The 55,272-nt window shown below is 72.5% G+C and carries 60 protein-coding genes and 1 pseudogene (1 of these 61 only partly in view); 25 read left to right on the top strand and 36 right to left on the bottom strand.

Annotated features, from left to right (window positions below; genetic code table 11):
* On the top strand, positions 1-1,157 hold a 1,157-nt coding region (locus tag ABD211_RS18630), incomplete at its 5' end, for a leucyl aminopeptidase family protein (protein WP_344133139.1).
* On the opposite strand, the gene ABD211_RS18635 is transcribed toward ABD211_RS18630, so the two are convergent.
* Complete coding sequence (locus ABD211_RS18635) at positions 1,154-1,714, bottom strand: O-methyltransferase (protein WP_344133142.1); 561 nt, start codon at positions 1,712-1,714, stop codon at positions 1,154-1,156. The two genes, ABD211_RS18630 and ABD211_RS18635, sit on opposite strands and share 4 nt — an antisense overlap.
* Positions 1,715-1,923: 209 nt before the next feature.
* Between ABD211_RS18635 and ABD211_RS18640 the strand changes: the two genes are divergently transcribed.
* From ABD211_RS18640 to ABD211_RS18650, 3 genes are all read left to right on the top strand, one after another.
* Positions 1,924-3,141: a S1C family serine protease gene (locus ABD211_RS18640; protein WP_344133144.1), complete on the top strand. Its 1,218-nt coding sequence runs from the start codon at positions 1,924-1,926 to the stop codon at positions 3,139-3,141.
* Positions 3,142-3,265: 124 nt separating this feature from the next.
* Positions 3,266-3,691: a Sec-independent protein translocase subunit TatB gene (locus tag ABD211_RS18645; RefSeq protein ID WP_344133146.1), complete on the top strand. Its 426-nt coding sequence runs from the start codon at positions 3,266-3,268 to the stop codon at positions 3,689-3,691.
* A 663-nt stretch (positions 3,692-4,354) separates the two neighbouring features.
* Positions 4,355-4,762: a tetratricopeptide repeat protein gene (locus ABD211_RS18650; protein ID WP_344133148.1), complete on the top strand. Its 408-nt coding sequence runs from the start codon at positions 4,355-4,357 to the stop codon at positions 4,760-4,762.
* Here the strand turns inward: ABD211_RS18650 and ABD211_RS18655 are convergent.
* Positions 4,759-5,679 (bottom strand): proline dehydrogenase family protein, encoded by a 921-nt coding sequence (locus ABD211_RS18655; RefSeq protein ID WP_344133151.1) that lies wholly within the window; start codon positions 5,677-5,679, stop codon positions 4,759-4,761. The two genes, ABD211_RS18650 and ABD211_RS18655, sit on opposite strands and share 4 nt — an antisense overlap.
* Before the next feature lie 105 nt (positions 5,680-5,784).
* Between ABD211_RS18655 and ABD211_RS18660 the strand changes: the two genes are divergently transcribed.
* Positions 5,785-6,315: a CGNR zinc finger domain-containing protein gene (locus ABD211_RS18660; protein WP_344133155.1), complete on the top strand. Its 531-nt coding sequence runs from the start codon at positions 5,785-5,787 to the stop codon at positions 6,313-6,315.
* On the opposite strand, the gene ABD211_RS18665 is transcribed toward ABD211_RS18660, so the two are convergent.
* Both ABD211_RS18665 and ABD211_RS18670 read right to left on the bottom strand, forming a co-directional pair.
* Positions 6,312-7,118, bottom strand: a complete 807-nt coding sequence (locus ABD211_RS18665; RefSeq protein WP_344133158.1) for a sugar phosphate isomerase/epimerase family protein — start codon at positions 7,116-7,118, stop codon at positions 6,312-6,314. The two genes, ABD211_RS18660 and ABD211_RS18665, sit on opposite strands and share 4 nt — an antisense overlap.
* Before the next feature lie 96 nt (positions 7,119-7,214).
* Positions 7,215-8,141, bottom strand: a complete 927-nt coding sequence (locus ABD211_RS18670; RefSeq protein WP_344133161.1) for a Ppx/GppA phosphatase family protein — start codon at positions 8,139-8,141, stop codon at positions 7,215-7,217.
* A gap of 161 nt (positions 8,142-8,302) precedes the next feature.
* Here ABD211_RS18670 and ABD211_RS18675 point away from each other — a divergent pair, with 161 nt between their 5' ends.
* The 4 genes from ABD211_RS18675 (at position 8,303) to ABD211_RS18690 (ending at position 10,681) form a co-directional block, all read left to right on the top strand.
* Positions 8,303-8,815: a hypothetical protein gene (locus ABD211_RS18675; protein ID WP_344133164.1), complete on the top strand. Its 513-nt coding sequence runs from the start codon at positions 8,303-8,305 to the stop codon at positions 8,813-8,815.
* 201 nt (positions 8,816-9,016) lie between these two features.
* Positions 9,017-9,490: a hypothetical protein gene (locus tag ABD211_RS18680; protein ID WP_344133166.1), complete on the top strand. Its 474-nt coding sequence runs from the start codon at positions 9,017-9,019 to the stop codon at positions 9,488-9,490.
* Between the two features lie 91 nt (positions 9,491-9,581).
* Complete coding sequence (locus tag ABD211_RS18685; RefSeq protein ID WP_344133169.1) at positions 9,582-10,445, top strand: DUF3109 family protein; 864 nt, start codon at positions 9,582-9,584, stop codon at positions 10,443-10,445.
* 38 nt (positions 10,446-10,483) lie between these two features.
* The gene (locus tag ABD211_RS18690; protein WP_344133172.1) at positions 10,484-10,681 is read left to right on the top strand and encodes a hypothetical protein; all 198 of its coding nucleotides are present in this window, start codon (positions 10,484-10,486) and stop codon (positions 10,679-10,681) included.
* Here ABD211_RS18690 and ABD211_RS18695 read toward each other — a convergent pair whose 3' ends face one another.
* Positions 10,682-11,365 (bottom strand): response regulator, encoded by a 684-nt coding sequence (locus ABD211_RS18695; protein WP_344133175.1) that lies wholly within the window; start codon positions 11,363-11,365, stop codon positions 10,682-10,684.
* A 128-nt stretch (positions 11,366-11,493) separates the two neighbouring features.
* The gene (locus tag ABD211_RS18700; protein ID WP_344133418.1) at positions 11,494-12,657 is read right to left on the bottom strand and encodes a sensor histidine kinase; all 1,164 of its coding nucleotides are present in this window, start codon (positions 12,655-12,657) and stop codon (positions 11,494-11,496) included.
* A 201-nt stretch (positions 12,658-12,858) separates the two neighbouring features.
* Between ABD211_RS18700 and phoU the strand changes: the two genes are divergently transcribed.
* Positions 12,859-13,509 (top strand): phosphate signaling complex protein PhoU, encoded by a 651-nt coding sequence (gene phoU / locus ABD211_RS18705; protein WP_344133178.1) that lies wholly within the window; start codon positions 12,859-12,861, stop codon positions 13,507-13,509.
* A 44-nt stretch (positions 13,510-13,553) separates the two neighbouring features.
* Here the strand turns inward: phoU and ABD211_RS18710 are convergent, their stop codons facing one another.
* Positions 13,554-14,306, bottom strand: a complete 753-nt coding sequence (locus ABD211_RS18710; RefSeq protein WP_425560455.1) for a phosphoglyceromutase — start codon at positions 14,304-14,306, stop codon at positions 13,554-13,556.
* Between the two features lie 181 nt (positions 14,307-14,487).
* On the opposite strand from ABD211_RS18710, the gene ABD211_RS18715 reads away from it, so the two are divergent.
* Together ABD211_RS18715 and ABD211_RS18720 are read left to right on the top strand one after the other, a co-directional pair.
* Positions 14,488-15,735: an MFS transporter gene (locus ABD211_RS18715; RefSeq protein ID WP_344133184.1), complete on the top strand. Its 1,248-nt coding sequence runs from the start codon at positions 14,488-14,490 to the stop codon at positions 15,733-15,735.
* Between the two features lie 114 nt (positions 15,736-15,849).
* Positions 15,850-17,574, top strand: coding sequence for a CDP-glycerol glycerophosphotransferase family protein (locus ABD211_RS18720; RefSeq protein WP_344133187.1), 1,725 nt, complete (start codon positions 15,850-15,852; stop codon positions 17,572-17,574).
* 1 nt (position 17,575) lies between these two features.
* On the opposite strand, the gene ABD211_RS18725 is transcribed toward ABD211_RS18720, so the two are convergent.
* The 3 genes from ABD211_RS18725 to mshA all read right to left on the bottom strand — a co-directional run bounded on the left by ABD211_RS18725 (position 17,576) and on the right by mshA (position 20,926).
* Entirely contained in the window at positions 17,576-19,078 is a 1,503-nt protein-coding gene (locus ABD211_RS18725) for a glycosyltransferase family 39 protein (protein WP_344133190.1), read from the bottom strand.
* Between the two features lie 61 nt (positions 19,079-19,139).
* Complete coding sequence (locus ABD211_RS18730) at positions 19,140-19,631, bottom strand: type III secretion system chaperone family protein (RefSeq protein WP_344133193.1); 492 nt, start codon at positions 19,629-19,631, stop codon at positions 19,140-19,142.
* Positions 19,628-20,926: a D-inositol-3-phosphate glycosyltransferase gene (gene mshA / locus ABD211_RS18735; RefSeq protein ID WP_344133421.1), complete on the bottom strand. Its 1,299-nt coding sequence runs from the start codon at positions 20,924-20,926 to the stop codon at positions 19,628-19,630. Before mshA ends, ABD211_RS18730 begins: the two co-directional genes overlap by 4 nt.
* A gap of 201 nt (positions 20,927-21,127) precedes the next feature.
* On the opposite strand from mshA, the gene ABD211_RS18740 reads away from it, so the two are divergent.
* Both ABD211_RS18740 and ABD211_RS18745 read left to right on the top strand, forming a co-directional pair.
* A complete protein-coding gene (locus tag ABD211_RS18740; RefSeq protein WP_344133196.1) occupies positions 21,128-21,886 on the top strand; it encodes an SDR family oxidoreductase in 759 nt (252 codons plus the stop codon).
* Positions 21,883-22,674, top strand: a complete 792-nt coding sequence (locus ABD211_RS18745; RefSeq protein ID WP_344133199.1) for a class I SAM-dependent methyltransferase — start codon at positions 21,883-21,885, stop codon at positions 22,672-22,674. The genes ABD211_RS18740 and ABD211_RS18745 overlap by 4 nt, the downstream gene beginning before the upstream one ends.
* Here the strand turns inward: ABD211_RS18745 and ABD211_RS18750 are convergent.
* Positions 22,658-23,776 (bottom strand): UDP-N-acetylmuramate dehydrogenase, encoded by a 1,119-nt coding sequence (locus ABD211_RS18750; protein ID WP_425560456.1) that lies wholly within the window; start codon positions 23,774-23,776, stop codon positions 22,658-22,660. The two genes, ABD211_RS18745 and ABD211_RS18750, sit on opposite strands and share 17 nt — an antisense overlap.
* Here ABD211_RS18750 and ABD211_RS18755 point away from each other — a divergent pair.
* Positions 23,775-24,545 (top strand): maleylpyruvate isomerase family mycothiol-dependent enzyme, encoded by a 771-nt coding sequence (locus tag ABD211_RS18755; RefSeq protein WP_344133205.1) that lies wholly within the window; start codon positions 23,775-23,777, stop codon positions 24,543-24,545. The two genes, ABD211_RS18750 and ABD211_RS18755, sit on opposite strands and share 2 nt — an antisense overlap.
* A 133-nt stretch (positions 24,546-24,678) precedes the next feature.
* On the opposite strand, the gene ABD211_RS18760 is transcribed toward ABD211_RS18755, so the two are convergent.
* On the bottom strand, positions 24,679-25,191 hold the full coding sequence (locus tag ABD211_RS18760) for an O-acetyl-ADP-ribose deacetylase (protein ID WP_344133208.1): 513 nt from the start codon (positions 25,189-25,191) through the stop codon (positions 24,679-24,681).
* Between the two features lie 7 nt (positions 25,192-25,198).
* A complete protein-coding gene (locus ABD211_RS18765; protein ID WP_425560457.1) occupies positions 25,199-26,014 on the bottom strand; it encodes an EI24 domain-containing protein in 816 nt (271 codons plus the stop codon).
* Between the two features lie 109 nt (positions 26,015-26,123).
* Between ABD211_RS18765 and ABD211_RS18770 the strand changes: the two genes are divergently transcribed.
* Genes ABD211_RS18770 through ABD211_RS18780 form a run of 3 tightly spaced genes read left to right on the top strand, consistent with a single transcriptional unit; the run spans position 26,124 to position 30,938 of the window.
* Complete coding sequence (locus ABD211_RS18770) at positions 26,124-27,215, top strand: endonuclease domain-containing protein (RefSeq protein ID WP_344133211.1); 1,092 nt, start codon at positions 26,124-26,126, stop codon at positions 27,213-27,215.
* Complete coding sequence (locus ABD211_RS18775) at positions 27,205-27,837, top strand: hypothetical protein (RefSeq protein ID WP_344133214.1); 633 nt, start codon at positions 27,205-27,207, stop codon at positions 27,835-27,837. Before ABD211_RS18770 ends, ABD211_RS18775 begins: the two co-directional genes overlap by 11 nt.
* A complete protein-coding gene (locus ABD211_RS18780) occupies positions 27,834-30,938 on the top strand; it encodes a helicase HerA domain-containing protein (RefSeq protein WP_344133217.1) in 3,105 nt (1,034 codons plus the stop codon). The genes ABD211_RS18775 and ABD211_RS18780 overlap by 4 nt, the downstream gene beginning before the upstream one ends.
* Here the strand turns inward: ABD211_RS18780 and ABD211_RS18785 are convergent.
* The 11 genes and pseudogenes from ABD211_RS18785 to ABD211_RS18835 form a co-directional block, all read right to left on the bottom strand.
* Complete coding sequence (locus ABD211_RS18785; protein ID WP_344133220.1) at positions 30,935-31,672, bottom strand: alanyl-tRNA editing protein; 738 nt, start codon at positions 31,670-31,672, stop codon at positions 30,935-30,937. The two genes, ABD211_RS18780 and ABD211_RS18785, sit on opposite strands and share 4 nt — an antisense overlap.
* 9 nt (positions 31,673-31,681) lie before the next feature.
* Positions 31,682-32,572 (bottom strand): alpha/beta fold hydrolase, encoded by an 891-nt coding sequence (locus tag ABD211_RS18790; RefSeq protein ID WP_425560458.1) that lies wholly within the window; start codon positions 32,570-32,572, stop codon positions 31,682-31,684.
* Positions 32,573-32,574: 2 nt separating this feature from the next.
* Entirely contained in the window at positions 32,575-32,892 is a 318-nt protein-coding gene (locus ABD211_RS18795) for a DUF2516 family protein (protein ID WP_344133224.1), read from the bottom strand.
* A gap of 181 nt (positions 32,893-33,073) precedes the next feature.
* Entirely contained in the window at positions 33,074-33,715 is a 642-nt protein-coding gene (locus tag ABD211_RS18800) for a hypothetical protein (protein ID WP_344133227.1), read from the bottom strand.
* 23 nt (positions 33,716-33,738) lie between these two features.
* Positions 33,739-34,101: pseudogene (locus ABD211_RS18805) on the bottom strand (helix-turn-helix domain-containing protein); the annotation flags it as partial.
* A 162-nt stretch (positions 34,102-34,263) separates the two neighbouring features.
* The gene (locus tag ABD211_RS18810; protein WP_344133230.1) at positions 34,264-35,235 is read right to left on the bottom strand and encodes an asparaginase; all 972 of its coding nucleotides are present in this window, start codon (positions 35,233-35,235) and stop codon (positions 34,264-34,266) included.
* 32 nt (positions 35,236-35,267) lie between these two features.
* On the bottom strand, positions 35,268-36,104 hold the full coding sequence (locus ABD211_RS18815) for a beta-keto acid cleavage family enzyme (RefSeq protein WP_344133233.1): 837 nt from the start codon (positions 36,102-36,104) through the stop codon (positions 35,268-35,270).
* Between the two features lie 25 nt (positions 36,105-36,129).
* The gene (locus ABD211_RS18820; protein ID WP_344133236.1) at positions 36,130-37,224 is read right to left on the bottom strand and encodes a DUF4236 domain-containing protein; all 1,095 of its coding nucleotides are present in this window, start codon (positions 37,222-37,224) and stop codon (positions 36,130-36,132) included.
* 2 nt (positions 37,225-37,226) lie between these two features.
* On the bottom strand, positions 37,227-37,766 hold the full coding sequence (locus ABD211_RS18825) for a hypothetical protein (RefSeq protein WP_344133239.1): 540 nt from the start codon (positions 37,764-37,766) through the stop codon (positions 37,227-37,229).
* Positions 37,767-37,888: 122 nt separating this feature from the next.
* Entirely contained in the window at positions 37,889-38,962 is a 1,074-nt protein-coding gene (gene ygfZ / locus ABD211_RS18830) for a CAF17-like 4Fe-4S cluster assembly/insertion protein YgfZ (protein ID WP_344133429.1), read from the bottom strand.
* On the bottom strand, positions 38,962-39,387 hold the full coding sequence (locus tag ABD211_RS18835; RefSeq protein ID WP_344133242.1) for a Fur family transcriptional regulator: 426 nt from the start codon (positions 39,385-39,387) through the stop codon (positions 38,962-38,964). The genes ygfZ and ABD211_RS18835 overlap by 1 nt, the downstream gene beginning before the upstream one ends.
* 40 nt (positions 39,388-39,427) lie before the next feature.
* Between ABD211_RS18835 and ABD211_RS18840 the strand changes: the two genes are divergently transcribed.
* Positions 39,428-40,306 carry an aminotransferase class IV gene (locus tag ABD211_RS18840; protein WP_344133245.1) on the top strand — a complete coding sequence of 293 codons (879 nt, stop codon included), beginning with the start codon at positions 39,428-39,430 and terminating at the stop codon, positions 40,304-40,306.
* A 58-nt stretch (positions 40,307-40,364) separates the two neighbouring features.
* Complete coding sequence (locus ABD211_RS18845) at positions 40,365-41,273, top strand: mechanosensitive ion channel family protein (protein ID WP_425560460.1); 909 nt, start codon at positions 40,365-40,367, stop codon at positions 41,271-41,273.
* Here the strand turns inward: ABD211_RS18845 and ABD211_RS18850 are convergent, their stop codons facing one another.
* Complete coding sequence (locus ABD211_RS18850) at positions 41,274-41,861, bottom strand: heme-binding beta-barrel domain-containing protein (protein ID WP_344133251.1); 588 nt, start codon at positions 41,859-41,861, stop codon at positions 41,274-41,276.
* A 25-nt stretch (positions 41,862-41,886) separates the two neighbouring features.
* Positions 41,887-42,021, bottom strand: a complete 135-nt coding sequence (gene mtfM, locus ABD211_RS18855) for a small membrane protein MtfM (protein WP_344133255.1) — start codon at positions 42,019-42,021, stop codon at positions 41,887-41,889.
* 23 nt (positions 42,022-42,044) lie between these two features.
* Between mtfM and ABD211_RS18860 the strand changes: the two genes are divergently transcribed.
* Positions 42,045-42,407: a DsrE family protein gene (locus ABD211_RS18860; RefSeq protein WP_344133258.1), complete on the top strand. Its 363-nt coding sequence runs from the start codon at positions 42,045-42,047 to the stop codon at positions 42,405-42,407.
* Between the two features lie 43 nt (positions 42,408-42,450).
* Complete coding sequence (locus ABD211_RS18865; RefSeq protein ID WP_344133261.1) at positions 42,451-42,846, top strand: hypothetical protein; 396 nt, start codon at positions 42,451-42,453, stop codon at positions 42,844-42,846.
* On the opposite strand, the gene ABD211_RS18870 is transcribed toward ABD211_RS18865, so the two are convergent.
* From ABD211_RS18870 to ABD211_RS18890, 6 genes are all read right to left on the bottom strand, one after another.
* The gene (locus tag ABD211_RS18870; RefSeq protein ID WP_344133264.1) at positions 42,840-44,294 is read right to left on the bottom strand and encodes a multicopper oxidase family protein; all 1,455 of its coding nucleotides are present in this window, start codon (positions 44,292-44,294) and stop codon (positions 42,840-42,842) included. The two genes, ABD211_RS18865 and ABD211_RS18870, sit on opposite strands and share 7 nt — an antisense overlap.
* Before the next feature lie 1,348 nt (positions 44,295-45,642).
* Positions 45,643-45,963, bottom strand: a complete 321-nt coding sequence (locus ABD211_RS18875; protein ID WP_344133267.1) for a DUF1416 domain-containing protein — start codon at positions 45,961-45,963, stop codon at positions 45,643-45,645.
* Positions 45,964-45,977: 14 nt separating this feature from the next.
* Positions 45,978-46,826, bottom strand: coding sequence for a sulfurtransferase (locus ABD211_RS18880; RefSeq protein WP_344133270.1), 849 nt, complete (start codon positions 46,824-46,826; stop codon positions 45,978-45,980).
* Positions 46,827-46,970: 144 nt separating this feature from the next.
* A complete protein-coding gene (locus ABD211_RS33940; protein ID WP_425560461.1) occupies positions 46,971-47,045 on the bottom strand; it encodes an Ms5788A family Cys-rich leader peptide in 75 nt (24 codons plus the stop codon).
* 73 nt (positions 47,046-47,118) lie between these two features.
* Positions 47,119-47,907 (bottom strand): LmeA family phospholipid-binding protein, encoded by a 789-nt coding sequence (locus tag ABD211_RS18885; RefSeq protein ID WP_344133273.1) that lies wholly within the window; start codon positions 47,905-47,907, stop codon positions 47,119-47,121.
* Between the two features lie 43 nt (positions 47,908-47,950).
* The gene (locus ABD211_RS18890) at positions 47,951-49,093 is read right to left on the bottom strand and encodes a hypothetical protein (RefSeq protein ID WP_344133275.1); all 1,143 of its coding nucleotides are present in this window, start codon (positions 49,091-49,093) and stop codon (positions 47,951-47,953) included.
* Between the two features lie 402 nt (positions 49,094-49,495).
* Between ABD211_RS18890 and ABD211_RS18895 the strand changes: the two genes are divergently transcribed.
* Together ABD211_RS18895 and mshD are read left to right on the top strand one after the other, a co-directional pair.
* Positions 49,496-50,242, top strand: coding sequence for a winged helix-turn-helix transcriptional regulator (locus ABD211_RS18895; RefSeq protein WP_344133277.1), 747 nt, complete (start codon positions 49,496-49,498; stop codon positions 50,240-50,242).
* Between the two features lie 107 nt (positions 50,243-50,349).
* Complete coding sequence (mshD, locus tag ABD211_RS18900) at positions 50,350-51,291, top strand: mycothiol synthase (protein WP_344133293.1); 942 nt, start codon at positions 50,350-50,352, stop codon at positions 51,289-51,291.
* 46 nt (positions 51,292-51,337) lie between these two features.
* On the opposite strand, the gene ABD211_RS18905 is transcribed toward mshD, so the two are convergent.
* Positions 51,338-52,210 carry an NUDIX hydrolase gene (locus tag ABD211_RS18905; protein ID WP_344133296.1) on the bottom strand — a complete coding sequence of 291 codons (873 nt, stop codon included), beginning with the start codon at positions 52,208-52,210 and terminating at the stop codon, positions 51,338-51,340.
* A 36-nt stretch (positions 52,211-52,246) separates the two neighbouring features.
* On the opposite strand from ABD211_RS18905, the gene ABD211_RS18910 reads away from it, so the two are divergent.
* On the top strand, positions 52,247-53,221 hold the full coding sequence (locus ABD211_RS18910; protein ID WP_344133299.1) for a Gfo/Idh/MocA family protein: 975 nt from the start codon (positions 52,247-52,249) through the stop codon (positions 53,219-53,221).
* Here ABD211_RS18910 and ABD211_RS18915 read toward each other — a convergent pair.
* From ABD211_RS18915 to ABD211_RS18925, 3 genes are all read right to left on the bottom strand, one after another.
* The gene (locus ABD211_RS18915) at positions 53,218-54,219 is read right to left on the bottom strand and encodes an inorganic phosphate transporter (protein ID WP_344133338.1); all 1,002 of its coding nucleotides are present in this window, start codon (positions 54,217-54,219) and stop codon (positions 53,218-53,220) included. The genes ABD211_RS18910 and ABD211_RS18915 overlap by 4 nt on opposite strands.
* A gap of 5 nt (positions 54,220-54,224) precedes the next feature.
* The gene (locus tag ABD211_RS18920) at positions 54,225-54,851 is read right to left on the bottom strand and encodes a DUF47 domain-containing protein (RefSeq protein ID WP_344133341.1); all 627 of its coding nucleotides are present in this window, start codon (positions 54,849-54,851) and stop codon (positions 54,225-54,227) included.
* A gap of 222 nt (positions 54,852-55,073) precedes the next feature.
* A protein-coding gene (locus tag ABD211_RS18925; RefSeq protein WP_344133345.1) for a polyphosphate kinase 2 family protein crosses the window boundary here: on the bottom strand, positions 55,074-55,272 show its 3' end. 545 nt of this gene lie beyond the right edge of the window; only the last 199 of its 744 coding nucleotides appear in the window; the start codon falls outside the window, past its right edge; it ends in the stop codon at positions 55,074-55,076.

A 55,272-nucleotide genomic window follows, 5' to 3' on the forward strand; every position in this document is an offset into this window, starting at 1 on the left:
CCCGCCGCGAGCAGCGCTTCGCCGCCGCGCCGCCGACCGGCGACGACGCCCTGCGGGCCTTCGCCGAGGGCGCCTGGCTGGGCACCTACCGCTTCCGGGTCGGCACCGACGACCCGGCGAACGCGCCCAGCCTGCGCACGCTCACGCTGCCCCGCGGCGACGGGGCCGCCGTCGCGCTCGCCGAGGCCCGTGTCGTCGTCGACGGCACCGTCCTGGCCCGCGACCTGACCAACACGTCGAGCTTCGACAAGTCGCCGAGCTGGTTCATCAAGACCGTCGCCCGCGCCGCGCGCGACGTCGCCCACCTGGACCTGACGGTCCTCGGCGAGGCCGAGCTGACCGACCTGGGCTTCGGCGGCCTCCTCGCGGTCGGCGGCGGCTCGCCCCGGCCGCCCCGCCTGCTCGTGATCGACTACGCCCCGCCCGGCGCGAGGACACACGTCGTGCTCGTCGGCAAGGGCATCACCTACGACACCGGCGGCTACTCGATCAAGCCGCTCGACGGCATGAAGCTCATGCGCAAGGACATGGGTGGCGCGGCCGCCGTCAGCGGCGCGGCCGTCGCGGCGGCCAGGCTCAACCTGGGAGTACGCGTCACCGCGCTCGTGCCGCTCGCCGAGAACATGGTCAGCGGGTCGGCGATGCGTCCCGGCGACGTGATCCGCCACTACGGCGGCCTCACCTCCGAGATCCAGAACACCGACGCCGAGGGCCGGCTCGTGCTGGCCGACGCGCTCGCCTACGCCGTCGAGCAGTACGAGCCCGATCTGGTCGTCGACCTGGCCACGCTCACCGGCGGCTCGTGGGTCGCGCTCGGCCGGCGCACGGCGGCGCTGTTCAGCGCGAACGACGAACTGGCCGGCGCGCTGACCGACGCGGGCGCCGAGGTCGGCGAGCCGCTGTGGCGGATGCCGCTCGCCGACGAGTACGCCTCGGGCCTGGCCAGCGACATCGCCGACATGACCAACATGCCGGCCGGGCCGCAGCCCGTGGTCGCCGCCCTCTACCTGCGCGAGTTCCTCGGCGACCTCGCCGACCGGTGGGCGCACATCGACATGTCCGGCCCGTCGTGGATCGAGACGACCGACGGCCACCTGGTCAAGGGCGCCACCGGCTGGGGCGTGCGGGTGCTTACCCGCTGGCTGGCCACGCTCTAGCGCCGCATCAGGCAGAGCAGGCCCTCGCCACTGGGCAGCAGGGCGGGCAGCCACTCCTCGCTGTCGCGCGCCTGCCGGGCGATCTCCCGCAGCGCCACGGTGTCCGGGTCGCGCGCCGTCGGGTCGACGACCCGGCCGTTCACCCCGAACATCCGGTTGAGCACGAGCAGGCCGCCGGCCCGCAGCAGCCGCCGCGCCGCCACCACGCACGCCGCGTAGTCGCTCACCGGGCCGTCCACGAAAACCAGGTCGTACCCGCCGTCGGCGAGGCGCGGCAGCACGTCGAGGGCGCGGCCCGTGATGATCCGCGCCCGGCCGGGGGCGTGGCCGGCCATCGCGAACGCGCGCCGGGCCAGCCGCTGGTGCTCCTGCTCCGCATCGATCGTGGTCAGCACGCCGTCGGCGCGCATGCCGCCGAGCAGCCACAGCCCGCTCACCCCGGTGCCCGTGCCGATCTCCACCACCGTGCGCGCCTGGATCACCGCCGCGAGCAGCCGCAACGCGGCCCCGGCCCCCGCCGGCAGCGCCACGACACCGACCTCCCGCGCGGCCGCCATCGCCGCGCGCAGGGCAGGCGTCAGCGCCGCGTACGCCTCGACGAAACCGTGCGTCGAGGGCGAAGGCGGGTCATGGGTGACGGCGGTGATGCCAAACCTCCGGGGGCGACAACGGGACGACCAGCGCATTGAAGCCTAGAGAACAGGAGTCTGGGTAGGACAGTGCCGCCACGTGCCATCCTGGAACCGGGAGGACGGGAGGTGGGCCGGTGAGTGGCGACAACCATGGCTCCGCGTGGTGGTCGGACGCGCTGCGTGATCCCTGGCGCGACCCGGCGTCACCGACGCGGCTGGTGACCCAGTCGCCCGTACCCCCGCCGCCGGAGGCGCCCACGGCGCCGGCGCCGACCCACGGCACCAGGCTGGGCCTGGTCATGACCGTCGCGGCGGTCACCGCGCTGTTCGCCGGGACGCTCGGCGGTGCCCTCGGCTACGTGGCGGCCAGCCGGTCGGCCGGCGTGTCGCACGTGGCGCTCGGGCGCGCCGCCGCCTCGCCGCCCGCGCTCGCCCAGCGGCCGCCGGACTCGCTGGCCGGCGTGGTCAGCCGGGTCATGCCCAGCGTCGTCACCGTGCACGCCGAGGCGGGTCAGGGGGAGAACCTGGGCTCCGGCTTCGTGATCTCCGCCGACGGGTACGTGCTGACCAACGACCACGTGGTCGGCGACGCGGACAGCGACGGCATCCGGCTGACCTTCTCCGACGACCGCTCGGTCGCGGCCCGGATCGTGGGCCGCGAGCCGGAGTCCGACCTCGCGGTGCTCAAAGTGGACCGTGCCGACCTGACGCCGGTCGAGCTGGGCGACTCCGACACCGTCGCGGTCGGCGACCCGGTGCTCGCCATCGGCTCGCCGTTGGCGCTGACGGGCACGGTGACGTACGGGATCGTGAGCGCGCTGGACCGCACCATCGAGGGCAACGACGGCAACGGCACGACCCGCTACTACGCGGCGATCCAGACCGACGCGGCGGTCAACCACGGCAACTCGGGCGGGCCGCTGTTCGACGTCGCCGGCCGGGTCATCGGCATCAACTCGATGATCAAGTCCCTGTCGTCGGCGACCGACGAGAGCGGCAACATCGGCCTGGCCTTCGCCATCCCGATGAACCAGGCCGGCCGCATCGCCGGCGAGATCATCGACTTCGGCCGGGCCCGCCGGACCGTGATCGGCGCCAACCTGCAGACCTCGTACCGGGGCCCGGGCGGCGGCGTGCGGCTGGCCGACGTCGACAAGGACGGCCCGGCCGCCGAGGCCGGCCTGCGCGCGGGCGACGTGATCACCAAACTCGGCACCCACCCGATCTCGACGCCCACTGACCTGATCGCGCTGGTCCGCCGGTACGACCCGGGCACCGTGATCTCGGTCACCTATCGCCGCGACGGCGCCCCGGCCACGGCCCGGGTGACTCTCATGGCGGACGCCAACTGACCGTTCCGAAAGCCTTTACGAAACGATCACGCCAGGGGCCTCGCGCGGGAGCGGTACCCGTGCGTAGGCTTGCCTCGCGCGCCGCGACCTGCGCCGCCGCGCGGATGCCCCGGGAGGAGGAGCGGTGTTCGAGAACCTGAACTGGTGGGAGATCACCGTCCTGCTGTTGATCGCGCTCTTCCTGTTCGGCCCCGAGCGCCTGCCCAAGGTCATCGGTGACGGTCTGCGCATGATCCGCACGCTGCGCAACATGGCCCGCAACGCGACCTCCGACCTGTCGCGCGAGCTGGGCACCGAGGTCAGCGTCGAGGACCTCAACCCGAAGACGTTCATCCGCAAGCACCTCCTCTCCGAGGAGGACGAGGCCGCCCTGCGCCGCCCCATCGACGACGCCATCGGCGACCTCAAGCGGGTCACCAGCGACGTCAACGGCAGCGTCTCGGGCCTGCGCGGCTCCCCCGGCGACTACCGCCCGAGCGACTCGACGCCCCCCGCCGCCGACACCCCGGCGACACCCCCCGCCCAGCGCTACGACGCCGACGCCACCTGACCGAATCACTGTTTCGGGCACCGTACTGCTCAGGTGTCCGGCCGGCCGTTGGTACCAAGATTTGCGTTTCGTGTGCGGGAGTGTGGCTGGGCTGCACTTTCGTACCCGAAACGCCGATCATCCCGGCGCGCGACGGGCGGTTTGTCGGTTATCGGAGCGCCAGGACTGCGCGTTCGCACCGCATTCGGCGATCATGGCGCGACGCGTGGCAAGGACCGGCGCTCGGACTGCACATCCGTACCGGAGATGACGATCTCCAGCCAGGCGCGGACCACCTGACGAACAGTTACCGTGCTGGACACCACGCCCAGCCGACGCGCTCGACTCGCACTCCCGGGTGCCCTGCTCTCCGAAGAGAACGGGCGGGCGGGCGCGTGGTTCGCCAGTTGCGCACATGTGGCGGGGCCACCCGAGCCGCCGCTCGCCAACTGTGCACATGTGGCGGGGCCGAGCACTGCCCGCCCCGCCAGATGTGCACAGTTGGCGGGGGCGGAGGGCTCGGGCCTCGCCAAAAGTGAGCAGTTGGCGGGGCGGAGCGCCGCCCTCCTCGCCACATGTGCACAGTTGGTGATCCTTGATCTTGGATGCTGGCGAGGAGTGGAATACCGCGGGTTGGGGTGAGGTTGGTCGATCGGTAGGGTGCGGACGGAAGGGGTGAGGCGCGTGGACTTCGTCGAGGAGTTCCGGCGGGCGGAGCTGTTCCTGGAGGCGGGCGACCCGGTCGAGGCCGCCCGGATCCTGCGGCCCCTCATCGAGGCCGAGCCGAACAACGCGGCCGTGCGGCTCCAGCTCGCGCTCGCGTACTTCGCGTCCGCCCAGCTGGCCCGCGCGGAGGTCGAGCTGCGCGCCCTGGTCGAGCGGGACCCGACCGACCACTACGCCCACCACGTGCTCGGTCGCACCTTGGAGCGGCTCAACCGGCACGCCGAGGCGCTGCCGCACCTGCGGCTGGCCAGCGCCATGTCGCCGCTCGGCGACTACCGCCAGGCGGTGGACCGGGTGGCCGCCCGGGTCAACGCCCGCGGCGGCGCGGGCCGACCGCCCGGGCGGTCGGCCCCGGGCACGAACTAGCTGCGGGAGCTGAGCGCGCGCAGGAACAGGGCCATGTTGGCGGGCTTCTCGGCGAGCCGGCGCATCATGTAGCCGTACCACTCCGTGCCGTACGGCACGTAGGTGCGGACCACGTAGCCCTGCTCGGCGAGGCGGCGCTGTTCGCCGTCGCGGACGCCGTAGAGCATCTGGAACTCGAACGTGTCGGCGGCCCGCTCGAACCACTTGGCCCGGTCCTCGCCGATGGCGATCAGCCGGGGGTCGTGCGTGGCGAGCATCGGGTACCCCGGGCCGGACATGAGGATGTTCATGCAGCGCACGTACGACAGGTCGATGTCGAGGGCCGACTGGTAGGCCACCGCCTCGGGTTCCTTGTACGCCCCCTTGCACAGGCGCACGCGCGACCCGTCCTTGGCCAGCTCCCGGCAGTCGTCCTCGGTGCGCCGCAGGTAGGCCTGCAGGACGGCGCCGGTGGTCGGGAAGTCCTCCCGGAGCCGGGCGAGAACCTCCAGGGTGGAGTCGGTGGTCGTGTGGTCCTCCATGTCGAGGGTGACCGTGGTGCCGGCGGCGCTGGCCGCCACGCAGATCGCGTACGCGTGGTCGTAGGCGAGCTTCTCGTCGAAGCGCTGACCGAGGGCGCTGAGCTTGAGGCTCACCTCGGCGACGCCGGTCAGCTCCGCCTCGGCCAGGGCGCCCAGCAGCCGCTCGTACTCATCGCGGGTGGCCTGGGCCTGCTCCGGCGTGACGGTGTCCTCGCCCAGGTTGTCCAGGGTGACGGCAAGGCCGGCGTCGGCGAGCTGGCGGGTGACCCCCAGCGCGGCGGCGGTATCGGTGCCGGCGACGAAGCGACGGACCACGTCCCGACTGAGCGGGGCGGTCTCCACGAGACGCTCGACGCGGGCCGACCGGGCGGCCGCCAAGATCACAGATCGCAGCATAGGCCGAGCGTATCGCCCGTGGTCCCCGCCGCGCGGGCCACCGGGCCGTCCGGGCGACACTGTGCTCAACTCGCCCCGCGAGCGTCGCACCACTACCGTTGACGCGTGAACTTCGAGGAGTACGCCCGGACCGCCGTTGATCTCGTGAATGCCCGGATCGAGACGTTGGATGAGCTACGGGCGTTCTTCGGACCCGACAGCTGGCAGGCCGGCGAGGTCACCGAGCGCGACCTCACCGTGCTCCGGCGCGGCCAGCGCCGCCTGCGCGAGGTGTTCGACCACGGCTCCTCGGGCCGCGACGCGGAGGCCGTCACCGCGCTGAACGCCATGCTGGAGGTGCAGCCGGTCCAGCCGCGCATCTCCGGTCACGACGCCGCGTCGTGGCACATGCACGTCACCAGCCGCGGCACGTCCGTCTCCAACGAGTACCTGGTCGGCGCGGCCTGGGGCCTGGCCGTGTGGCTGTGCGAGTTCGGCAGCGCCCGGTTCGGCGTCTGCGCCGACGAGCGGTGCGGCAACGTCTACCTGGACACCTCGTCGAACAACTGCCGCCGGTTCTGCTCCGAGCGCTGCGCGACCCGGTCGCACGTGGCGGCCCACCGCGCCCGCAAGCGGGCGACGGTACCGGTCGGTTAGGGCTTCGCGCCCGCCGCCGCCCCCAGATGGGTACGCGCGAACGCGAGTGCCTCGGCAAGGTCGGCCTCGCGGGCGGCCCGGTTGGCGGCCCGCCTGGTCGCCACCTCCACCGCCACCGAGCCGGTGAACCCGCGCTCGGCCAGTGAGGTCAGCAGCGGCCCACAGGGCTGCGCGCCCCGGCCGGGCACCAGGTGTTCGTCGTGCCCCTCGCCGCTGCCGTCGCCGAGGTGCACGTGGGCGAGGTTCGTGCCCATGGCGTCGGCCATGGCCAGGGCGTCGACCCGGGCCGCCGCGCAGTGCGACAGGTCCAGGGTGTAGGCGTCGTACCCGCTGGTCGTGGGGTCCCAACCGGGCGCGTACGGCACGAACACGCGCCGCGCCATCCGGACGGGGTACATGTTCTCCACGGCGAAGGCCACGTCGGGGTACTCGTCGCGCAGCCGGCTCAGCCCGTCGGCAAAACCCCGCGCGTACTCCCGTTGCCAGGTGAACGGAGGGTGCACCACGACGGTCGGCGCGCCGAGCGTGCTGGCCAGCGCGGCGGAGCGGCGCAGCCGTTCCCACGGGTCGGGGCTCCACACCCGCTGCGTGATCAGCAGGCAGGGCGCGTGCACGGAGCGCACCGGCTGTCCGTAGTGGTCCGCGAGCACCTGCAGGGCGGCGGCGTCCTGGCTGACCGCGTCCGTCCAGACCATCACCTCGACGCCGTCGTACCCGAGCGAGGCGGCCGTCGCGAACGCCGCCGACGTCGGCTCCGGGAACACCGACGACGTGGAGAGCAGCACAGGCGGCGAGAAGCTCATGCCGTCACCCCTGAGCTGATGGTTCGCTCGCTTCGCTCGCTCACGTCGCCCAGAGTAGCCCCGTCGGTCCCGCCGCCCCGGGGATCGCGCGGACCGTCAGTCGGACTCGTTCGTGGTCAGGGCGTCGAGGCGGCGCAGGATCACACCCTCGCGCAGCGCCCACGGGCAGACGTCAACCTGGTCGACGCGCAGCCGGCGCAGGGCGGCGTCCGCGACGACGGCGCCGGCGAGCAGCTGGTACGCCCGTGCGGCGCTGACCCCGTCGAGCCCGCCGAGGGCCCCGGACGGGATGTGCCGGATGAAGCCGAGCACCTGGTGCAGCCCGGTCCGGGTGAGCGAGCGGGGCGTCCAGATGCCCTGCCCGGACGGCGCCGCGCCGGCGAGCCGCGCGAGCGTGCGGAAGGTCTTGGAGGTCGCCGCCGCCCGGTCCCAGGGCACCAGGTTCAGCGCGGCGAGCTGCTCGTCGGCGTACTCCCGGAGTTTGTCTATTTCGGACAGCGCGGGCGGGTCGGCCGTGAGCCAGTCGCGCGTGAGCCGACCCGCGCCCAGGGGCAGCGACATCGCGACGTCCGGCTCCTCGTCGACGCCGGCCGCGATCTCCAGCGAGCCACCGCCGATGTCGAGCACCAGCAGCCGCCCGGCCGACCAGCCGAACCAGCGCCGCACGGCCAGGAACGTCAGGCGCGCCTCGTCGGCGCCGGAGAGCACCTGCAGGTCGACCCCGGTCTCGTCACGCACGCGGGCGAGCACCTCGGCGGCGTTGCGCGCGTCGCGCACCGCGGACGTGGCGAAGGCCAGCAGCTCGCGGACGCCGTGCCGGTGGGCCGCGTCGCGCGCGTCGCGCACCGCCTCGACGAGCGCGTCGGCCCCGCCCTCGGACAGGTTGCCGTGCGGACTGATCCGCTCCGCGAGGCGCAGCGTGGCCTTCTCCGACAGGCTCGGCCACGGGTGGGCGCCCCGGTGCGCGTCGACGACGAGCAGGTGCACCGTGTTCGAACCAACGTCGAGGACGCCCAAACGCATGGGCGAAGCCTAGATCTGTCGCCAGAGCGTGGCGAATCCGAGCAACATGCGCAACCAAACACAGCACAAATGGGTTAAACGGACATAAGGTGCACAACTACGCCCCGGCACCCCGGATGTGGTGGGGCGAGCACCTTTGTTTCCTGTCAGGAGGTTATTCAATGAGCAAGGCACGAGTTCGCGTCGCCACGGCGGCGCTGGCCACCGTCGCCGGGCTGGCGCTCGCCGCGCCGGCCCAGGCGGCTGTCTCCAGCCCGGTTCAGGCGGCGCCCTCGGCGGTTGTCGAAGGCGGCGGCCACGGGCACGGCCACGGGCACGGCGGTGGCCACGGTCGCTGGGGCGGCTTCGGAAATCACCGGTTCGGTGGCTTCGGCGGCGGCTTCGGCGGCGGCTTCGGGAACCGTTTCGGTGGCTTCGGGAACCGCTTCGGCGGCTTCGGCGGCGGCTTCCACCGCTTCCACCGCCCGCGGTTCTTCCCGTTCGGTGGCTTCGTGTTCAGCCCCGTGTTCTTCGTGGGTGGGCACCGCCACTTCTACAACGGGCTCAGCTGGTACGACGACTGCGACAACTTCGCCAGCCCGTACGGCGGGTTCGGCGGCTTCGGCGGCTTCAGCGCCGGCTGGCCGGGCTTCAACTCGTTCTTCGGCGTGGGCGGCTGCGACTCGTTCTGCTGATCGAACGGCCGACGGCCGGTCATCGGTGCCCCTCGCGGGCTCCGGTGGCCGGCCTTCGTCGTGTCCGCCGCGGGCGTGGCATCAGCGCACATGCGAAACCAAATCACACTGTTGCCGGTTAAACGGTACGTACCGTCACTGAGGGTTCTATCCGGCAAACCGGCATGAACCACCAAGAGATCCATTCTGGAGGTAGCTAAAGTGCGCAACGCGAAGCTTCGCGCGGCGACCGTCGCTGTGGCGGCCATCGCCGGCGTCGGCCTCAGCGCCATGCCGGCGAGCGCGTCGCCCGGCGACCACGGCGACCGGGGCGGCCACGGCCGCAGCGACCACGACCGGGGCGGCTGGGACCGGGGCGACCGGGGCGGCTGGGACCACGACCGGGGTCGCAACCGTGACCACGGCCGGCACGACCGGGGCCGGGACCGCTGGCGCGACGGCCGCGGCAACTGGCACAACTGGGGCAACTGGCGGCAGGAGCGCCGCACCTGGTGGGCCACCGGCTTCCACGGTCGCGGTGGCGACTGGGGCTGGGGCTGGTGGCGTCACCGCGGCTTCCGCGACGCCGACCGCGACAACTTCTGCCGTTACTGGCTGACGTTCCACTGGAACGCCCGCACCGGCACCGCCGGCGAGATCACCCGGTTCTGCGTCTGGCAGCTGATCAACAACTGACCCGTCGTCGCGACACGTCCGGCCGGGTGTCCCCCACAGGGGGCGCCCGGCCTTCGCGTGCATCGGCACCGTCCGGGCGTACAGTGGTCCAATGAGCCGCCAGCGCACCGTCAACCGCCGTGAGCTGCCCGTTGTGCCGCTTCAGGCCACAGTGGACACCGATGGGCCGACCGATCCGCGGGCGAGCGAGGTGGGGCTCGACTTCCCCCGCGAATGGATCGAGTTCGCCGACCCGGCCGACGCCGATCACGTGGTCCGCGCCGACCTGACCTGGCTGCTCTCCCGGTGGACCTGCATCTTCGGCCGCGGCTGCCACGGCATCCTGCCCGAGCGGGCCGCCGAGGGCTGCTGTTCGCACGGCGCGTTCTTCACCGACGAAGATGACGAGAAGCGGGTCCGCGCGGCCGCCCGCCGGCTCAGCCCGGAGACCTGGCAGCACTACCGGCGCGGTTTCAAGAACTACACCGAACTGGACACCGTGGACGGCAAGACGCCCGCCCGGCGCACCGCCACCCGCCCCGACGGGCCGTGCGTCTTCCTCAACGACGCCGACTTCCCCGGCGGCTTCGGCTGCGCCCTGCACGGGCAGGCGCTGCGCGACGGCGCCCACCCGCTGACCTACAAGCCGGACGTCTGCTGGCAGCTGCCGGTGCGCCGCGACCAGGAATGGACCAAGCGCCCCGACGGCAGCAGGATCCTGCTCACGGTGCTGGCCGAGTTCGACCGGCGCGGTTGGGGCGAGGGCGGCCACGACCTGCACTGGTGGTGCACGTCGGCGCCCGAGGCACACGTCGGCGGCGAGCCGATGTACCGGTCGTACGAGCCGGAGCTGGTCGCGCTCATCGGCAAGGACGCCTACGGCAGGCTCGCGGAACTGTGCCGGGCCCGCGAGGAACGCGGCCTCATCGCCGAGCACCCGGCCACCACCGCGGCCCGGACGGCCCAGGCCGGCTGACCCTACGGAGCGTCACCCCTGGCGTCTAGCATGGCCGCATGGCCCTCACCCTTACCCTCGACGACGACCGCGAGGCCCGCCTGTGCGCCCAGGCCCGCCGGGACGGCCGCCCGTTGGACGCCGTCGTCGTGGACGCCATTGACGAATACCTGGCCAGCCGGGACGCGCGGAGGTTCGCGGCGCTCGCCGACGAGATCATCCAACGGCACGCCGCGCTGCTCGCGCACCCCGCCTGACTACGGCTCGAACTTGTAGCCGAGGCCACGGACCGTGACGATGTGCCGCGGCGCCGAAGGCTCCGGCTCGATCTTCGAGCGCAGCCGCTTGACGTGCACGTCGAGCGTCTTCGTGTCGCCGACGTAGTCGGCGCCCCAGACGCGGTCGATGAGCTGGCCGCGGGTGAGCACCCTGCCCGCGTTGCGCAGCAACAGCTCCAGCAGCTCGAACTCCTTGAGCGGCAGGGCCACGTGCTCGCCGCCGACCGTGACGACGTGCCGGTCGACGTCCATGCGCACCGGACCGGCCTGCAGCGTGGTGTCGTCGGTCTCGACGGTCTCGCCCGTGTGCCGGCGCAGCACGGCGCGGATGCGGGCGACCAGCTCGCGCGGTGAGTACGGCTTCGTGACGTAGTCGTCGGCGCCGATCTCCAGGCCGACCACCTTGTCGATCTCGCTGTCCCGCGCGGTGACCATGATGATCGGCACGTGCGAGCGCTGGCGCAGTTGCCGGCACACCTCGGTGCCCGACATCTCCGGCAGCATCAGGTCGAGCAGCACGATGTCGGCGCCGTTGCGGTCGAACTCCGTCAGCGCGGCCACGCCGGTCGGCGCGACGGCGACCTCGAAGCCCTCCTTGCGCAACATGTACGACAGGGCGTCCGAGAACGACTCCTCGTCCTCCACCACAAGTACCCGTGACACCGCTGTTCCTTCCCTTGGACGCGAACTCGACGCGCCCACTCGCTCGTTGCGCGGTCGAGCCGCGCCCACCACCTCCGCCACGCCGGCGCTCTGCCGGATGCGCTGCTGGATGGTCGTGCTGGTCACGATCACGCCGGACTCCTGTCCGCCGGCGACGCCGCCTCCGCGACGTCGAAGTCGATAGCAATGCCCGGGGGTAGCGGCAGGACCGCTTCGGGGGGTCTGGCCGGCAACCGGAAGGTGAACGTCGATCCCTTGCCGGGGGCGGAGACCACGGCGACGCGGCCGCCGTGGTTGACGGCGATGTGCTTGACGATCGCCAGGCCGAGGCCCGTGCCCCCGGTCTCGCGGGAGCGCGCGTGGTCGGCGCGGTAGAACCGTTCGAAGATGCGTTCCTGGTCCTTCACCGAGATGCCCACGCCCTGATCGGTGACGGCGACCTCCATGACGTCGTCGACGCGGTCGACCCGGACCCCCACCACCGTCTCGTCGGGGCTGTACGCGATGGCGTTCTCCACCAGGTTGGCGATGGCCGTGACCAGCTGCCGCTCGCTGCCGTACACGGTCTGGCCGCGCATCCCGGCGTACTCGATGGTGATCTTTTTGGCGGCCGCGGCGGTGCGCGACCGGTCGATGACCTCGGCCACGATCCGGTCCACGGCGACCGGGTTCAGCGCGGGCAGCGGCTCGGCGCCCTGCAGTCGGGACAGTTCGAGCAGGTCACCGACGAGCCGGCCGAGCCGGCTCGACTCGTGGTGGATGCGCTCGGCGAACCGGCGGCTCGCCTCGGGGTCGTCCACGGCGTCGAGGAGGGTCTCGCTCAGCAGCTGGAGCGCGCCGACCGGGGTCTTGAGCTCGTGGCTGACGTTGGCCACGAAGTCGCGGCGCACCCGGGCCAGCCGGCGCGACTCGGTGACGTCCGAGGCCTGCACGGTGACGTGACCGGGGGCGTAGCCGGCGCCGGTGAGCGGCACGACCCGCACCTGCACCCCGAGCACCTCGGTGTCGAGGTTGGCGGTGCCCGTCCGGGGCAGGTCCAGCTCGACCTCGCGGGACAGCCCACCGCGGCGCACCTGGCCGGCGAGCGTGCGGATCACGGCGTGGACCTGGCCGGCGGCGCCCACCGCGCGGGTCGCGTCGCGCACCAGGCCGAGGGCGTACGCGGCCGGGTTGGCCAGCACCGGCGTGTCGGCGGGGTCCAGCACCAGCAGGCCGACCTGCAGGGCGGAGAGCGCGTCGCCGACGAGCTGGGCCTGGTTGTTCTCGCCCCTGCCCGTCCTGCGCCGTCCCATGGTCGTCGTCCAGTCCACGCCGCCGATGGTAGGCGCCAGGTTAACCGGACGGGGAGTCTGATCAGGGCAAACCGGGCCGGCGTCGCCGAATGTTCATCTTTAGGCTCGCCGTCGTTCACGGTTGTTCATGCCGCGTCCGCCGCGCGCGCGTACCGTCGCCGGCGATCGCCCGATCAGTGACTGCTTCGAGTCAGGAGTGACATGCGTGAAGAGTTCCAGGCCGAGCTCGACGAGGTGAGCCGGCTCCTCGTCGCGATGGCCGACGAGGTGCGTGGCCTGCTGAGTCGCGCGACGACGGCGCTGCTCGTCGCCGACAAGGAGCTGGGCGAGGCGGTGATCTCGGGGGACACGGCGGTGAACGACCTCTACCGCGAGGTCGAGGAGAAGGTGTACCTGCTGCTGGCCCGCCAGGCGCCCGTCGCCTCGGACCTGCGCCACGTGGTGACGGCCCTGCACATCGCCACCGACATCGAGCGGATGGGCGACCTCGCCAAGCACGTGGCCCGCACCGCGCTGCGCCGCCACCCGGCGGTGGCCGTGCCGCCGGAGCTGGCCAAGGTCATCAAGAAGATGGCGGACGCCGCCGACGCCCTCGCCGCGAAGATCAGCGAGGTGCTGGCCCACAAGGACGCCGAGAAGGCCGCCGAGCTGGAGCGCGACGACGACATCATCGACGAGCTGCACCGCGGCCTGTTCGTGGTCATGCTCGGCGCGGCCTGGCAGCACGGCGTGGAGGCGGCCATCGACGGCGCCCTGCTCGGGCGCTTCTACGAGCGCTTCGCCGACCACGCGGTCAACGCGGGCTACCAGCTGTTCTACTTCGTCACCGGCGAGCAGCTCGTCCGGTCCTGACAACGGAAAGAGGGGGGCCGCTGGCCCCCCTCTTTCCGTGTTGTTCAGCGTCCCTGGTTGGCGACGGCGGCGGCCGCCTCGGCCGCGGCCTCCGGGTCGAGGTACTGCCCGCCCGGGGTGAGCGGCCGCAGGGTCTGCGGGTCCAGCTCGTAGCGCAGCGGCATGCCCGTCGGGATGTTCAGCGCGGCGATCGCCTCGTCCGAGATCTGGTCGATGTGCTTCACGATGGCGCGCAGCGAGTTGCCGTGCGCGGCCACCAGCACCGTCCTGCCGTCCCGAAGGTCCGGGATGATCGCGTCGTACCAGTACGGCAGGGCGCGGGCGAGCACGTCCTTGAGGCACTCGGCCTTCGGCATCAGCTCCGGCGGCAGAGCCGCGTAGCGCGGGTCGCCCACCTGCGAGAACTCGTCGTCATCCGCGATCGGCGGCGGCGGGGTGTCGTAGGAGCGGCGCCAGAGCATGAACTGCTCCTCGCCGTACTGCTCGAGGGTCTGCTTCTTGTCCTTGCCCTGCAGGGCGCCGTAGTGGCGCTCGTTGAGCCGCCACGACCGGCGCACCGGGATCCAGTGCCGGTCGGCGGCGTGCAGGGCCAGCTCGGAGGTGCGGATGGCGCGCCGCAGCACGCTCGTGTGCACGACGTCCGGCAGGAGCCCGTGCTCGCGCAGCAGCTCGCCGCCGTGCCGGGCCTCATCCTCGCCCTGTGCGTTGAGGTCGACGTCGACCCAACCGGTGAAGAGGTTCTTCGCGTTCCAGTCGCTATGGCCGTGCCGCAGCAGCACCAAGGTACCCAGACTCATAGTGGACATCCTGCCGCACGCCCCCGCCGGCACCGGACGCGCCCCCGCCGGGTTCCCGGCGTCTGGGCAGGCAGGACGTGATCGAGGGCACGCGGGAAACCGGTTGGGCCGGCCCGCCCGCGATGGCTACGGTGTGTAAGGCGCAGCGAGCGTCACATCGGTTACACGTAAGGGGCGCGGGGTGCGGACGGTCCGGAGATGGGCGGCCGAGACGGCGGGCGGGCTGCCGGCCGGGTTCTGGTACCTCTGGACCGGCACGTTGATCAACCGCATCGGTTCCTTCGTGCTCATCCTCCTCTCCGTCTACCTCACCCACGAACGCCACTTCACCCCCACGTTCGCCGGCCTGGTGATCGGCCTGTGGGGCGCCGGCGGCGCGCTGGGCACCCTGCTCGGCGGCGTGCTGGCCGACCGGTGGGGCCGCAAACCCACGTACCTCACGTTCCTCTACACCAGCGCCGCCCTCATGCTGGCGCTCGGCTTCGCCCAGAGCGCCCCCATCGTGGCCGGCACCGTCTTCGTGCTCGGCATGGCCGCCGAGGGCAGCCGCCCGGCCATGTCCGCCCTGATGATCGATATCGTCGGCCCGCACGAGCGGCTGCGCGCCTTCTCGCTCAACTACTGGGTGATCAACCTCGGCTTCGCCTTCTCGGCGATCGCCGCCGGCGCGCTGGCCAGCGTCGACTACCTGCTCATCTTCATCGGCGACGCCGCCACCACCGCGGCCGCCGCCACCGTCGTGGCAATCAAGGTCCGCGACACCCACCGGAGTACGCGCGCGCCGCGCCCGGCCGCGCCCACCCCGGCCGCCGGCAGCCTGTTCAGCGTCTTCACCGACCGGGTCTTCCTCGGCTTCTTCGCCTGCAACCTGCTGCTCGCGCTCGTGTTCATGCAGCACATCTCCACCCTGCCCCTCGCGATGGCCGCCGACGGGCTCAGCACCGGCACGTACGGCCTGGTCATCGCCCTCAACGGCATCCTCATCGTGGCCGGCCAGCTGTTCGTGCCGAAACTGCTGCGCCACCTGCCGCGCGCGCACGCCCTGGCGCTCGGCGCGGTCCTGGTCGGCGTGGGCTTCGCACTGACCGCCTTCGCGGGCACCGCCTGGTTCTACGCCATCTCGGTGGTCATCTGGACGCTCGGCGAGATGGCCGACGCGCCCTCCAAGTCCGCCCTGCTGGCCGACCTGTCGCCATCCTGGATGCGCGGGCGCTACCAGGGCGCGTCGTCGCTCGCGTGGTCGATGGCGTCGTTCGGCGCCCCGATCATCGGTGCCGCCGTGCAGCAGCACCTGGGCAACGCCACCCTGTGGCTCGGTTGCCTCGTCGTGAGCCTCATCGTCGCCGCCGGCCACCTGCTCATGGCCCCGGCCCGGGAGCACCGCGTGGTCGAGCTCCGCGCCGCCGAGGCGGTCGCGCCGGCCATCTGACATCCACCCCCGGGTGAACAAATGCTTGCGAGGGGGCAGACGCACGGCTTCCGTACCTACACAATGGACGCTCCGGCACGCCCTCACCCGTCGCTGAGCATTCAGGAGTGACAGATGATCCGGCAGGCGTTACTGCGGGTCCTCGGCCCGCTCACCGCCAACGTGTTGGCGGCGGTCGCGTTCGTCCTGGCGGCCGGCACCACCTGGCGGTGGGTGACGCTCGCGTTCATCCTCGCGACCGTCACGGTGAGCGTGGTGCGCCGCGAGGGCGACGGGCTCGGCCAGTTCACCGTCGCGCGCGCGGTGGCGGCGACGGCGGCCCTGACGGCGTGCGTGCGGCTCGCGCCCGGGGCGGTCGACTGGATGTTCAACCTCGCGGCGCTGCTCACGATCGCGTACGTCGTCCTCGAGGGCATCCTGGACGGGGTCTCCACGACGGCGATCGAGGCACGGCACCTCGCCATGCCGGGCCGGCCGTTGCAGCGGCTCGTCAACCGGACCTCGGCCTACCTCGCGGACAGCGCGCTGATCGCGCTCGTCGCCGTGATGACCGTCGCCGGCCTGCCCTCGTGGGTCGCGCTCGCGGTCGCGCTGCTCGCCGGCCTGCTCTTCGGCGGCCTGGTCCTCACGTCGATCCACTACAAGGTGCGGCACCGTTCCGGCCTGGGCGCGGTCAAGCGCGCGCTGACCGGCTACGGACCCGACTTCCTGATCTACTGGGACGCGCCGCCGCCATCGTTGCGGCAGGTGCAGATGTGGCTGCCGTTCCTCGAACGGGTGGGTCGCCCGTTCGCCATCGTGGTGCGTAACCGCCAGTCGCTTCCCGCCCTGGCGCGGCTCACCGGACGGCCCGTCATCCTCGCACCCACCATCGTGGCGGTCGACGCGACGGTCGTGCCGAGCCTGCGGTCCGTGTTCTACGTGAACAACGGCAGGGAGAACGCCCACATGGTGCGCTTCGCCGAGCTGACCCACGTGCAACTGCTGCACGGCGACAGCGAGAAGGTGAACAGCTACAACCCCGTCACGGTCATGTTCGACCAGATCTTCGTGGCCGGTCAGGCCGGCATCGACCGGTACGCCGACAACGGGGTGACCATCCCCGCCGAGAAGTTCCGGATCGTCGGCCGCCCCCAGGTGGAGAACGTCGCGATCGTCCGCACGCCGATCAGCGACCTGGCCACCAGGACCGTCCTGTACGCGCCGACGTGGGCCGGCAACTTCGGCGACACCAACCACTGCTCGCTGGCCGTCGGCAACCAGCTCCTCGCCGCCCTGCTCGCCCGCCCGGACGTCACCGTGATCATGCGGCACCACCAGCTCACCCGCCAGAACGCCCGGGCCGCGGCGCACCTGGCCGGGCTGGAGCGCCTGCTCGCCCAGGACAGGGCCGCCACCGGTCGCGCGCATCTGTGGGGCGACGCGGCCGCCGCCGGCGACTTCGTCGACTGGGCCAACAGGGCCGACGCGATGGTCGCGGACGTCTCCAGCGTCATCTCCGACTTCCTGTACTCGGAGAAGCCGTTCGCCGTCACCGACATGCAGGGTGGCGCCGAGTTCACCGCCCGCGTGTTCACGGCGGCGTACGTGCTGCGCAAGGACATGGCGAACGTCGACGAGGTGCTCGGGCACCTGCTCGGCGACGACCCGCTCGCCGCCACGCGCCGCGCCGTCAAGGCGTACTACCTGGGCGACTTCCCGGACGACACGTACGCGGACGCGTTCGTGGACGCGGCGCGCGCCACCCTCGACCGCCCGACGTTCGGCGAGGCGGTGGCGGCCCGCACCCGGTCGGCGATCCCGGAGCAGCGCCGACCGCTGTCGCCGGCCGGGGCCTGACTCAGTCGTAGTGCTGCAAGCGCGGCCAGACCGCCGACCAGCCGCCGACCGGGTCACGGCACACCCAGACCGGCACGTCCTGCTCCTCGTTGTCGACGGCCACGCCGTTGTCGAGCACGCCGGCGCTCACGCAGGCGGCGAACCGGGTCTGCAGGAACGGCAGCCGCTGGCCCACCACGACCGCGACCGTCCGGTCGGCCGGCGGCGGGCCGTAGTGGTAGAGCTCGTTCTGTCCGCTGTAGACGGCCGGCAGGCCCAGCGCCGGGCCGAACCGGGCGACGGCGCCGGCCTCGCCGTAGTTGCCGGTGACGACCACCGCACGCGCCTGGTCGGGCGCCGGCAACGCCCGGTGGACCCGCGCGATCTCGGCCACGTACGCGGGCCAGCCGACCTGGTCGCCGGTGACCTGGTTCAGCTCCGGCACGAACGTGTCGCCGACCCTGGTGACGGGGATGAACGGCAGCGAGATCAGGCACGTCGCCGCGACGTTGAGGGCCACGGCCGCGACCACGAGCCCACGCCGCACCGCCACCCGGCCGCGCGCCGCCCAGTCGGCGGTCACCACGGCCCCAGCCGCCAGCAGGTACACCATGACGCCCATGGCGTAGTAGACCTGCGCCCCGCCGACGAACGTCAACACCACCACCACGAGGTACGCGACCGCGACGGCGCGCACCGGTCGCCACGCCGGCCGGCGCCACAGCGCGACGAACCCGGCGATCCAGATCGCCGCCAGCGGCGGGCCGACCAGCAGCAACTGGAAGGGGACGGTCTGCGCGCGGACCTCATCGGCGTTGTTCTCGGCCAGCGCGGCGCCCATCTCCAGCTGCGGGAAGTCGTGCGTGACCTGGTAGATCAGGTTGGGGGCGCCGAGGACCATGGCGAGCGCCACCCCGCCCCACAGCCAGCGCGAGCGCGGCACCGACCGGGGCCCGACGGCCAGCAGCCCGACCGCGAGCCCGACGAGCAGCATCGCGATGAGCAGCTTGTTGTACATGGCCAGGCCGACGAGCGCGCCGGCGGCCAGCCACCAGCGGGGCTGGTCGCGCAGCAGCGCGCGGGTCGCGCACAGCAGCACCGCCGCCCATAACGGCAGGTCCAGTGTGGTCGTCACGAGCAGGTGGCCGGACGCGACCGGAACGGCGGCGAACGCGACCGCCCAGGCCGACAGCGCCTGCGCGCCCCGACCGCCGCCCAACTCGCGCGTCGTCAGCGCCACCAGCAGCACCGTCGCGGCGAAGGCGAGGATCGCCGGCACCCGCAGGCCCCACACCGTCTGCCCGAACAGGTCGTGGGCCGCGCGGGCCAGCAGCGGGGTCAGCGGCGGCTGGTCGACGTAGCCCCAGGCCGGCTTCAGCATCAGAAAGTAGAGCTCGTCGCGGTGGTAGCCGTAGCTGTTCGCGGTGGCGGCGAGCGCCGCGACGGCGGCGGCGACGGCCGAGGAGACCGGCAGCCAGGCGACCGGCGGCCGGGGAGACGCGGCAGGGTCCGAGGGGGAGGCCACGGGCGCACGGTATCCGACGGGCATGACAATCCCGATACGCGCGGCCGCCGCGCGGTTCCCGTCAGTCGGCGGTGCGGGCCACGAAGTGCTCGAACGCCTTCAGGTTGTCCAGCGGTTCGCCGCGCGAGACGCGCCACGCCCACTCGCGGCGGATCGCCGAGCCGAAGCCGATCTCCAGCATGGGGTCGAAGCTCTCGTCGGCGTAGGTGAGCACCGCGCCGAGCACCCGGTCGATCTCCTCCGGGGTGACCGCGTGCAGCGCCATCCGACCCACCAGGTACACGTCGCCGACCTGGTCGACCGCGAACGCCACCCCGTACATCTTCGCGTTGCGGCGCAGCAGCCACTCCCACAGCCGCTCGCGGTTCTCGTCGGGTTGGCGCATGACGAACGCCTCCACCCGCACGGCGTGGTCGCCCACGAACAGGTTGCAGGTGGTCTTGAGCTTGTGCGAGCCGGGCAGCGTCACGGAGAACGACGCCTCCCCGGTGCGCTCCCAGGCCGCCTCGCCACCCGCCAGCGCCCGCTCGATCAGTTCACTTACATCCGTCATGCGAACGCGCCGCTGCATATGGCGGCCCGGGCCGCCCGCCGCTGGATCACGACCTCACGGTAGACCGCCAGGAGGCTGACCGCCGTCTCGTTCCAGGAGAAGTCGCGCGCGTGCGCCACCGCGCCAGCCGCCAGCTCCGCCCGCAGTCTCGGCGCCGCGAGCAGGTCGCCGAGCACCTTGGCCCACAGGTCCGGGTCGTGGCCGTGCACGAGGGCGCCCGAGACGCCGTCGCGGACCGCCGTGGGCAGGCCGCCGACGGCCGCCGCCACCACGGGCGTGCCGCTGGCCTGCGCCTCCAGCGCCACCAGCCCGAACGACTCGTTGTGGCTGGGCACGGCCACCAGATCGGCGGCGTGGTACAGGTCGACGAGGCGGTCGCGCGGCAGCGGGGGCAGGAACCGCACCGAGTCGCCGATGCCCAGCTCGGACGCCAGCTCGATCAGGGACGTGGGCCGGTCCAGCCCGGACCCGCTGGGCCCGCCGGCGATCACCGTGGTGACGCGCCCGGCGATGGCCGGGTCGGTCGTCCGCATCGCCGTGGCGGCGCGCAGCAGCACGTCCGGCGCCTTGAGCGGCTGGATCCGCCCCACGAACGCCACGATCAGATCGTCCGGCGGCAGGCCCAGGCGTCGGCGGGCGCGGGCCTTCACGGCCCGGTCCTGGCCGTGCGCCGGCGGCACGAACCGGTCCAGGTCGACGCCCGGCGGGACGACCGTGACCTCCTCGGCGCCCGCGCCGTACAACCGGATGAGATCGTGAGCCTCGGCCGGGGTGTTGGCCACCAGGCGGTCAGCCTCCGCCACCACCTGTTCCTCGCCGAGCACGCGGGCGCGCGGCTCGGGCCGGTCCCCCTCCGCCAGCATCGCGTTCTTGACCTTGGCGAGGGTGTGCGCGGTGTGCACCAGCGGGACCCCCCACCGGTCCTTGGCCAGCCAGCCGACCTGCCCGGACAGCCAGTAGTGCGAGTGGATCACGTCGTAGAAGCCGACCGGGCCGGCCGCCTCCGCCCGCAGCACCCCGTTCGTGAAGGCGCACATCTGGGCGGGCAGGTCCTCCTTGGCGAGGCCCTCGAACGGGCCGGCCATCACGTGCCGCACCGTCACACCCGGGGCCATCTCGACCACCGGCGGCAGGTCGCTCGACGTCGCCCGGGTGAAGATCTCCACCTCGACGCCGGCCTGTGCCAGGCGGCGCGCCACCTCGACGATGTAGACGTTCATGCCGCCCGCATCGCCCGTGCCCGGCTGGTCCAGCGGCGACGTGTGTACGGAGATGGTGGCGACCCGGCGTACCACCGCGTTGCGGCCCTGACAGGGGGTCGCGGTCCGGTCGGTCGCACCCGTCCAGCGAGCCACGCCCGTCGCCTCCCTCACACCGTCCACCGGCCCCTTTCCGGGCCATGGTGGTCAACCCGCGGGCCGTCCGACATCTTCCCCCGATCCGCCGGGGGCATGCCTCGACAGGTGACGAAGATCGCTCTGGCACGATGAACAGCCATGGGAGTACGCGATATCGCCGTCGTGACCGGTGCGTCCAGTGGGATCGGTGAGGCGACCGCCCGACGCCTCGCGAAGGAGGGCTTTCACGTCGTACTCGCCGCCCGTCGGGCCGACCGGCTGGCCAGACTGGCCGCGGAGCTCGACGCCACCGCGGTCGTCTGCGACGTGACCTCGGACGGGTCCGTGGCCGCGCTCGGCTCGGCGGTGGCCGCGCTCGACGGCCGGGTGACCCTGCTGGTCAACAACGCGGGCGGGGCGCTGGGTGCCGACTACGTGGAGGCCGGCTCGGTCGCGGACTGGCAGGCGATGTTCGACGTCAACGTGCTCGGCACGCTGCGGGTCACCAAGGCGCTGCTGCCGGCGCTCGTCGCCTCCGGCGCCGGCACGATCGTCGTCCTCAGCTCCACCGCCGGCCTGATCGTCTACGAGGGCGGCGGCGGGTACGCGGCCGCCAAGCACGCCCAGACCGCGCTCGCCGAGACGCTGCGGCTGGAGCTGTGCGGGCGCCCGGTGCGGGTCATCGAGATCGACCCGGGCATGGTCCGCACCGACGAGTTCGCGCTCAAGCGGTTCGACGGGGACGCCGAACGGGCCGCCGCCGTCTACGCGGGCGTCGCCGAGCCGCTGGTCGCGGACGACATCGCCGACTGCGTCGCCTGGGTGGCCACCCGCCCGCACCACGTCAACGTCGACCGGCTGGTGGTCCGCCCGCTCGCCCAGGCCGCCCAGCACAAGGTGCACCGGGTCACGTCGTGACCCCCCGCCGCCCCATCGGCGAGATCACCCGGGGGACGACCAACCCGAACCGGCTGCGGCGCGTCGACAACTGGCTCGTCCACGCGTACGGGCCGCTGCTGCGGGCCGCGGTCGACCCGCTGGTCGTGGACCTGGGCTACGGCGCGACCCCGACGACGGCCGTCGAGCTGCGGGCCCGGCTGGCCCGCGTCCGGCCGGACGTCCGGGTCGTCGGCGTGGAGATCGATCCCGCCCGGGTCGCGGCTGCCGCGCCGGCCGCCGACCCGCCCTGGCTGGAGTTCCGGCGGGGCGGGTTCGAGCTGGCCGGGCTGCGTCCGGTGATCGTCCGGGCGCTCAACGTCCTCCGGCAGTACGACGAGCCGGCCGTCGCCGGCGCCTGGGCGACGGTGGGACGCCACCTCGCACCCGGGGGCGTGCTGGTCGACGGGACGTGCGACGAGCTGGGCCGGCTGGGAGCGTGGCTCACCGTGACCGCGGCCGCGTCAACGACCCAGTTGACGCTCGCCGCCCGGCTGGCGACCCTCCCCCGGCCCGCCGCCTTCGCCGAACGGCTGCCCAAGGCGCTGATCCACCGCAACGTGCCGGGCGAGCCGATCCACGCGCTGCTGACCGCGCTCGACGACGCGTGGCTGGCCGCCGCGCCGTACGCCACCTTCGGCCCGCGGGGCCGGTTCGCCGCGGCCGTGGCCGCGACCCGCGCGGCGGGCTGGCCGATCGTCCACGAGCCGCGGCGCTGGCGGCTGGGCGAGCTGTCGCTGCCCTGGCCGGTGCCTACAGGCGGCAGTTGACCAGCACGGGCTCGGGTTCGAGGCGCACGCCGAACCGTGCGCGTACCCCGTCGCGGATCTCCCGGGCCAGGCCGAGCAGGGCGGCCGTGCTGCCGTCACCCCGGTTGGTCAGCGCCAGCGTGTGCTTGCCCGACAGCGCGACCCCCTTATGGTCGCCGGCGTACCCCTTGTGGAAGCCCGCGTGCTCGATGAGCCACGCGGCGCTGACCTTCACCTCGCCGGCCTGGCCGGGCCAGGCCGGCGGCGCGGCGCCGCCCGCCTGGTCGGCGCGGCGCTGCAGCTCGGCGTAGGCGGCGCCCTCCAGCACCGGGTTGGTGAAGAAGGACCCCACCGAGTACGTGTCGGGATCGGCGGGATCGAGCACCATCCCCTTGCGGGCGCGCAGGCCGAGCACGGTCTCGCGCACCTTCGCCAGCGGCGCCCGGCCGCCGACGGGCACGTCCAGGGCCCGGGCCAGCTCGGCGTAGCGCACCGGGGTCGACTCGTCCGACCGGGTCAGCCGGAACGTCACCGCCAGCACGACGTACCGCTCGTTGTGCTTGAACCGGCTGGTCCGGTAGCCGAACCCGCACGCGAGGGGCTTGAGTTCGGCGATCTTGTCGTGCGCCCGGTCGTAGACGCGGACACTGGTGATGGTCTCCGCGACCTCCTGCCCGTACGCGCCGACGTTCTGCACGGGGGTGGCGCCCGCCGCGCCGGGGATGCCGGCCAGGCACTCGATGCCGGCCAGCCCGTTCGCGACCGCGTAGGCGACCACGTCGTCCCAGGTGTGGCCCGCCTCGACGGTGATGCTGTCGCCGTCGGCCGTAATCCCCGCGGACCGGAGCAGCACCACGGTACCGTCGAAGCCGTCGTCCGAGACCACCACGTTGCTCCCGCCGCCGAGGAGCAGCATGGACTCGCCCCGGCGATCGACCTGCTTCACCGCCTCGACGATCTCGTCCGCGCTGGCGGCCGGGATCACGCGATGGGCGACGCCCCCGAGACGGAGCGTCGTGAATTGCTGTAACGCGGCGTGGGTAATCTCGTGCACGACGTTCACCCTAGGCTGGGGGTTGCCTCCGCTAGTGGTGGGTGCTCCGCGGACCGGAAGGGGTGCCATGAGCCGGACCCAGTTGACCAAGGACGCGTGGCTGGCCGCCCTACGTAGCGACGCCACGGCGCTGCGCGCCGCCGCGGGCAACGAGGGCGTCCTGGGCAACCAGGTCCCCAGCTGTCCGGGCTGGACCATGGGTGAGCTGATCCGCCACGTCGGCTCGATCTACCAGTGGGTCAGCGCCACCGCCGGGCGAGGCACGACCGACAAGCCGCACCCCCGCGAGATCGGTCCGGAGGTCCCGGAGGCCGACGACCCGACGGTGCTGGGCTGGTTCGACGAGCAACTGGGGCTGATCCTCGCCTTCCTGGACAACCTCGATCCCGACCTGCCCGCCTGGAACTGGGCACCGCAGGCCAGGAAGGCCGGTTTCTGGCACCGCCGGATGGCCCACGAGACGGCCATCCACCGCTGGGACGCCCAGCTGTCCGTCGGGCTGACCGAGCCCATCGAGACCAAACTGGCCGGCGACACCATCGCCGAGGTCCTCGACACCTGGCTGCCCGCCGGCCGCCGCAGGGAAACGCCGGATGTCCACGGCCTGGTGCACCTGGTCGCCGCCGACCTGGGCCAGGAGTGGTACGTCCGGCTGCGCGGCGCCGGCATCGCCCTGCTGGACACGAACACGCTGCTGGACGACGACAGCCACCCGGCCCGTGCCGCCGCGTCCGGCAACGCCAGCGACGTGGCGTTGGCCCTCTGGGGCCGCCTGAACTGGGACGTCCTGGACACCGCCGGCGACGACACCCTCCTCACGACCCTCCACGTCGCGTAGCTCACCCCGGGCTGTGGCGATTTTGGACCACATAGCGACCCTTACTCGCCACGGCCCGTCCGGGACCGACGGCTAGTGGGCGCGGCGGCGCCACCGCGAGATCTGTGGACGACCCGGCGGCCTGTGGACAGGGTCAGCCGCGGGTGGCGATCTCCTTGGCCAGCGTGTAGAGGTGCTCGCCGAACAGCACCAGGCGCGCCGACTCCACCTGGGTCGTCGCATCGCGCAGCGCGGTGAGGGCCTGGAAGATCGCGTCGTCGGGCGGCCAGCCGTACACGCCCGCCGAGATCAGCGGGAACGCGACCGAGGTCGCGCCCAGCTCGTCGGCCACGGCCAGCGAACTGGTGTAGCAGGCGCGGAGCACGCCGCTCAGATCCTCGGCCTCCCGGTAGACCGGGCCGACCGTGTGGATCACCCAGCGGGCGGGCAGGTTGCCGGCTGTCGTGGCCACGGCGCGCCCGGTCGGCAGCCCGCCGCCGTACCGGGACGCGCGGAGCGCGCGGCACTCCTCCAGGATCGCCGGGCCGCCCTTGCGGTGGATCGCGCCGTCCACCCCGCCGCCGCCCAGCAGTGACGAGTTGGCCGCGTTCACGATCGCGTCGACGCGCTGCGTGGTGATGTCGCCTTCGACCAGTTCGATGTGCATGCGCACATCATTGCCCGTTGAGACGGTCGGACATGCCGAACAGGTGGCGGGTCATGAGCGTCGCCCCGGCCACGGCCGCCGGCATGATGAGCACCGCGCCGAACGGGATGAGGAAGCACGCGAACGTGGCCGCCCCGAACCCGGTGGCCAGCGCCCGGCGCTGCCTGAGCATCCGGCGCCGGTCGCGCATGCGCAGCCCGCGCCGCTCGAACGGCACCCCGATCAGCTCGTGCGACAGGAACCAGCCGCCGACGAGCGCCCCGATCACGGGCACCACGGTCTCGCCGACAACGGGGATGAAGCCGGCGAAGAACAGCGGGATGCCGAACAGGGCGGTGAGCAGCAGCAACTGCAGCGAGTCGGCGATGCTGCGGGGCAGCGTCCGCCAGAACGGGATGTCGACCTCGCCGGGCAGCCCGCCGAGCCGGTCCTCCACGTTCTTGGAGATCGCCTCGTAGAACGGCTCCCCGATCACGAGCGTCAGCGCCGTGAACCCCACAAAGCTCAGCAGCACCGCCCCGCCCATGATGGCCACGCCCGCGGCGATGCGGATCGCCTGCCGCCACCCGGACGACCAGTCGTCCGCGAACCAGGTGACCAGCTCGGCCAGGTCGGAGACGAAGTACGCCAGCGTCACGAGCGTCGCGACGAGCAGCACCAGTGAGATGAACGCCGGGATCAGCCCGAGCAGCATGAGTCTGGGCGAGCGCGCGTACATCTTCAGGCCGCGCAGCAGGAACATGACGCCGGCCAGGAAGTCCTTGCCGACGCTCACGGGCGACGACCGGTCCTCCGCCGAAGGGGCGACCTCAACTGCGCTCATGAGGCGGATCGTAACGGGTGGCTACGAAGTTTCGACCGCCCGGACAGCCGGCCCCTCCGGCGAACGACGGACTGCGATCAATCGACGCCACCACGTAGCGTTGCGGTCCATGGCACAGGGGGTGGAAACGGCCGCGCCCGCCCCGGCGTGGTGGTCGACGCTGCCCGCGCACCGGGTCGCCCACCTGACCGGCGTCGACCCCGACCTGCTGGCCATCGCGCTGGACCCGTTGCCCGCCGGCGCCCCGGCCGTCCTGCGCTTCCGCCCCTCCGCGACGGGCCCGCTCGGCGACCAGGTGGCCGTACTCCTGGCGGAGCTGGACCGGGTCGCGGTGGCCCTGTTCCCCGCCTGGCTGCCCGGCGCGGACCGGTTGGCCGGCCCGCAGGGCCGGGGGGTGGCCGCGGTCCGCGCGTTGGCCGCGGACCTCGCCGCCCGCGCGGCCGACTTCGGCCCGTTCCTCGCCGACCTGGCGGAGCGGTCGCTCCGCCGCCGGCCGGGTGGTGGGTCCCGGTTTCCCGCCGAGGTACGGGCGGCAGGGGTCGTCCGGGCGATCGCCCGCGCCTACGACCGCCCGACCGCGGCGCTGCTGATCGACGTCCCGGACGGGCTGTCCACAGAGGATGAGCGTGCCCTGGTCGCGGCCGCCGAATGGCTCGCCGACCACGGCCGCCTGTCCGTCTGGCTGGCCGGCGCCCCGCTCGGCACGGTCGACCGGGTCAGCGCGGTGACGATCACGCTCCCGGCGCGTCTGATCCAGTTGGCGGCCGACGCGGCGGCCACGGCCGCGGACCCGCGTCCCGACCCTGTTCCGGACGAGCCGGTTCTCGGCTACCCTCCGCTGTCCGGGCTGCCGCACAGCGACACCGAGTGGCTGCTGGAGCGGGCCCTCGAACGCCACGAATGGGCCACGGGGCGCCGCTGGAACCACCGGCACGAGAGCACGCTCCTCTCCGAGGTGTACCGGCTGGACGTCTACTGGCCCGCGGAGGGGGTGGTGGTCGAGGTGGACGGTCCGGAGCACCGCCGCCCGGTGCTGTTCGCCAACGACCGCCGCCGGGACAACGCCCTCACCATCGACGGCCTGCACGTGCTGCGCTTCGGCAACGAGCGCGTCCACACCGACCTCGGTCGGGTCCTGTTCGACATCGAGACACTGCTCCACCAACGGCGCACAACGGAGAAGAGGCACCATGACCAGTGAACCGACGCTGACCCCCAACGAGATCCTCGCGCTCGTCGTCCTGATGGTCGAGGCCCGCGAGCTCACCAACAACGAGCTCAAGGCACTCGCCGGGTTCGCGCTCACCGGCGCGCAGAACACCAAACTGGTCAAGGCGGGCCTGGTCGAGACGAACCGGAGCCACCGGCCGTTCTCGCACCAGCTGACCGAGAAGGGCTGGCGGGTCGTCCGCGAGCTGCACACCGTGGCCCCGCCGAAGGCCGGCGGCTCGGCCATCCGGTCGCTGTTCACCGTTCTCGGGGGCCTGGACCGGGCGCTCGACCGGCGCGGCATCAGCTACGCCGACTTCTTCGCCGGATCCGCCACCGGAGCCGCCCCGGTCGACGCGGAGTCCCAGCTCCGGAGCGCCTACCAGAACCTGGCCAGCAAGCCCGGCGAGTGGGTGGGTCTCGCCGACCTGCGTGCGGCCGTGCCGCAGCTCGATCGCGAGGACGTGGACGCCGCGCTGCGCGCGATGGCCCGGGTGCCCGGCGTGCGGATCATCCCGACCGCCAACAGCAAGTCGCTCGACAACCGGGACCGGGCCGCCGCGCTGCGGCTGGGCGGTGAGGACAACCACATGATCTCGATCGGCGCGGCATGACGCCGGACGAGTTCGACGCTCTCGCCGCGCTGCAGTTCAACGTCGCGCCGACACCGGACGACCTGTGGAAGCCCTCGCCGTTCAACGTGCCGGAACTGCACGAGCGCGTCGTACGGCAGATCCTCAGCGGCGTCAGGGCGGCGCGACGCGACGAGCTGAGCCCCATGGGCGTCGTTGTCGAGGGCCGGGCCGGCTCGGGCAAGACCCACCTGCTGGGTGCCGTCCGGGAGACGATCCAACGCGACGGCGGCTACTTCTTCCTGGTACAAGCGATCAGCAGCAGGACGTTCTGGGAGAACGTCGTCGGCGGCGTGTTCAACGGGCTGCAGCGGGACGCGATCGGCTGGGGCACCCAGCTGCGCACCTTCCTCGCCCGCGTGACGGCGCAGCTCGGGCTGCCCGTCGAGGTGCGCGACGCCGTGGCGGCGCGCGCCCCGCTGACCCGGGAACATCTCGACCACTTCGTACGGGCTCTGCGCGACCACGCCGGCACCGAGGCGCAGGACTATCAGGACACCGCGCGCGCCCTGGTGCTGCTCGGTTCGACCGACTACGCCCTGCAGGACATCGGCCAGGCCCACATGTACTCGGTCGTCGGCGAGGCCGGGGACCGCGCGGCGTGGGGGCTGAGCCAGCTCGCCCGCGGGCCGCAGGAGATCGTGCAGGACGTGTCGCGCCTGCTCGCGCTCACCGGCGCGCCGACGGTCATGGCCGTCGACCAGATCGACACGCTCATCTCGCAGTCCCGCACGGCCGCGTTCGACCGGGGTACGGGAGACGACGTCGCCGCCACGGTCACGCCGATCGCCGACGGCCTGCTCGCGCTGCGGGAGACGACGCGCCGGACGCTCACCGTGCTGTCCGTGCTGCCCGAGGTCCTGGTGCTGCTGAAGAGGTACGCGCCGATCCCGGTCCTGGAGCGGTTCCGGGAGGTGCAACTGGAGGACCGTATCCCGACCCCCGAGATCGGGCTGGAGCTGATCGCGAAGCGGTTCCGCGCCCGGTTCGCCGAGGAGCGGTTCGCCGCCCGGTACGACACCTGGCCGATCCTTCCCGAGGCGTTCGCGGACGCCGTCGAGTACAGCCCACGCGGTCTGCTACGCCGGGTCGACCGGCACGTCGCGCACTGCCTCGCCACCGACACCGTGGTCGAGCTGACCCGCCTGAGCGAGGAGTCGCCGGAGCAGCCCGAGCAGGTGCCGGAGCGGCCCAAGGAGGGCCTGGCGGCCCACTTCGAGGCGCTGGACCGGCGGTTCGGCGAGCTGGTGGCGGAGGCGGACGTGCGGGCCGCGTTGGATCATCGGAGCGAGGACTCCGAGATGCCGGCGCTGCTGGCCGCCGGGCTGTCCGTGTGGATCCAGGAGCAGGCGCCGTCGGGGACGACGTACAAGACGGATCCGTTGCCCAGCGCGAAACCGGCGCTGCACGGTCGGTTGGTGGAGGTGCTCGACGAGGCGACCGAGAACGAGGCGCACTGCGCGTTCCGGGCCGTCGCGAGCCCGATGGCCGTCGCGGTGATCAGCCGCGTGAAGGCGGCGTGCACGATGTCCGGGATCGACGTGAACATCCCGCAGCGGCGGCTGGTGCTGCTGCGCAACGAGCCGTGGCCCAAGGGACCGCGGACGACCGAGATCATCGAGGCGTTCCGGGCGGCCGGCGGCATCGAGAAGACCATCGACGAGGCCGACCTCAAGGTGTTCGCGGCGCTGCGCGACCTGTGCGCCAAGCCGATGTCCGGCCTGGCGGAGTGGCTGGTCGAACGCCGCCACGCGAGCCGCACCCGGCTCCTCAGTGACGTCCTCGGCGAGGGATCACCCGAGCCGAGGGAGCTGGACGACCCCGACCCGACGACCATCGATGAACAACCCACCGACGGGTCGTCGATCGGGCTGGGGCGGGCCATCGACGGGGACGCGCCGTTCCAGGTGAACCTGGAGTCGCTGCGCCGGCATACGGTGATCTTCGCGGGCTCCGGATCGGGCAAGACCGTGCTGATCCGGCGCCTCGTCGAGGAATGTGCGCGGCAGGGCGTCTCCTCGATCGTGCTGGACCCCAACAACGACCTCGCCCGGCTGGGCGACGCGTGGCCCGAGGCCCCCGACGGGTGGGGCGCCGGGGACGCGGCGCGGGCGCGGGACTACCTGGACAACACCGAGGTGGTGGTCTGGACGCCCCGGGTCAGCGCCGGCCGGCCGCTGACGTTCCAGCCGCTGCCGGACTTCGGGCCGCTGCTGAACGACCCGGACGAGTTCGACGCCGCGATCGACGCGGCCGTGGCCGCGCTCGCGCCGCGTGCCAGAGTGGACGGTTCCGCGAAGGCGCAGGTGCAGGGCCGGGCGGTCGTCAAAGAGGCACTTCTCTGGTACGCCCGACGGGGTCACACGGGCCTACGCGGCTTCGCCGACCTGCTCAGCGACCTGCCCGAGGAGCTCACCTCGTTCGCGAAGGGCACCAAGCTGGCGCACGACGCGGGCGAGACGCTCAAGGCCGCCATGATGAACGACCCGCTCTTCGGCGGCACCGGCACGGCCGTCGACCCGGGCGTGCTGCTCACGCCCCGCCCCGGCAGACGGGCCCGGGTCTCGGTGATCAGTTTTGTCGGGCTCAGCTCGGACGAGCAGCGGCAGAGCTTCGTCAACCAGCTGCAGATGGCGCTGTTCGCCTGGATCAAACGCAACCCGGCCGGCGACCGCCCGCTCGGTGGCCTGTTCGTCATGGACGAGGCGCAGACCCTCGCCCCGTCGAGCGGCAGCACCCCGTGCACGGCCAGCTCGATCGCGCTGGCCTCGCAGGCCCGCAAGTACGGGCTGGGGCTGGTGTTCGCCACCCAGGCGCCGAAGGGCCTGCACAACCAGATCTCCGGCAACGCGACGACGCAGTTCTTCGGGCTGCTGAACGCGCCGGCCCAGATCGACGCCGCGAAGGAGCTGGCCGCTACGAAGAACGGCCGGGTGCCCGACATCGGGATCCTGCGCAGCGGCCAGTTCTACGCGGCCGGCGAGGGTTTCTCGTTCGTCAAGGTGCGTACGCCGCTGTGCCTGACGCACCACCCGAAGTCCCCGCTGAGCCCGGAGGAGGTCATCGACCGGACGAGGCGCTAGTCGCCGAGCTTCACCCGTACCCGACGGTTTGCTTTGCCCTTGCTCTCGACCTTGAGCACCGTGACCTTGCCGACCTGCCCGGTGGCCGCCACGTGCGTGCCGCCGTCGGCCTGCACGTCCAGCCCCACGATGTCGACGATGCGGATCTCCTGCTCGTCGGCGGGGATCAGGTTGGACTGGGTACGGATGATGTCGGGCAGCGCGAGGGCCTCGTCGCGGCCGAGGACCTTCACCTCGACCCGGCGGTTCGCGGCGACCTCGGCGTTGACCAGGTCCTCCAGGCGGGCCTTGAAGTCGGCCGGCACCTCGGGAAGGTTGAAGTCCATGCGGGCCTCGCCGGGCTCCATGTTGCCGCCGGTGACGAGCGCCCCGAAGTCCCGGAACACGACGCCGCACAGGACGTGCAGGCCGGAGTGGGTGCGCATGAGCAGGCTGCGCCGGGTGTCGTCGAGAGCGCCGGCGACCTTGGTGCCGGCCGGCGGCAGCGGGTCGCCGGGCGCCGGCAGCAGGTAGAGGTCGTCGCCCTTGCGGGTGCCGACGATGCGGGTCTGCACGCCCTCCCACAACAGCACGCCGTGGTCCGGCGGCTGCCCGCCGCCGCCCGGGTAGAACGCCGACCGGTCGAGCACGATCCCACCCTCGGGATCGGACCACAGCACGGTGCAGTCCCACTCGCGCAGCGTCGGATCCGCCAGGTCAAGACGGTGAGTACGGCCGTGATGCGTGACACCCATGCGGTCACCCTAGTCGTTGAGGAACCCTGCCACGCGCTGGCGCAGGTCGGCCCGCTGGCTCCAGAGCAACGCCGGGCGCGGGTAGATGTGCAGCTGCGCGTCGGGCAGCGCGGCGGCCAGCGCCTCCGCGACCCGCGCCGGGTGCGTGCGGTCGCCGACGCACCCGATGACCAGGGCGCGGGCGGTGACGGCCCTCAGCAGCGCCCGGTCCGGCAGGGCCGGCTGATCGGTCAGGTCGACGAGGGACGGCGCGAGCCCGTCGCGGAACAGCTGGTCGAGACGGTCGCGCAGGTACTGCCAGGCGGCCGGCGAGTCGCGCACGGACGTGGGGATGTCCTGCGCGAGCAGGTCGCTGGCCGTCGCCTGGTCGCCGTCGTTGACCGCCTCCAGCAGCGCGCGGGAACGGTCGGCGGCGTGCGTCGAGCGCGGCTCGTCCAGCACGGCCGGGATCACGAAGACCACGCGGTCGAACCGGTCGGGGGTCCGGGTGAGCAGCTGGGCGAGGGCGGCCGCGCCGAGGCTCACGCCCAGGGCGCGGCGGGCGCCGAACCGGTCGGCGACGCCCCGCAGGTCGCCGGCGAGGTCGGCGTAGCTCCACGGGCCGGGCGGCGCGGCGGAGCGGCCGTGCCCCCGGAACTGGAAGAACACCTTGGTGCCGCCGACCGCGCTGCCGTACGGGCGGGTGTCGGCGATGCCGCCCGCGAACCCGTGGGCGAAGACGGTGACGGGGTCGCCGGTGCCGGCGGTGAGGCACTCCAGGGACACGCCAGCGACGTCGACGAGCTGGGTCGGCGCGGCCAGCGGCCGCAGCGGGCGGCCGGGCTCGGCCCGGCTGCGCGGGGCGAAACGCTCGGGTGCCCCTCCCGGTGGAGGCGGCCAGCGGAAGTCGCGGGCACCCATGCTCAGCGCCAGCGGCCGGACCCGCCCGACACGTCGCGCAGGCCGATCCGCACATCAAGCAGGTAGAACGCCGTGGCGGTCAGGGCCAGGAAGCTGAGGATGCCCACCGTGGAGGCGCCGATGACGACCGTGACGAACAGCGACCCGCCGAGGATGAGCAGCCAACCCCACTTGGGGATCGAACCGACCACCGCGAACGCGTCCTTGCGCTGGAACAGGCAATGCACGAACGCCACGAGTTCCAGCACCGCCGTGACCAGGAAGATGACCCATTCGATCACCAACCGGACGTCGTAATAAAAGATCGGTACGGCCGCCATGGCTGTCAGCTTAGCCATCCATTCCCCTGGTGGCCCCGCGCGGGACGTACGCCCTGCTCGATTCGCCTGTCACGACGGCGGCCGGCCCCGGAAGTCCCGGGACCGGCCGCCGTCGTCAGGTTGTCAGGCGCCGGTGTCGGCCTGGGCGCCTTCAGCCCTCACCGAGGACCGCTGCTCGGGATCAGGCACCGGAACGGGGCCGCTTGGTGGCGGCCGGCTTCGTCGACGCCGGCTTGGTGGAGGCGGGCTTCACCTTGGGGGTGGTGCGCACCTTGGCGGCCGGCTGCTCGGTGACGACCGGCTCGGCCATGAGCACGGTGTCCGACGCCGGGTCGGGCTGCTCGAAGGCGGCCGCCGCGGCCGGGTCGACCTTGGGCCGCTCCGCCTTCGGCGCGCTGCCGCCGGCCACCACCCGCTCGCCGCGGGCGACGAACTTGGCGTACTGGGACACCGCCTCGGCGAGGAGGTTGCTCACCGCGCCGGGCAGCTCGGCCCGCAGCTCGGCCACCTTGGCGGGCGCCACGGCGCGCAGCTCGGCGACCTTCGCCGGGAAGTCCGTACGCCACTCGGCGACCTTCACCGGGACCTGCTCGCGCAGCTGGTCGACCTTGCCGGGCAGCTCGGCCCGCAGCTCGGCGACCTTCGCGGGGATGTCGGTGCGCAGCTGCTCGACCCGGCCGGGGGCCTCGGCGCGCAGCTGGCTGACCCTGCCGGGCAGCTCGGCGGTGATCCGCTCGGTCAGCCCGGTCAGCTGCTGGTAGGCGTACTCGCCGGCGCCGGCGGCCGCGTAGACCGGGCCGGGAAGCTTCGACTTGGTGCTCATGTCTTCTCTACCTCCGTGTTATCAGCGGCGTCCTGCGCCGCCCGCGCGTTCTCCCGACGGAACGTCTCGTAGATCTGCGTCAGCGACTGCTTCTGCGCCAAGGTCAGGTCGTCGTCCGCCGCGATGGCGGCGAGCACGCCCTGACCGTCCTTCTCGTTGAGCAGACCGGCCCGCAGGTACATCAGCGGGGTGGAGACCCGCAGAGCACTCGCGATCTGGCCCAGCACCTCCGCGGACGGCTTGCGCAGCCCGCGCTCGATCTGGCTCAGGTACGGGTTGGACACACCCGCGCGGTCGGCGAGCTCACGCAGCGAGATGCGCGCGGTCTGGCGCAGGTCGCGGATGAACCCTCCGATGTCGCGGGGGATGTCCCGGGGATCGCTCACGGGTCCAACGCTACGAGCCGGTGCTAACTCTTGCAAGCAAATCGCTAGCAACGGCTAGCGTGAGGTTTCCCACAGCGTTGGATCTTGGTGCTATGGCGCCGTAGGACCGGAATCCCGGCCCGCATAACAGCGCTACGGCGCCAAACGCCGCAGCCCAGGTGGCTAGCCCGCGGCCCAGCCCGCCGCGCGGACCGCGCCCACGGGGACGCCGCCGCCGAGCAGCGGCACGGGCGCCACGTCCTCGAAGGCGCTCGCCGCCACGCCCAGCCGCCGCAGCGCCGCCGTCGCCACCGGCATCCGCGCCCGCTGCGCGCCATCGTCGATCTTGATGGCCACCGCGCCGACGCCCGGGACGGCCATGGCCAGCACGCCCTCGGCGCCGCCCTTCGACAGCAGCCCGGGCACGCCGCGCATGAGCCGGGCGTCCTCCGCGCCGGTCCCCGAGACGAGTTCCGGGTGCGCCCGCATGGCGTCGGCCACGGTCCGCTCGGCGGTGCCGGCCGGCGCCGACACGAGCCGCAGGAACGCCCCGGCCAGCGCGGTCAGCGACAGGGCCAGCACCGGGGCGCCGCAGCCGTCCACGCCCGTCGCCGCCGGCTCCTCGCCGGCCAACTCGGCGACCGTGTCCCGCAGCACCACCTGCAGCGGGTGACCCGGCGCCCGGTAGTCGTCCGTCGGCCAGCCGGCGACCAGGCAGGTCAGCAGCATGCCGGCGTGCTTGCCCGAGCAGTTCATGAACACGCGCTGCGGGCCGTCCCCGGCGCGCAGCACGTCCGCCCGGGCGTCCTCGCCCAGCGGCAGCTCCGGCGGGCAGCGCAGGTCGGTGAGCGGCGACAGCCCGCCGGTACGCAGCATGGCCCGGACCCGCTCGATGTGCCGGCCCTCGCCGAAGTGGCTAGCGGCGACCAGCGCGAGGTCGCCCGGATCGGTCAGCCGCAGGCCCGCCCGGAGCATGCCGACGGCCTGCATCGGCTTGTTGGACGAGCGCGGGAAGATCGCGCCGTGCGGGTCCCCGGCCGACGCGACGAGCACGCCGTCAGGACCGAGAACCGCCACGGAACCGAGGTGCCGACCCTCGGCGAAGCCCGACCGGACCACCTCGGCGAGCAGCTCACCACCGGAGTACACGGCCACGACGTTACCCCGTAAAGATCACCGGACGGGCCTCACCGCGCCGGCACGCCCAGCAGCTCCCGCGCCTGGTCAGGCGAAAGTGGCGGGCGCTGCGCGAGCCGCGCGAACCCGGCCGCGCGCGCCACGAGCTGCGCGTTGCTCTCGACCGGCTGGCCCTTGGCGTACGTGACGGTGTCCTCCATGCCGACCCGCAGGTGCCCGCCGGCGCTCAGCGACGCGAGCAGCACGGGCAGTGTGGTCCGCCCGATGCCGGTGGCCGCGAAGGTCGTGCCGGCCGGCAGGTCGCGCACCGCGCTGGCGCACGCGACGAGCGCCTCGGTCGTGCCCGGCATCCCGCCCGGCACGCCCATGACGAAGTCGACGTGCACGTGCCCGCCGTACGGCAGCCCGTGCCTGTCGAGCAGCCGGGCCAGCGAGGTGAGCTGCCCCAGGTCGAAGATTTCGTACTCCGGCACGACGCCGGCGTCCCGCATCCGCTGGTGCAGCTCGACGATGAACGCGGGCCGGTTCATGAACACGTCGTCGCCGAAGTTGACCGTACCCATGGTCAGCGAGCCCATCTCCGGCTCCGCCTCCAGCACGCGCAGGCGATCCGACTCCGGGTCGGTGACCGCCCCGCCCGTGGACAGCTGCACGATCAGCCCGGTCTGCTCGCGCAGCGCGGTCACGGTGTCGCGCAGGAGCCCCGGGTCCAGGGTCGGCTTAGCGTCGGCGCCCCGGACGTGCACGTGGATGACCGCGGCCCCGACCGCCTCGCACTCCTTGGCGGTGGCCACCAGCTCATCCAACGTCACCGGCAGCGCCGGCACGTCCGCCTTCGCCACCTCCGCCCCCGTCGGAGCCACGGTGATCAGGGTCCCGGTACTCATGCCGGCGATCGTCGCACGGGCTGACCTACGGGTCAGCCGCCAGGTCGACCGCCGCCACCAGCGCCGCCAGTTCGGGGTGCGTCCCGAGGTCCAGCGGCGCCAGCTCTCGGGTGCGGCCACGCGGGTTCACGAGGACCTCGGTCGCCGCGTCGCGGACGATCGCGTGGGCGTCCGCCGTCTGCCAGTCGACCCGGTCGAGGTCGGCCCGGGCGAACCGCCCCGCCATCAGGCACTCGGTGCTCCGCGCTTCACTGGTACGGACGACGGCCACGCGCGCCGAGCGCAACGCCGGCGCGGTCGCGAACGCCTCCTTCACGGTCACCAGCACGTGACCGAAGACGAGGCCCTGATGCAGCGACGCCCGGTCGGTCGCGGAGAGCTTCCGCAGCGTCAACCGGCCGGTGGGGGTCGTATCCGGATAACGCTCGGGAACGAGGCCGGCACCAGGGGCGAGCACCACCAGCGACACCTCGTCGCCGTCGACGCCCACCGCCGCGGCGGGCGCCTCGTTGTCCGCGAAGACCCGCTCCAGCGCTTCGAGTACCGTGGGCGGGTCGTTGCGCAGCAGGTCGGCCCACCACCGGTTGAGGCTCTCCTGCCAGCGCGCCCGCTCCGCCGTGAGGTGAGCGATGCCCGCCGCCACCTCCCGGTCGGCCGCTGCCGCCGCCTGAACGTGCGCCGCCGACCGCGCGGCGAACTGCCACGGCCGGATGCCGCGCAGCCGCTCGGCCAGGTGCCGGTCCAGGATCGCGGCCCGGTCGGGCGGGGCCGGCTCCGGCGCGACGGGCGCGACAGCGGCGGGGAACGGCTGTCGGTGCAGGTCGAACAGTGCCTGGAAGACGGCCGCGAGCTGGCGGGCCTCGGCCTCCTTCTGCTGGACCGCGTAGGCCCGCTGCGCGGCGGCCACCTGCCGTTGCTGGGCGGCGACGGACGAGCCGCCGCGACGCCCGCCGGTCAGCGGCGCGTAGTAGCTCACCGGCCCCACGCCCGTGGAGAACGCGGCGCCGCGCGGTCCAACGTGCACCCGCGCCGCGCGCGGCCCGAAGCTGGCGCCGATCCCCCGGCTGGACGCCCGTACCCGCACGCCCGGCGCGACCCGGAAACTGAACCCGAGTCCCACGGTCAGTCGCAGGCGATGCCGTCGCCGTCACGGTCGAGGTCGTAGACGTCATCGCCGATGACCCGCACCGGACCCTGGACGTACGACGGACCGTTTCCGCTGCCACCGGCGCAGTCAACGTCCACGGGATCGTTCGGCACGCACGGGCTGTAGTTGGGGTTGCAGTTGGCCGGCGCCGTCGTCTTCTTCGTTGTCGGCGAGGCCTTCGGCTTCGGGGACGCTTTCGTGGTGCGCGGCGCGGTCGTCTTCGGCGCCGTCGGCTTCGCGGGCGTCGTTGAGGCAGCCGCGGTGGTCACCGGCGCCGTGGTAGCCGGCGCGGACGTCCGCTCAGCGCCCAACGCGGCGGCCTTCGGCCTACTGTCAGTGGCCTGCCCGCTGTTATCGACCAGGCCCATGACACCGCCGATACCCAGGCACAGTACGCACAGGGCGGCCACTCCGCCGATGACGATGCCCGCGATCTTGGCGGACGACGGGCGCTTGACGGTCACGGGTGGGGGTGACTGGGGCGCGGTGGGATAGGGCGCGGGCGGCTGGGCCATGACATGCCTCCGGGGGTGACAGAGGGGAACGGCCACCCAAGCTACGAGGCAGGACAGGCCAATAACAGGCTTAAGCTTAGAATCTCACAAAGGGTACAGATCGAACGCGATCGCTGGACCGTTCAGGACCCGAAGGGCTCCGGGTCGATGGCGGCCGCCGAGTCGCCGACCTGGAGCCGCGCATCCGCGGCGACGTTCTGCTTGACCAGCGCGAGGGCGACCAGGCCCAGCTCGTGGTGGCGGACGGCGGTGCCGGTCACGCCGACGGGGCGGCCCTCGGCGGAGACGACCGGGGTCCCGGGGGCGGGCGGGGAGTCGGTGGTGATGCCGTCCAGGTGCAGCAGGACGAGACGGCGGGGCGGGCGGCCCAGGTTGTGCACCCGGGCGACCGTCTCCTGGCCCCGGTAGCAGCCCTTCTCCAGGTGCACGGCGGCGGCAAGCCAGCCGATCTCGGCGGGCAGCGTCTTGTGGTCGGTGTCGAACCCGAGCCGGGGCCGCCCCGCGGCGACGCGCAGCGCCTCGAACGCCCACAGCCCGGCGGGCGGCACGTCCAACGAAGACGTCAGCGACGACACCGAGGCACGCGGCACGATGAGATCCGCGCCGTACGGCATGCGGCGCGCGAAACCGCCGGCGGGCAGCGCCGCCGTGGCGTACTCGGAGGTGGATCGGGCCGGCACGGACCCGGCGGCGAACTTCGGGCCTGGCACCGCGACAACGTCTGGCGCGGCTAGCGGCCCGACACCGAGCGCGGACAGCACCCGCGTCGTGTCCGGCCCGACCAGGGACAGTATCGCCCAGTCGGCGGTGACGTCGGCGGGTTCTACCCGCATGAGGAAGCGCATGCGCGAAAGGAACTCGAGCAGCGCGGGCGCGCGGCCCGGCTCGGTGTCCAGCCAGGTGGTGGTGCCGTCGTCGAGGACGCCCGCGTGGTGCTCGACGTGCCCGTGCGGGGACAGGACGAGCAGCTCGGTGCCGGTCAGCGGGGCGAGCGCGGCGACGTGCTGGGTGGTGATGCTGTGCAGCCAGCCGAGCCGGTCCGGGCCGGTGACCGTGACGACGCCCCGGTTGCCCCGGTCGACGAGCCCGACGGACTCGGCGAGCAGGCGCTGTTCGCGCGCCGGGTCGCCGTAGTGGGCGGCGACACCCGCGTCGACGCTGGCGGGATCGAGGTCCTCCACAAGAACCGTCGTGATCACTGGTCGTCACCTCCGCAGGACGCGCACCGTCCGAAGAATGCCACGTGACCGACGTCGATCGCGAAGCCGCGCTCGGCGCGCAGCTGGTCGACGAGGGGCGCGAGCACCTCGGGCGCGATCTCCGTGACGCCCTCGCAGGACCGGCAGACGAGGTGGAGGTGCTGGTCAGGGCCGACGCCGTGGTAGGTGGGGGCGCCGTGGGTGAGGTGCGCGTGGGTGACGAGGCCGAGCTCCTCGAGCAGCTCCAGCGTCCGGTAGACCGTGGTGATGTTCACACCCGCGGCCGTCCTGGCGACCTCCGCGTGGATCTGGTCCGGGGTGGCGTGGCCGAGCGCGTACACCGCTTCGAGAACCAGCTGGCGCTGGGCGGTGAGGCGCAGGCCACGGGAGCGGAGCGTCTCGGCGAGCGTGGGCGACGGCATCTGTCGATCCTATGTCGGGGCCGCCCTATGCTTGCGAATCGTGCTCGAACAAACGACCCTCGCCCCGCCCGCGGAGGTCCACGTCGTCGCCGTGCTCGGCGAGGGCGTGGTGGCCCCCGACGCCCCGATCCTGCGCGCCGACGATCTCGGCGCGCTGCGCGGCGACGGCATCTTCGAAACCCTTCACGTCCGGGCCGGCGCGCCGTGGTTGCTGGACGAGCACCTGGCCCGGATGGCCGGGTCGGCGGCCCGGCTGCAGCTGGCCCTGCCGCCCGAGGCCGAGCTGCGCGAGCTGGCGCGCCAGGCCGTCGCGGCCTGGCCGGCACAGCACGAGGGCACACTGCGCCTGATCTGCACGCGCGGCGCCGAGTCCGGCTCCGCGGTGACGGTCTTCGCCACGGTCGGGCCGGTGGCGGCGTCGATCCGGAAGGCCCGCCGCGAGGGCGTCGCCGTGCTCACGGCCACCCAGGGCTTCCCGGCGGACCTGCGCGGCAGCGCCCCCTGGCTGCTCGGCGGGGCCAAGACCCTGTCGTACGCCGTGAACATGGCGTGCCTGCGCTGGGCCACCGCGTCCGGCGCCGACGACGTGCTGTGGACCTCCACCGACGGGTACGCCCTGGAGGCCCCCACGTCCACGCTGGTCTGGCTCGAGGGCGGCACCCTGTGGTCCGTCCCGGCCGAGGCGACCGGCATCCTGGCCGGCACCACGGCACGCTGGCTGCTCGATCACGCCGGCGAGCTGGGCTGGGACGCCGCCGAGCGGCTGGTGACCCCGGCCGAGGTGATCGACTCGGACGGCGCCTGGCTGACCTCGTCGGTGCGGGGCGTCGCGGCCATCCGCACCCTCGACGGGACGCCGCTGAAGACGTCCCCGCAGGTCACGGACGATATCCGGAATGTTCTAGGGTTCCCGTCTTAATAGCTAAAGACCATTACGTCCGTTTATGCTGCCCTGAGGACGGGCCGCAGCGGAGGTGATGACGGTGACGTTCGCGGCGAGCATCGGCGACGAGCTGACCGACTTCTTCGGCGACGCAATCATGGTCGTTGTCAAAATGTTGATCTTCCTCGCCATCATGGCGGTCGGCTGGTTCGTGGCCCGCTGGCTCTACCGGTGGGCGAGCACCATGCTGACCCGGGTCGGCCTCGACCGCGCCGTGGACCGGGGCGGGCTACGCCGGGTCATGGGCGGCTGGAGCGCCAGCGACCTCACTGCCAGGATCCTGCAGTACGCCCTGCTGCTCGTCACGCTGCAGCTCGCGCTCGGGGTGTTCGGCCAGAACCCGGTCACGGACCTGATCAACGACATCGTCGCCTGGCTGCCGCAGCTCTTCATCGCGATCCTCATCGTGGTGGTGGCCGCCGCCATCGCGGGCGCCGTGAAGGACGTGATCACCCGCGCCCTGCACGGGCTCAGCTACGGCCGGGCACTGGGCACGGCCGCCCAGGTCGGCATCATCGCGCTCGGCCTGATCGCGGCCCTCAACCAGGTCGGCATCGGCACCTCGGTGACCATGCCCGTCCTCATCGCGGTGCTCGCGACCGTCGGCGGCATCCTCGTCGTGGGCGTGGGCGGCGGCATGATCAAGCCGATGCAGGGGCGCTGGGAGCGCATGCTCACGCGGGCCGAGTCGGAGACCGCGACGGCCGGCGAGCAGGTGCGCACCAACCGGGCGGCCGAGGCGGACCGGATGCGCAAGCCCCCGGGCGGCTTCAGCCAGCCCGCCTACGGCGGCGGGAGCACCGTCTACGGCACGCCGAACGCCTACGGCGCCCAGGCCGCGAACAACATCCCGCCCGCGTACGGCGGCTCCGACCCGCACGACACGCAGATCATCCCCCCCGGCGCCCGCCCGCCCGGCACCCCGCCCCCGCAGGGCGGCTGATCAGCCCGCGACGCGGGTCAGTCTCGCGGCCAGGTGGGACGTCAGCGGCTGGCCGACGGCCGCCATGTCCTGCGCGTACAGCAGGTCGCGGTCGACGATGCCGTAGATCCGCTTGCCGGCCGTGACCTCCTTGGCGGTCGACGTACGCACGACGGCGTCGGTGGCCATCTCGATCCGCACATTAGTGATCTTGCCGATGTGCAGCTCCATGATGCCGGTGGGGGTGCACATCAGCGCCTCGAACTCGTCCGTGGCCCGACCGTTCTCCCCCATGATCGGACGCCACCAGCCGACCTCCCGGGCCGCCGGCCGGATCGGCGTGCCGTCCTCCGGCGACACGAGCCACGAGCGCGACTCGTAGCTCAGGAACGGCCGGCCGTCGTGACTGATCCGGATCTCCTGGGCGTACTCGAACGACTCGATCGTCGGGTACTCCCCCGCGCCGCGCCCGCGCCACACGCCGACGAACGGCAGCAACCCGAGCAGCGCCGGGTGCAGGTCCGGCCCCACCCGCAGGTCGTGCGTCTCCTCATAGGGGTACGCCTCCGGCACGGGTGCGTCCAGCCAAAGCGGACGGCCCCCTGCCATTTCCGAAGCGCCTTCGGCGCCTGACTCAGTCACGCTGCTGTTCCTCTCGCCTCGGTCGCCGAGTCGTGTCATTGACGCGTTTGGCCAGGTAGACCAGCGCGCCGGCGAGCCCGCCGAAACCCGCCACCAGCAGGCTGACGAACCCGATCTCGGTCACCACGTCGCAAATCCTATGCTCGCCGTATGGCCCGCACACTCATCGTCAAGGCGACCGCCGGCGAGGACTCGCCGGAACGCTGCTCACAGGCCTTCACCGTGGCCGCCACGGCGATCTCCGCCGGGGCGACCGTCTCCCTGTGGCTCACCGGGGAGTCGGCCTGGCTCGCCGTCCCCGGCCGCGCGGAGAAGTTCGACCTCCCGCACTCCGCCCCCCTGTCCGACCTGCTCGGCATCCTGCTCTCCGCCGGCACCGTGACCGTGTGCACCCAGTGCGCGGCCCGTCGCGGCCTCACGCAGGATCAACTTCTGCCGGGGGTACGCATCGCCGGGGCGGCCGTCTTCGTCGAGGAGTGCCTGGCCGACGGCGCGCAGGCGCTGGTGTACTAGGTCCGGTTGCGGCCGCTCGCGGGGTCCTGGACGATCTACCGCCGTGAACGAATTGTCCTCTCAACCGCTCCCGCAGCGCACGCGGCCGGGCGCCGTTCTGGCCGCGACGATCCTGCTCGTCATCTCGGGCGTGCTCGGCCTGGTCGGCATCACGCTGCTCACGTTCCTCCTGGAGGACACGTCGCCGGCCGACCTTGTGCTGCTGCTCGTGGTGCCGGGCGTCGCCTCGGTCGCCAACCTGATCCTCGCGGTGCTGCTGTTCCGTGGGGTGTCCTGGGCGCGCATCACACTCATCGTGTTGATCATCGCGAACATCGTGCTCACGATCATCTCGGCGTTGGTCGACCCGAGCGGGATCTGCCTGTCGCTCGTGTTCAACATCGTCCTGCTCGTCCTGCTGTTCCGCGAGGACGTCAAGGACTGGTGCTACCCCTACTGATCGACCACCACGAACTGGCCCATCATGCCCTGGTCCTCGTGCTTGAGGACGTGGCAGTGGAACATGTAGGCCCGGTTCGGGTCGGCGTAGTCCCGGAACGCCATGATGATCTCGTACGTGACATCGCCGCGTAGGTAGATCGTGTCCTTCCAGCCCCGCAGCTCGGCCGGCGGCTCCTTGCCGCCGACCGACAGCACCTGGAACTGCACGTCGTGCACGTGGAACGTGTGCGGCTGGCCGTCGGCGTTGCGTACCCGCCAGACCTCGACCGTGTCCTTCACGACCCGCGCGTCCACCCGCGACATGCTCATCGACTGACCGTTGATCTTCGTGTCGGCCAGCGAGAAGTCGCGGGTGCGCGTCGCGGCCGCGCGGTCGAACCGCGGCACGTCGACCAGGCGGGCCGGCACCGGCTTCGTCGCCCGCAGCGTGGCCGCCGCCCGCAGCTGGAGGATGTCGAGCGTGTCATGGCCGCCGGAGATCCGGTCGCTGAGCGCGCCCGCGCCCAGCGTCGGCGGCGTACTGCGCAGCACGACCCGCTCCCCCGGCCGCACCGCGACGACGATCTCGGCGCGCTCGCCCGGCGACAGCATCACCCGCCGCGTGGTCACCGGCGCGGCCAACAGGCCACCGTCCGTGCCGACCAGGTCGTACTCCCGGTTGTCGGCGAAGCCGAAGTCGTAGACGCGCGCGTTGGAGGCGTTGAGCAGGCGCAGCCGGACCCGGTCCGTGGTGACGTCGAGGAACGCCGCGGCGGTGCCGTTGACGACGACCGTGTCGCCGAGAATGCCGATGGCGCCGAAGACGCCGCCGCGACCCTTGAGGTGGTCGCCGTCGAAGTTCTTGTCCTGCACGATGACGGGCACGTCGTCCACGCCGTACTCGTGAGGCAGGGCCGCCACGTCGGTCGCCGGGTCGTCGAGGATGAACATCCCCGCGAGCCCCTGGTACGTCTGGTTGGCGGTAGAGCCGTGCGGATGCGGGTGGTACCACAGCGTCGCCGCCGGCTGGTTGATCCGCCAGGTCGGCGACCACGTCCCAGGGGCGTCGACCATGCGCAGCGGGCCGCCGTCCGCCTCGGCCGGCAGGTGCATGCCGTGCCAGTGCACGGTCGTCGCCTCGGTCAGTCTGTTGTGGACGTTGACGACGACCTCCTCGCCGCGCTTGGCGCGCAGCGTCGGCCCGAGGTAGTCGCCGTTGAACCCCCACGTCGCGACGGGCCCGTTGCCGAAGTCGTGCCGCCCGCGCCGCGCCGTCAGCTCGAAGACCCGCCGGCCGCGCTCGTCGAGCCGTGACGGCGCGAGCGCCGGCACCGCGAGCGGCCGGACAAAATCGACTTTCCCGGCGGTGTTGTGCTCCAGACCCTGCCACGTCCACACGGCCGCCGCGCTGCCACCTCCGCACAACAGGAACAACACAGCAAAACCCACCACGAGTACGCGCCGCACCGCCCGACCCCTCCCCAATGCGTGTCAGGCATGCAGCGTGCCGGCGCGTCCCCGCCAAGGTCGATACCGCGAGGCGGATCCCGGGGCTAAACGGGTGTCCCACCTAGGGACGTCCCCTGTGCCCCCTCAGGGCACCTCCGGGCCGCGCCGCGGATCCGTATGGGTCTTGGGAGCCTTGCCGTCCTATAGGCCGTTGTCGACCCCAAGATCCGGCGAGTTGCCGCCCGGTCGGGTGACGTTCGGTCAGCAGGTGGTGGTGGCGGCGACCGTGAGGGTGGCGTCCGTGGTGCGGGCCGAGAGGGAGAGGGTGGGATTGCGCCAGGCGACGCGGTCGGGAGCCGCCACGACCGGGGAGGTCACCGTGGCCGCCAGGGCCGTGTCCAGGGCGCGCGGGGCGGTGGCGGCCGGCGCGGTCGCGGCGACCGTCCACAGCGGACGGCCGTTCGGGCAGGTGAGGGCCGTGGAGTGCCAGGTGGCGTCCCGGGCGCCGAGGGCGGTGAGGACGTCGGTCACGGCGGCGCGCGCCTCGGCCGGCGGGTCGGTCGGCTCGGCGAGGTCGCCGTCGCGCTGCCGGCAGCCGGTGTCAACGACGAGACGCACCAGGCCGGGGCCTATGGACGTGCCGGTGAGCGACACGTAGTTGCCGCCGTCGGCGCGCATGCGCGGCGCCTCGGCGGACCCGGCGGCCGCCGCCCGGTAGGCGGCGGGCAGGTTCGCCGCCACCGTCTGGAGCAGGCGCTGCTCGCCGCCCGGGGACGTGAACAGGTCGATCGTCCGGGAGTACCGCACGCCGCGTCGGGCCACGCTGATGCGGCAGTCGCCGTCGCTGTCGAAGCCGCCGACGTCGGCGACCGGCCCGCCCGCCGCCGAGGCGCCGGCGGCGGTCAGGACGTCGACGGCGAGCCGGTCCGCGGTGGTCTTGGCCGACCCGATCGTGGTCTGCTCCCGATCGGTCGGGCCGTCGTTGCGCACCGACCACAGCGCTCCGGCCGCCAGCACCACGGCCCACACCACGGTGAGGATGATCAGCCAGCGCCGCGGCCGGGGCGCCGGCTCCGCCGGCGGGACCACGTAGGAGGGCAACACATAGACCGGCGGCAAGACAGCATCGGCCGGCGCGGTGGGCGCGACAGGCTCGGCCGGCGCGGTGGGCACCGCAGGCTCGGCCGGCGCGGTGGGCACCGCAGGCNTCGGGGGTTCGACAGGATGGGCCGGTGCGGACGGGTCGGCCGGGTCGGTGGGCGGGTGGTCGGGGCTGGTCACCGCGACATCTTCGCAGGCCCGGAGACAACTGTGGCGGCCGCAGGCCCAACCGGGCCCGCGACCGCCACAGGGCGTTGCTCGGAGATCACTCCGCGGCGACCGCCAGGGCCACCTCGTTGATGCCCCGGTCAGCGGTGACGACGGTGTCCCCGTTTCCGTGGCGCGACAGGGCGCGCAGTGTCCAGGTGCCGGGGGCCGCGAAGAAACGGAACTGCCCCAGCGGCGAGGTGACCACCTCTGCCGTGAACTCACCGGAACCGTCGAGCAGGCGCACGTACGCGCCGGCCACCGGCTCCTCGCCGGCGCGGACGACGCCGGTGATCACGGTCTCCTTCTCGACGTCAACGCTCGCCGGAATCGGCGCGGACTGCGCGGGCGCGCCGCAACCCAGAGAATTGCTGCTCATCGTCACCGTCTCCCTCAGGCCTTGCCGGGCTCGTCACCGAGCGCGACGGGCACGCCGACCAGCGAGCCGTACTCGGTCCACGATCCGTCGTAGTTCTTCACGTTCTCGTGGCCCAGGATCTCCTTGAGCACGAACCAGGTGTGCGAGGAACGCTCGCCGATGCGGCAGTACGCGATGGTGTCCTTGCTGCCGTCGAGGCCCGCGTCGCCGTAGATCTTGGCCAGCTCGTCGTCGGACTTGAAGGTGCCGTCCTCGTTGGCCGCCTTCGACCACGGCACGGAGATCGCGGTCGGGATGTGGCCGGCGCGCTGCGCCTGCTCCTGCGGCAGGTGGGCGGGGGCGAGCAGCCGGCCCGCGTACTCGTCGGGGGAACGCACGTCGACCAGGTTCTTGGCGCCGATCGCGGAGACCACCTCGTCGCGGAACGCACGGATCGACAGGTCGGGGTCGCTGGCCTGGTAGTTCGTGGCCTCGCGGGACACCGGGTCGCCGACCAGCGGCCGGTTGTCCAGCTCCCACTTCTTGCGGCCACCGTCGAGCAGCTTCACGTCGCCGTGGCCGTACAGCTTGAAGTACCAGTACGCGTACGCGGCGAACCAGTTGTTGTTGCCGCCGTACAGGATGACCTGGTCGTCGTTGGCGACGCCCCGCTCGGACAGGAGCGCGGCGAACTGCTCCTTGTTGACGAAGTCGCGGCGGATCGGGTCCTGGAGGTCCTGCTTCCAGTCCAGCTTGATCGCGCCGGGGATGTGGGCGGCGTCGTACGCCGACGTGTCCTCGTCGACCTCGACGAAGACGACGCCGGGGGCGCCGAGGTTCTTCTCGGCCCAGTCGGCCGAGACGAGCGCGCTGTCGCGACTCATTCGTACTCCCTTTGTGGTTGAGATGCGCAGGCGCTCACGGCAGCCCCTGCGCGCGAACGTTGTAGGTCCATACGCGTAGGTCTGCGGCGCAACAGCAAGATCACACCAAGAAAATGGGCAAAGCCTTACCGCCGCCGCCGGAATCTAGCGGCAGCGACACAAGCAGGCGGCCACGCGGCACAGGTCGACCGCGCGCCTCTTGGTGAGCAGGGTGCCCATAACGTGGGAGGTTACCAGCAGATGTCGGGACGACCCAACGCCTGGCCGGATGCTGGGAAGCCCCGGCGGAATCTCACTGCGCGAGCGGGACGTCCTTCGCCGTGGCGGTCACGGCCAGCCCGCCGTCGGTCGCGGCCACCTTCGCCACGGTCAGCCCGAACGGCAGCGGCGGCACGGTGAACCCGACGGACAGCTCGTCCTGAAGGTTGTTGATGTAGTCCTCCGCCTCCTGGGGCAGGTCCATGCCCGAGACGGACGCGTCGGAGACCCGGACCCGGATCTGGTTGCGGACCACGGAGAACGTCGCGGTGGCGGCGACGGGCACCCGCTCGCCGTTGACCTTGGCGGTGCCGGTCACCCGCACGCTCTCGCCGGCCGGCGCGAAGGTGGCGTCGCCGAAGTCCATCCCGGCGTAGTCCAGCAGCCCGGGCAGCAGGTCCCAGGCGATCGTGGCCACGCCGGTGACCTTCGCGGCGGTGGCCTTGGGCGACCCGCCCAGGAGGTCGCCGGTCGGCGCCGTCACGTCGTCCGCGTTGATGCGCAGGTTCGACACGCGCACCTTGCCCGAGCGCAGGTCGTCGATGTCGATGACGATCCGGTCGTAATGACCGTTGGCCACCTGGGTGAGGAACGGGAACCCCTCGATGTCCACGTCCGTGGCGGCCGCGGTGATCTGCTGCTTGTTCAGTTCCGTCTCGACGACCGACACGAGGCGACTCTCCGCCATGGTGGCGCCCACCCGGTCGGCCACCACGACCAACCCGGCGAGTACGACGAGGACGACCAGCAGGCCCAAGCCGAACCCGCGGCGCCGTCGCGGCCTGCGCGGAGTCGCGACCGCCTCGTCCACCGTCGTCACCATGCCTCGCCTCCCTGCGGGCGCCCCGCTGAGAAGGATGCCCGATTCAGTTAAGGATGACACCCACCACGTAGGAGGCCGGCGCGGCGAGCGCGAACGCCGCCAACGGGCCCTGCATGTGCCGGGCGAGCCACATGAACGGCACCTCGCCTTCGAGCCGGCGGCCCGCCTCGGCGTACCCCGTGCCGAGGTCCACCACGACCGCGACCAGCGCCGCGGCCATGCCGGCGGCCGCGCCGCCCACCGGGCTGAGCCCGTCGATGTAGGAGCCCACGACCGCGGCGGCCGCGGTGCCCAGCATGGCGCCGACGACCACGCCGACCGCGCCGCGCGGCACCTGCGGCGCGAGCCGTGGCGACGGCACGAAGATGTCGCACATCCGCGCCGAGGCCAGCGCGATGCCGGCGGCGATCAGGCCCGCGTCGAGCACCTGGGTGCCGGCCTTCTGCCGGGACAGCACGATGAGCGCCGCGAAGGCGGCGACGCCCACGACGATCGTCATGCTCACGCCGAGGGACTCGGTCAGCCCGGCCCGGCTGTGCCGTCGCACGAGCTGACCGATCACGGCCAGGACGAACGCGCCCGCGATGACGTAACCCAGCGGGGCCAGGGTCGGCTCGACGGGGAGGTTCACCGAGATGTCGGCGGCCGCGGCGGCGACGAGCCCGACGCCGGCCACGATGAACGGCGCGGGCGGGCGGCTCGCGGCGGTCCAGGCGACGACGAAGAGCAGCTGCGCCCCGAAGATCACGACGGAGAAGCCGGACCGGTTGGCCTGCGCGCCGAGCACCAGCACGGCGGCCAGGACCAGCGCGAACGCGGCGATCGTGAGGGAGAGCAGCCGGCGCACCGGCACCTCGGGGATGTCGAGATCTTCCTCGGGGTCCGGCTCCGGGGCGGGCCGCCGCCGGCGTGGGCGGGCATCCTCGTCGGTCGACGGGCGACGCTCGAGGCCGCGCCCACCACCGCGACCGCGCGACTCCTCGGCCGGGTCGGCGTCCCACGGGTTCTCCGCGCCCTCGCCACGGCGGGCGCCGCGCCGACCGGCGGGCGCGTCAGGACGACCGCTGCCGGGCCGCTGCGGGCCGCCGGCGCGCTCGCCGGAGACACGCGATGTCGCAGCCGCCGGGCGGCCGCCGCCGGATCTCGGCTCGCGGGCACGGTCGTCTGGGCCAGGGCTGGGGAACACGCCCCGATCGTGCCATGCGCCGGCGCGCCGGACGACCCAGGGCGACCACCAGCGGCGATCGACACGGGACAACACGGACTTTGTGACGACAAACACACACCTCCGTAACCGGGTTACGAGGGAATGAATCTCATTATTTGAGAAATCAGGCTTGTATACAGCGACGACGCGGTGGCCCACGTCGGGAAGCGGGCAGGCCAGGACCATGAAACGCCGCACCGCCCGCGATCCTCACATCACCACCCCGTGTCGAGTGGGAACGCGGCTACACGGCGGCAACATCCGAACGGTTGAGCTGTGTCCGGGAAGTCGTCAGATAGAGTCTGTCTGGTATCCACCCGTCAGCGACGCCGGGACTCTCCCGAAAACGGTGTGTTAACACCGCCGACACGGAGGTGACGCGTGGAGATCCTGTTGCTAACCACGATCAACGGGTCAGCCAACACTGAGGTCCCAACCACCGTCCTGCCCGCCCTTGATCTGCTGCCCCACTCCGTGCGCACGGCCCCTCGGGACGTGCGCGCTCTTGTTGCGGGCACCAGTCCTGATGTTGTGATCGTCGACGCCCGCGCCGAGCTGGCCGAGGCCCGCGCCACCTGTCGCATGCTGCACGCGACCGGTCTCGGGGTCCCGCTGCTCGCCGTCGTCGCCGAGGCCGGCCTCGTGGCACTCAACGCCGACTGGGGCATCGACGACGCCATCCTCACCTCCGCCGGCCCCGCCGAGGTCGAGGCGCGCCTGCGCCTCGCCGTGGGTCGCCTGACCACCGCCGCCGCGGTCGGCAGTGGCCTGATCCGCGCCGGCGAGCTGGCCATCGACCCGGACACGTACGCGGCGAAGCTCAAGGGTCGCCCGCTCGACCTGACGTACAAGGAGTTCGAGCTCCTCAAGTTCCTCGCCCAGCACCCCGGCCGGGTCTTCACCCGTGACCAGCTGCTGCGCGAGGTCTGGGGCTACGACTACTTCGGCGGCACCCGCACGGTCGACGTGCACGTGCGACGCCTGCGCGCCAAGCTCGGCTCGGAATACGAGTCGATGATCGGCACGGTCCGGCAGGTGGGGTACAAGTTCGTGGTCCCTTCCACCCGGTCTCTGCCGGACGCTGACCTCGGGGTGCACCTCCCCGCGACGCTGCCCGCCTCCGTCTGAGACCGCTCCGCACCACCGAAACACCCCGCGACACCACGTCGGCCGCCGAACCCACCAGTCGGCGCCGACGTCGTCACGGGCCGCGAACGGCGGCTACGGTTGACGACGTGAGCGCCCACCATCCCGACGTCGAGCGCACCGACCAGCTCTCGCCCGCCGAGGTGGCCGCCGTCTTCCGGCTCGCCGGCGCGGCGGGTGACGCCGACGGGGCGTACCCCCTCTCCGAACACACGGCGCTGCACCTGCGCCACGGCGGCGACCGCCCCGCCGTGCACCTGCTCATCCGCGACGGCGCCGACATCGCCGGGTACGCGCACGTCGACACGACCGACGCCGTCGACGGCGCCGCCGCCGAACTCGTGGTGCACCCCCTGCGGCGCCGGCACGGCTTCGGGCGGGCCCTCGTGACCGCCGCGATAGCGGTGGCCACCGAGCGCGACCCGGCCGGCCGGCTGCGGCTGTGGTCGCACGGCGACCATCCGTCGGCGTCGGCGCTCGCGCTGTCGCTGGGCTTCACCCGCGTCCGCGCCCTGTGGCAGATGCGCCGCTCGCTGCACACCCCCGTCCCCGAGCCGGTCGTGGCCGACGGCGTGGCCCTGCGCGCGTTCCGGCCCGGCGCGGACGACGAGGCCTGGCTCTCGGTCAACGCACGCGCCTTCGCCCACCACCCCGAACAGGGCCGCTGGACGCACGACGACCTGCGCACGCGCATGGCCGAGCCGTGGTTCGACCCGGCCGGGTTCCTGCTCGCCGTGAACGTGGCCGACGACGCCCTGCTCGGCTTCCACTGGACGAAGGTCCACGGTGCCCGGGACGGCCACCAGCACGACGCGCTCGGCGAGGTGTACGTCCTCGGCGTCGACCCGGCCGCCCAGGGCATGGGCCTGGGCCGCACGCTGACCCTGGCCGGGCTGCGCCACCTGCGCGAACAGGGCCTGTCCCAGGTCATGTTGTACGTCGACGAGGCCAACCACGCCGCCACGACCCTCTACACGGCCCTCGGCTTCGCCCGCTGGGCCACGGACGTCTCCTACAGCCGCGACCGCTGACGTCTACGCGCCCCGTCCGGCGCTGCGCGCCGGGACCGCGTTGGCGTCAGGGCTCGGTGGTCAGCGTTACGAGGTGGGTGCCGTCGGCGGCGGTGTGCAGACGCGGGAGAACCGGGGCGGTCACCGCCCGGTCCGCGCCCAGCGCCAGCACCGCGTCGATGTCGGGAAGCTGGGCGAGCAGCGTGAACGTGTGCCGCGTGGGCGGCAGCATCGGCAGGCCCAGAGCGTCGGCGGGGCGCAGCCACTGGGCGTCGTCGGCCTCGGTGTCGTGCCGGGCCTCCTGCCCCTCGGGCATCCGCGCGACGAAGAAGAACGCGTCGAACCGGTACGCCTCGAACTCCGGCGTGAGCCACCGGTCCCACGGCACGAGCAGGTCGGACCGCACGGCGAGCCCGTTCGCGGCGAGAAACTCGGCGAGCCCCAGTTCGCGCCGCACGAGCGCCTGCCGCGCCGCCTGCCACTCCGGCCCGCTGACGTCGCCCACCAGCCTGTCGGGTGATTCGTACAGGGAAGCAGAGCCGGCTCTGCTTCCCTCCAGGATGCGGGGGCTGGCGAGCAGGACGCCGCACTCCTCGAAGACCTCGCGGACCGCCGCGCACACCACGGCGGCGGCCTCCGCCTCGGGGAGGTTGAGCCGGGCCGCCCACCAGGAGGGCGCCGGGCCCCGCCAGGCGACCTCGCCGGCGGCCTCGGCGATCGCGTCGCGCGCGTCGACCGAACCGCCCGGGAACGCGTACATGCTCGGGGCGAAGGCCATCGTGGCGGCGCGGCGCAGCGCGTACACCTCGAAGGAACCTGACGCGGGCCGCAACAGCACCACGGTGGCCGCGCGGCGCGGCGTCGCGGCCGTCGCCCCGGACGCGGTGAACTCGCGCGACCGGGCGACCAGCCACGCGGGTGCGGGATAGCTCGCCTCCACACCATGAACGTTAGTCGGACGGGTACGGTCGCTGGCATGACGACGCCGATCAGGTGGGGCATCCTCGCCACGGGCTGGATCGCGGCCCAGTTCACCGAAGACCTCAAGCTCTTGCCCGACGCGGTGGTCGCCGCGGTCGGGTCGCGTTCCACGGAGGCCGCGGAGCGGTTCGCCGCGACCCACGCCATCCCGCGCGCGCACGGGTCCTGGCAGGCGCTGGCGGAGGATCCGGACGTCGACGTCGTCTACGTGGCCACCCCGCACCCGGCGCACCACGAGGCCACCATGGCGTGCCTGAAGGCGGGCAAGCCGGTGCTGTGCGAGAAGCCGTTCACGTTGGACCGGGCGAGTTCGCAGGAGCTGGTGGACGCGGCGCGCCAGCGGGGCCTGTTTCTCATGGAGGCCATGTGGATGCGGGCCAACCCGGCGATCCGGCGCATCGGCGAGCTGATCGCGGACGGCGCGATCGGTGAGGTCGTGTCCGTTGACGCGAGCTTCGGCGTGGGCGGCCCGTTCGAGCCGTCGCACCGGATGCGCGCCAAGGAGCTGGGCGGCGGCGCGCTGCTCGACCTGGGCATCTACCCGGTGACGTTCGCGCACCTGTGGCTGGGCGCGCCGGCGCACATCCGCGCGTGGGCGTCGCTGTGGCCGGAGGGCACGGACGCCAACACGGGCATGGTCTTCGGCTACGACTCGGGCGCGGTGGCCACGCTGCACTGCGGCGCCGTCGGCGTCACCGGCATGCGCGGGTCCATCGTCGGGAGTACGGGCCGCATCGAGGTGCCGGGGCCGTTCTTCCGGCCGGGCGGGTTCACGCTGGTCCGGGGCGAGGAGTCCGAGGCGGTGGACGTGCCGTTCCGGGGCAACGGGATGAGCCACGAGGCCGAGGAGACCATGCGCTGCCTGCGCGAGGGTCTGCTCGAGTCGCCGCTCATCCCGCACGCCGGGACCCTGGAGATCATGGGGGTCCTGGACGCGGTCCGCGCCCAGATCGGCGTCACATACGACTAGTTGAAGAACGGGCGGACGGCGAAGTAGCAGAGCATCGCCATGCCGCCGGCGGCCGGGAACGTCAGGAACCACGCCATCACGATGTTCCCGGCCACGCCCCAACGCACGGACGAGAGCCGCTTGGTCGCGCCGACACCCATGATCGCCGAGGTGATCGTGTGGGTGGTCGAGATGGGCAGGCCGAAGTTCGTGGCCGCGATGAGCACCGACGTCGCGGTGGTCTCGGCGGCGAAGCCCTGCGGCGGGCCGAGGTGGATCACGCGGCGGCCGAGGGTACGGATGATCCGCCAGCCGCCGGCGTACGTGCCGGCGGCGAGGACCGCGGCGGTGAGGAAGTTGACCCACACCGGGATGCCGCTGCCCTCGTGGAAGCCGCCCACGGTGAGGGCCAGCACCACCACACCCATGATCTTGGCGGCGTCCTGCATGCCGTGGCCGACGGACATGCCGAAGGCGGACACGGTCTGCGCCACCCGGAAGCCCCGGTTGAGCTTGCCCGGGTTGCCCCGCCGGAAGATCCACATCACGGCGAGCATGACGAGGTAACCGAGGATGAAGCCGACCACGGGCGAGAGGAACATCGGGATGACGACCTTCTCGACGATGCCCATCCACTTCACGACGCCGCCGGCCGCGAAGATCGTGGCGCCGACGAGGCCGCCGATCAGCGCGTGCGACGACGACGACGGGATGCCGAAGGCCCAGGTGAGGAGGTTCCAGATCGTCGCGCCGACGAGCCCGGCGAGCACCACGCCGAGGCTGCTCCGCCCCTCGGGCAACGAGACGATGCCCTTACCGACGGTCGCCGCGACGTTGCTGCCCATGAACGAGCCGATGAGGTTGCCGATCGCGGCCATACCCAGGGCGATCCGCGGCGTCAGCGCGCGCGTCGAGACCGAGGTCGCGATGGCGTTCGCCGCGTCGTGGAAGCCGTTGGTGTAGTTGAACCCCATCGCGAAGGTGATCACGATGATGGTGCCGAGGAGTTCCGCGCTCAAGGGACTCAGGACTCCTTGACCGCGATCGTCTCGACGGTGTTCGCCACGTGCTCGAAGGCGTCGGTGGCGAGCTCCAGTTCGTCGGCCACCTCCTTCATCTTCAGGACGGTCAGCGCGTCGTACTCACCGGAGAACAGCCGCACGAGCAGCATGCGGTAGGCGCGGTCGCCCTCGTTCTCCAGGCGGTTGCACTCGATCCAGTACTCCTTGAGGTCCTTCATCGTCTTGAGCTTCGGCATGGCCTGCGCCGTGACCCGGGCCTGCCGGTCCAGCACGTCGATGAGCTCGAGCATCTCGCGCGGCAGCGCGGGCATCTTCGTCAGGCCGTACAGGTAGACCAGGTTGCCCGTCGCCTCCAGGTGGTCCATGACGTCGTCGAGCTGAGAGCCGAGGCGGTAGATGTCCTCGCGGTCGAACGGCGTGATGAACGAGGTGTTGATCTTGTTGTAGAGCTCGTGGGTGATCTGGTCACTGTCGTGCTCGATGTCGCCGAGGCGCTCGGAGACCGACTGGACGTCCGCGCCCGGCACGGCCAGCTCCGACAGCAGCTCCGTTCCCTTCACCAGGTTCTGGGCGGCCCGGGTGAAGTAGTCGAAGAACGTGTCGTCCTTGGGGCGGAGCTTGAATCGCACGGTCATCCACCTCGTGTTAACAGAAGCCATCGGGACAGGGGATCTTCGCGGGAGGCGAGTCCGCGCGTCCGACCGGGGGGAATGCTAGGGCCCGATCAATGCGGGTGACAGCTCGGGGGGCCGTCCGACGGGATCATTCATTGTTTGTTCACCTTCTGTTTGCCTAGCCCCGATGCCTTCTGAAGACCTTCCTGAGGTAATGCCGACAGCCTCCGCCGCTGCTCAGGAACATCGAAAGTAGCCGATGGATAGTCCAGCCCCATGGCGTCGAGCGTCTCGCGTAGGAGCGTGGCCACGGCCCAGTTCCGGTCCGCGGGCACGACGTGCCACCGGCGCGGCGACGCCGCACCGGGCGAGCGCGTCGCCGTACGCGTGCTGGTGGTCCGCCCAGATGGCGCGGTCGTCGACGTCCGCCGGGTTG

The organism is Luedemannella flava, from assembly GCF_039528515.1.
Lineage (GTDB): Bacteria > Actinomycetota > Actinomycetes > Mycobacteriales > Micromonosporaceae > Luedemannella > Luedemannella flava.

Excerpts from the sequence above, each read along its gene's own strand:
- ABD211_RS18635 (WP_344133142.1), bottom strand. The coding sequence starts at position 1,714 with ATGGCGGCCGCGCGGGAGGTCGGTGTCGTGGCGCTGCCGGCGGGGGCC.
- ABD211_RS18655 (WP_344133151.1), bottom strand. The coding sequence starts at position 5,679 with ATGCTGCGATCTGTGATCTTGGCGGCCGCCCGGTCGGCCCGCGTCGAG.
- ABD211_RS18665 (WP_344133158.1), bottom strand. The coding sequence starts at position 7,118 with ATGAGCTTCTCGCCGCCTGTGCTGCTCTCCACGTCGTCGGTGTTCCCG.
- ABD211_RS18670 (WP_344133161.1), bottom strand. The coding sequence starts at position 8,141 with ATGCGTTTGGGCGTCCTCGACGTTGGTTCGAACACGGTGCACCTGCTC.
- ABD211_RS18675 (WP_344133164.1), top strand. The coding sequence starts at position 8,303 with ATGAGCAAGGCACGAGTTCGCGTCGCCACGGCGGCGCTGGCCACCGTC.
- ABD211_RS18685 (WP_344133169.1), top strand. The coding sequence starts at position 9,582 with ATGAGCCGCCAGCGCACCGTCAACCGCCGTGAGCTGCCCGTTGTGCCG.
- ABD211_RS18690 (WP_344133172.1), top strand. The coding sequence starts at position 10,484 with ATGGCCCTCACCCTTACCCTCGACGACGACCGCGAGGCCCGCCTGTGC.
- ABD211_RS18700 (WP_344133418.1), bottom strand. The coding sequence starts at position 12,657 with ATGGGACGGCGCAGGACGGGCAGGGGCGAGAACAACCAGGCCCAGCTC.
- phoU (WP_344133178.1), top strand. The coding sequence starts at position 12,859 with ATGCGTGAAGAGTTCCAGGCCGAGCTCGACGAGGTGAGCCGGCTCCTC.
- ABD211_RS18710 (WP_425560455.1), bottom strand. The coding sequence starts at position 14,306 with ATGAGTCTGGGTACCTTGGTGCTGCTGCGGCACGGCCATAGCGACTGG.
- ABD211_RS18720 (WP_344133187.1), top strand. The coding sequence starts at position 15,850 with ATGATCCGGCAGGCGTTACTGCGGGTCCTCGGCCCGCTCACCGCCAAC.
- ABD211_RS18730 (WP_344133193.1), bottom strand. The coding sequence starts at position 19,631 with ATGACGGATGTAAGTGAACTGATCGAGCGGGCGCTGGCGGGTGGCGAG.
- ABD211_RS18740 (WP_344133196.1), top strand. The coding sequence starts at position 21,128 with ATGGGAGTACGCGATATCGCCGTCGTGACCGGTGCGTCCAGTGGGATC.
- ABD211_RS18755 (WP_344133205.1), top strand. The coding sequence starts at position 23,775 with ATGAGCCGGACCCAGTTGACCAAGGACGCGTGGCTGGCCGCCCTACGT.
- ABD211_RS18750 (WP_425560456.1), bottom strand. The coding sequence starts at position 23,776 with ATGGCACCCCTTCCGGTCCGCGGAGCACCCACCACTAGCGGAGGCAAC.
- ABD211_RS18760 (WP_344133208.1), bottom strand. The coding sequence starts at position 25,191 with ATGCACATCGAACTGGTCGAAGGCGACATCACCACGCAGCGCGTCGAC.
- ABD211_RS18765 (WP_425560457.1), bottom strand. The coding sequence starts at position 26,014 with ATGAGCGCAGTTGAGGTCGCCCCTTCGGCGGAGGACCGGTCGTCGCCC.
- ABD211_RS18770 (WP_344133211.1), top strand. The coding sequence starts at position 26,124 with ATGGCACAGGGGGTGGAAACGGCCGCGCCCGCCCCGGCGTGGTGGTCG.
- ABD211_RS18775 (WP_344133214.1), top strand. The coding sequence starts at position 27,205 with ATGACCAGTGAACCGACGCTGACCCCCAACGAGATCCTCGCGCTCGTC.
- ABD211_RS18780 (WP_344133217.1), top strand. The coding sequence starts at position 27,834 with ATGACGCCGGACGAGTTCGACGCTCTCGCCGCGCTGCAGTTCAACGTC.
- ABD211_RS18785 (WP_344133220.1), bottom strand. The coding sequence starts at position 31,672 with ATGGGTGTCACGCATCACGGCCGTACTCACCGTCTTGACCTGGCGGAT.
- ABD211_RS18790 (WP_425560458.1), bottom strand. The coding sequence starts at position 32,572 with ATGGGTGCCCGCGACTTCCGCTGGCCGCCTCCACCGGGAGGGGCACCC.
- ABD211_RS18795 (WP_344133224.1), bottom strand. The coding sequence starts at position 32,892 with ATGGCGGCCGTACCGATCTTTTATTACGACGTCCGGTTGGTGATCGAA.
- ABD211_RS18800 (WP_344133227.1), bottom strand. The coding sequence starts at position 33,715 with ATGAGCACCAAGTCGAAGCTTCCCGGCCCGGTCTACGCGGCCGCCGGC.
- ABD211_RS18815 (WP_344133233.1), bottom strand. The coding sequence starts at position 36,104 with ATGAGTACCGGGACCCTGATCACCGTGGCTCCGACGGGGGCGGAGGTG.
- ABD211_RS18825 (WP_344133239.1), bottom strand. The coding sequence starts at position 37,766 with ATGGCCCAGCCGCCCGCGCCCTATCCCACCGCGCCCCAGTCACCCCCA.
- ABD211_RS18835 (WP_344133242.1), bottom strand. The coding sequence starts at position 39,387 with ATGCCGTCGCCCACGCTCGCCGAGACGCTCCGCTCCCGTGGCCTGCGC.
- ABD211_RS18845 (WP_425560460.1), top strand. The coding sequence starts at position 40,365 with ATGACGGTGACGTTCGCGGCGAGCATCGGCGACGAGCTGACCGACTTC.
- ABD211_RS18850 (WP_344133251.1), bottom strand. The coding sequence starts at position 41,861 with ATGGCAGGGGGCCGTCCGCTTTGGCTGGACGCACCCGTGCCGGAGGCG.
- ABD211_RS18860 (WP_344133258.1), top strand. The coding sequence starts at position 42,045 with ATGGCCCGCACACTCATCGTCAAGGCGACCGCCGGCGAGGACTCGCCG.
- ABD211_RS18875 (WP_344133267.1), bottom strand. The coding sequence starts at position 45,963 with ATGAGCAGCAATTCTCTGGGTTGCGGCGCGCCCGCGCAGTCCGCGCCG.
- ABD211_RS18880 (WP_344133270.1), bottom strand. The coding sequence starts at position 46,826 with ATGAGTCGCGACAGCGCGCTCGTCTCGGCCGACTGGGCCGAGAAGAAC.
- ABD211_RS18885 (WP_344133273.1), bottom strand. The coding sequence starts at position 47,907 with ATGGTGACGACGGTGGACGAGGCGGTCGCGACTCCGCGCAGGCCGCGA.
- ABD211_RS18910 (WP_344133299.1), top strand. The coding sequence starts at position 52,247 with ATGACGACGCCGATCAGGTGGGGCATCCTCGCCACGGGCTGGATCGCG.